Annotated in this window: 70 protein-coding genes (1 of these 70 only partly in view); 60 read left to right on the plus strand and 10 right to left on the minus strand. The window is 50.0% G+C overall.

Going from position 1 to position 54,009, the window contains the following annotated elements; all coding sequences use genetic code 11:
• Positions 1–174: 174 nt before the first annotated feature.
• Complete coding sequence (locus tag B5E64_RS15215) at positions 175–459, minus strand: type II toxin-antitoxin system RelB/DinJ family antitoxin (protein ID WP_087169303.1); 285 nt, start codon at positions 457–459, stop codon at positions 175–177.
• Between the two features lie 73 nt (positions 460–532).
• Between B5E64_RS15215 and B5E64_RS18095 the strand changes: the two genes are divergently transcribed.
• From B5E64_RS18095 to B5E64_RS15230, 3 genes are all read left to right on the plus strand, one after another.
• Positions 533–769: a hypothetical protein gene (locus tag B5E64_RS18095; RefSeq protein ID WP_162610204.1), complete on the plus strand. Its 237-nt coding sequence runs from the start codon at positions 533–535 to the stop codon at positions 767–769.
• Positions 753–1,028 carry a hypothetical protein gene (locus B5E64_RS15225; protein WP_087169305.1) on the plus strand — a complete coding sequence of 92 codons (276 nt, stop codon included), beginning with the start codon at positions 753–755 and terminating at the stop codon, positions 1,026–1,028. Before B5E64_RS18095 ends, B5E64_RS15225 begins: the two co-directional genes overlap by 17 nt.
• A gap of 170 nt (positions 1,029–1,198) precedes the next feature.
• Positions 1,199–1,714: a hypothetical protein gene (locus tag B5E64_RS15230; RefSeq protein WP_087169306.1), complete on the plus strand. Its 516-nt coding sequence runs from the start codon at positions 1,199–1,201 to the stop codon at positions 1,712–1,714.
• A gap of 72 nt (positions 1,715–1,786) precedes the next feature.
• Here the strand turns inward: B5E64_RS15230 and B5E64_RS15235 are convergent, their stop codons facing one another.
• Positions 1,787–2,194: a hypothetical protein gene (locus B5E64_RS15235; protein ID WP_087169307.1), complete on the minus strand. Its 408-nt coding sequence runs from the start codon at positions 2,192–2,194 to the stop codon at positions 1,787–1,789.
• Between the two features lie 242 nt (positions 2,195–2,436).
• Between B5E64_RS15235 and B5E64_RS15245 the strand changes: the two genes are divergently transcribed.
• From B5E64_RS15245 to B5E64_RS15275, 7 genes are all read left to right on the plus strand, one after another.
• A complete protein-coding gene (locus tag B5E64_RS15245) occupies positions 2,437–4,023 on the plus strand; it encodes a DUF4942 domain-containing protein (RefSeq protein WP_087169309.1) in 1,587 nt (528 codons plus the stop codon).
• Positions 4,024–4,416 carry a hypothetical protein gene (locus B5E64_RS15250; protein ID WP_087169310.1) on the plus strand — a complete coding sequence of 131 codons (393 nt, stop codon included), beginning with the start codon at positions 4,024–4,026 and terminating at the stop codon, positions 4,414–4,416. It begins immediately after the preceding gene.
• A 118-nt stretch (positions 4,417–4,534) separates the two neighbouring features.
• Positions 4,535–4,912 (plus strand): hypothetical protein, encoded by a 378-nt coding sequence (locus B5E64_RS15255; RefSeq protein ID WP_140398874.1) that lies wholly within the window; start codon positions 4,535–4,537, stop codon positions 4,910–4,912.
• Complete coding sequence (locus tag B5E64_RS15260; protein WP_087169312.1) at positions 4,887–5,108, plus strand: hypothetical protein; 222 nt, start codon at positions 4,887–4,889, stop codon at positions 5,106–5,108. The genes B5E64_RS15255 and B5E64_RS15260 overlap by 26 nt, the downstream gene beginning before the upstream one ends.
• Complete coding sequence (locus B5E64_RS15265) at positions 5,080–5,328, plus strand: DUF4314 domain-containing protein (protein WP_087169313.1); 249 nt, start codon at positions 5,080–5,082, stop codon at positions 5,326–5,328. Before B5E64_RS15260 ends, B5E64_RS15265 begins: the two co-directional genes overlap by 29 nt.
• A 126-nt stretch (positions 5,329–5,454) precedes the next feature.
• Positions 5,455–5,769 (plus strand): hypothetical protein, encoded by a 315-nt coding sequence (locus B5E64_RS17900; protein ID WP_140398875.1) that lies wholly within the window; start codon positions 5,455–5,457, stop codon positions 5,767–5,769.
• The gene (locus tag B5E64_RS15275) at positions 5,766–8,297 is read left to right on the plus strand and encodes a DEAD/DEAH box helicase (protein ID WP_162610205.1); all 2,532 of its coding nucleotides are present in this window, start codon (positions 5,766–5,768) and stop codon (positions 8,295–8,297) included. The genes B5E64_RS17900 and B5E64_RS15275 overlap by 4 nt, the downstream gene beginning before the upstream one ends.
• Positions 8,298–8,552: 255 nt before the next feature.
• Here B5E64_RS15275 and B5E64_RS18680 read toward each other — a convergent pair whose 3' ends face one another.
• The gene (locus B5E64_RS18680) at positions 8,553–8,687 is read right to left on the minus strand and encodes a hypothetical protein (RefSeq protein ID WP_275532830.1); all 135 of its coding nucleotides are present in this window, start codon (positions 8,685–8,687) and stop codon (positions 8,553–8,555) included.
• 238 nt (positions 8,688–8,925) lie between these two features.
• On the opposite strand from B5E64_RS18680, the gene tnpA reads away from it, so the two are divergent.
• From tnpA to B5E64_RS15315, 9 genes are all read left to right on the plus strand, one after another.
• On the plus strand, positions 8,926–9,318 hold the full coding sequence (tnpA, locus tag B5E64_RS15280) for an IS200/IS605 family transposase (protein WP_087169316.1): 393 nt from the start codon (positions 8,926–8,928) through the stop codon (positions 9,316–9,318).
• Positions 9,319–9,322: 4 nt separating this feature from the next.
• Positions 9,323–10,798 carry a transposase gene (locus B5E64_RS15285; protein WP_087169317.1) on the plus strand — a complete coding sequence of 492 codons (1,476 nt, stop codon included), beginning with the start codon at positions 9,323–9,325 and terminating at the stop codon, positions 10,796–10,798.
• A 328-nt stretch (positions 10,799–11,126) separates the two neighbouring features.
• Positions 11,127–11,597: a hypothetical protein gene (locus B5E64_RS15290; protein WP_140398876.1), complete on the plus strand. Its 471-nt coding sequence runs from the start codon at positions 11,127–11,129 to the stop codon at positions 11,595–11,597.
• Entirely contained in the window at positions 11,594–12,994 is a 1,401-nt protein-coding gene (locus B5E64_RS15295; protein ID WP_204247076.1) for a hypothetical protein, read from the plus strand. The genes B5E64_RS15290 and B5E64_RS15295 overlap by 4 nt, the downstream gene beginning before the upstream one ends.
• Positions 12,995–13,103: 109 nt before the next feature.
• A complete protein-coding gene (locus B5E64_RS15300) occupies positions 13,104–13,556 on the plus strand; it encodes a hypothetical protein (RefSeq protein WP_087169319.1) in 453 nt (150 codons plus the stop codon).
• Positions 13,557–13,582: 26 nt separating this feature from the next.
• The gene (locus tag B5E64_RS17905) at positions 13,583–13,723 is read left to right on the plus strand and encodes a hypothetical protein (RefSeq protein WP_162610206.1); all 141 of its coding nucleotides are present in this window, start codon (positions 13,583–13,585) and stop codon (positions 13,721–13,723) included.
• Between the two features lie 100 nt (positions 13,724–13,823).
• Entirely contained in the window at positions 13,824–14,858 is a 1,035-nt protein-coding gene (locus B5E64_RS15305; protein ID WP_087169320.1) for a hypothetical protein, read from the plus strand.
• 485 nt (positions 14,859–15,343) lie between these two features.
• Positions 15,344–15,616, plus strand: a complete 273-nt coding sequence (locus B5E64_RS15310) for a type II toxin-antitoxin system RelB/DinJ family antitoxin (RefSeq protein ID WP_087169321.1) — start codon at positions 15,344–15,346, stop codon at positions 15,614–15,616.
• Positions 15,609–15,887, plus strand: a complete 279-nt coding sequence (locus tag B5E64_RS15315; RefSeq protein ID WP_087169322.1) for a type II toxin-antitoxin system YafQ family toxin — start codon at positions 15,609–15,611, stop codon at positions 15,885–15,887. Before B5E64_RS15310 ends, B5E64_RS15315 begins: the two co-directional genes overlap by 8 nt.
• A 64-nt stretch (positions 15,888–15,951) precedes the next feature.
• Here B5E64_RS15315 and B5E64_RS15320 read toward each other — a convergent pair whose 3' ends face one another.
• The 3 genes from B5E64_RS15320 to B5E64_RS15325 all read right to left on the minus strand — a co-directional run bounded on the left by B5E64_RS15320 (position 15,952) and on the right by B5E64_RS15325 (position 16,871).
• Positions 15,952–16,200 carry a hypothetical protein gene (locus B5E64_RS15320; protein ID WP_087169323.1) on the minus strand — a complete coding sequence of 83 codons (249 nt, stop codon included), beginning with the start codon at positions 16,198–16,200 and terminating at the stop codon, positions 15,952–15,954.
• A 123-nt stretch (positions 16,201–16,323) separates the two neighbouring features.
• Positions 16,324–16,482, minus strand: a complete 159-nt coding sequence (locus B5E64_RS18225; protein ID WP_182466589.1) for a hypothetical protein — start codon at positions 16,480–16,482, stop codon at positions 16,324–16,326.
• Positions 16,483–16,550: 68 nt separating this feature from the next.
• Entirely contained in the window at positions 16,551–16,871 is a 321-nt protein-coding gene (locus B5E64_RS15325) for a hypothetical protein (protein WP_242960252.1), read from the minus strand.
• A 458-nt stretch (positions 16,872–17,329) separates the two neighbouring features.
• On the opposite strand from B5E64_RS15325, the gene B5E64_RS15335 reads away from it, so the two are divergent.
• The 10 genes from B5E64_RS15335 to B5E64_RS15380 all read left to right on the plus strand — a co-directional run bounded on the left by B5E64_RS15335 (position 17,330) and on the right by B5E64_RS15380 (position 23,552).
• The gene (locus tag B5E64_RS15335) at positions 17,330–17,527 is read left to right on the plus strand and encodes a hypothetical protein (RefSeq protein ID WP_087169325.1); all 198 of its coding nucleotides are present in this window, start codon (positions 17,330–17,332) and stop codon (positions 17,525–17,527) included.
• Positions 17,517–17,714 carry a hypothetical protein gene (locus B5E64_RS18100; protein WP_087169326.1) on the plus strand — a complete coding sequence of 66 codons (198 nt, stop codon included), beginning with the start codon at positions 17,517–17,519 and terminating at the stop codon, positions 17,712–17,714. The genes B5E64_RS15335 and B5E64_RS18100 overlap by 11 nt, the downstream gene beginning before the upstream one ends.
• The gene (locus B5E64_RS15345; RefSeq protein WP_087169327.1) at positions 17,704–18,078 is read left to right on the plus strand and encodes a hypothetical protein; all 375 of its coding nucleotides are present in this window, start codon (positions 17,704–17,706) and stop codon (positions 18,076–18,078) included. Before B5E64_RS18100 ends, B5E64_RS15345 begins: the two co-directional genes overlap by 11 nt.
• On the plus strand, positions 18,075–18,389 hold the full coding sequence (locus B5E64_RS15350; RefSeq protein WP_087169328.1) for a hypothetical protein: 315 nt from the start codon (positions 18,075–18,077) through the stop codon (positions 18,387–18,389). The genes B5E64_RS15345 and B5E64_RS15350 overlap by 4 nt, the downstream gene beginning before the upstream one ends.
• The gene (locus tag B5E64_RS15355) at positions 18,386–18,655 is read left to right on the plus strand and encodes a hypothetical protein (RefSeq protein ID WP_087169329.1); all 270 of its coding nucleotides are present in this window, start codon (positions 18,386–18,388) and stop codon (positions 18,653–18,655) included. Before B5E64_RS15350 ends, B5E64_RS15355 begins: the two co-directional genes overlap by 4 nt.
• Positions 18,652–19,110 (plus strand): YopX family protein, encoded by a 459-nt coding sequence (locus B5E64_RS15360; protein WP_087169330.1) that lies wholly within the window; start codon positions 18,652–18,654, stop codon positions 19,108–19,110. Before B5E64_RS15355 ends, B5E64_RS15360 begins: the two co-directional genes overlap by 4 nt.
• Before the next feature lie 85 nt (positions 19,111–19,195).
• Complete coding sequence (locus B5E64_RS15365; protein WP_087169331.1) at positions 19,196–19,507, plus strand: hypothetical protein; 312 nt, start codon at positions 19,196–19,198, stop codon at positions 19,505–19,507.
• 42 nt (positions 19,508–19,549) lie between these two features.
• Entirely contained in the window at positions 19,550–21,709 is a 2,160-nt protein-coding gene (locus tag B5E64_RS15370; RefSeq protein ID WP_162610207.1) for an ATP-dependent RecD-like DNA helicase, read from the plus strand.
• A 185-nt stretch (positions 21,710–21,894) separates the two neighbouring features.
• On the plus strand, positions 21,895–22,521 hold the full coding sequence (locus tag B5E64_RS15375) for a macro domain-containing protein (RefSeq protein ID WP_087169333.1): 627 nt from the start codon (positions 21,895–21,897) through the stop codon (positions 22,519–22,521).
• Positions 22,522–22,961: 440 nt separating this feature from the next.
• On the plus strand, positions 22,962–23,552 hold the full coding sequence (locus B5E64_RS15380) for a hypothetical protein (RefSeq protein WP_140398878.1): 591 nt from the start codon (positions 22,962–22,964) through the stop codon (positions 23,550–23,552).
• Between the two features lie 449 nt (positions 23,553–24,001).
• Here B5E64_RS15380 and B5E64_RS15385 read toward each other — a convergent pair whose 3' ends face one another.
• Positions 24,002–24,547 carry a hypothetical protein gene (locus B5E64_RS15385; protein ID WP_087169335.1) on the minus strand — a complete coding sequence of 182 codons (546 nt, stop codon included), beginning with the start codon at positions 24,545–24,547 and terminating at the stop codon, positions 24,002–24,004.
• A gap of 502 nt (positions 24,548–25,049) precedes the next feature.
• On the opposite strand from B5E64_RS15385, the gene B5E64_RS15390 reads away from it, so the two are divergent.
• The 10 genes from B5E64_RS15390 to B5E64_RS15435 all read left to right on the plus strand — a co-directional run bounded on the left by B5E64_RS15390 (position 25,050) and on the right by B5E64_RS15435 (position 34,273).
• Positions 25,050–26,099, plus strand: a complete 1,050-nt coding sequence (locus B5E64_RS15390; protein ID WP_162610208.1) for a guanylate kinase — start codon at positions 25,050–25,052, stop codon at positions 26,097–26,099.
• Positions 26,100–26,285: 186 nt separating this feature from the next.
• Positions 26,286–27,242: a DnaB-like helicase C-terminal domain-containing protein gene (locus tag B5E64_RS15395; protein ID WP_087169337.1), complete on the plus strand. Its 957-nt coding sequence runs from the start codon at positions 26,286–26,288 to the stop codon at positions 27,240–27,242.
• Positions 27,243–27,304: 62 nt separating this feature from the next.
• The gene (locus B5E64_RS15400; RefSeq protein ID WP_087169338.1) at positions 27,305–27,736 is read left to right on the plus strand and encodes a hypothetical protein; all 432 of its coding nucleotides are present in this window, start codon (positions 27,305–27,307) and stop codon (positions 27,734–27,736) included.
• Between the two features lie 112 nt (positions 27,737–27,848).
• Positions 27,849–28,406, plus strand: a complete 558-nt coding sequence (locus B5E64_RS15405) for an Rpn family recombination-promoting nuclease/putative transposase (RefSeq protein WP_162610209.1) — start codon at positions 27,849–27,851, stop codon at positions 28,404–28,406.
• Positions 28,407–28,487: 81 nt separating this feature from the next.
• On the plus strand, positions 28,488–28,661 hold the full coding sequence (locus tag B5E64_RS18105; protein WP_162610210.1) for a hypothetical protein: 174 nt from the start codon (positions 28,488–28,490) through the stop codon (positions 28,659–28,661).
• A gap of 81 nt (positions 28,662–28,742) precedes the next feature.
• Positions 28,743–29,174, plus strand: a complete 432-nt coding sequence (locus B5E64_RS15415; protein ID WP_140398879.1) for a hypothetical protein — start codon at positions 28,743–28,745, stop codon at positions 29,172–29,174.
• A 159-nt stretch (positions 29,175–29,333) separates the two neighbouring features.
• Positions 29,334–29,762 (plus strand): single-stranded DNA-binding protein, encoded by a 429-nt coding sequence (locus B5E64_RS15420; RefSeq protein ID WP_087169342.1) that lies wholly within the window; start codon positions 29,334–29,336, stop codon positions 29,760–29,762.
• A gap of 419 nt (positions 29,763–30,181) precedes the next feature.
• Entirely contained in the window at positions 30,182–30,766 is a 585-nt protein-coding gene (locus B5E64_RS15425; protein WP_087169343.1) for a hypothetical protein, read from the plus strand.
• A gap of 82 nt (positions 30,767–30,848) precedes the next feature.
• Positions 30,849–31,334 carry a JAB domain-containing protein gene (locus B5E64_RS15430; protein ID WP_087169344.1) on the plus strand — a complete coding sequence of 162 codons (486 nt, stop codon included), beginning with the start codon at positions 30,849–30,851 and terminating at the stop codon, positions 31,332–31,334.
• Positions 31,331–34,273 carry a transglycosylase domain-containing protein gene (locus B5E64_RS15435; RefSeq protein WP_087169345.1) on the plus strand — a complete coding sequence of 981 codons (2,943 nt, stop codon included), beginning with the start codon at positions 31,331–31,333 and terminating at the stop codon, positions 34,271–34,273. Before B5E64_RS15430 ends, B5E64_RS15435 begins: the two co-directional genes overlap by 4 nt.
• Positions 34,274–34,356: 83 nt before the next feature.
• Here B5E64_RS15435 and B5E64_RS15440 read toward each other — a convergent pair whose 3' ends face one another.
• Positions 34,357–35,298 (minus strand): hypothetical protein, encoded by a 942-nt coding sequence (locus B5E64_RS15440; protein WP_087169346.1) that lies wholly within the window; start codon positions 35,296–35,298, stop codon positions 34,357–34,359.
• A gap of 142 nt (positions 35,299–35,440) precedes the next feature.
• Entirely contained in the window at positions 35,441–36,292 is an 852-nt protein-coding gene (locus B5E64_RS15445) for a hypothetical protein (protein ID WP_087169347.1), read from the minus strand.
• Positions 36,293–36,482: 190 nt separating this feature from the next.
• Between B5E64_RS15445 and B5E64_RS15450 the strand changes: the two genes are divergently transcribed.
• The 14 genes from B5E64_RS15450 (at position 36,483) to B5E64_RS15515 (ending at position 48,297) form a co-directional block, all read left to right on the plus strand.
• Positions 36,483–36,947 (plus strand): hypothetical protein, encoded by a 465-nt coding sequence (locus B5E64_RS15450; protein WP_087169348.1) that lies wholly within the window; start codon positions 36,483–36,485, stop codon positions 36,945–36,947.
• Between the two features lie 27 nt (positions 36,948–36,974).
• Positions 36,975–37,565: a 5-bromo-4-chloroindolyl phosphate hydrolysis family protein gene (locus B5E64_RS15455; protein ID WP_087169349.1), complete on the plus strand. Its 591-nt coding sequence runs from the start codon at positions 36,975–36,977 to the stop codon at positions 37,563–37,565.
• Positions 37,566–37,567: 2 nt separating this feature from the next.
• Positions 37,568–37,924: an HNH endonuclease signature motif containing protein gene (locus tag B5E64_RS15460; RefSeq protein ID WP_087169350.1), complete on the plus strand. Its 357-nt coding sequence runs from the start codon at positions 37,568–37,570 to the stop codon at positions 37,922–37,924.
• 240 nt (positions 37,925–38,164) lie between these two features.
• Entirely contained in the window at positions 38,165–38,425 is a 261-nt protein-coding gene (locus B5E64_RS15465; RefSeq protein WP_087169351.1) for a DUF4321 domain-containing protein, read from the plus strand.
• Between the two features lie 47 nt (positions 38,426–38,472).
• Positions 38,473–39,150, plus strand: a complete 678-nt coding sequence (radC, locus tag B5E64_RS15470) for a DNA repair protein RadC (RefSeq protein WP_330616933.1) — start codon at positions 38,473–38,475, stop codon at positions 39,148–39,150.
• 24 nt (positions 39,151–39,174) lie between these two features.
• Complete coding sequence (locus B5E64_RS15475) at positions 39,175–40,200, plus strand: rod shape-determining protein (RefSeq protein WP_087169353.1); 1,026 nt, start codon at positions 39,175–39,177, stop codon at positions 40,198–40,200.
• A gap of 1 nt (position 40,201) precedes the next feature.
• Positions 40,202–41,089: a rod shape-determining protein MreC gene (mreC, locus tag B5E64_RS15480; RefSeq protein WP_087169354.1), complete on the plus strand. Its 888-nt coding sequence runs from the start codon at positions 40,202–40,204 to the stop codon at positions 41,087–41,089.
• A gap of 14 nt (positions 41,090–41,103) precedes the next feature.
• Positions 41,104–41,631 carry a rod shape-determining protein MreD gene (mreD, locus tag B5E64_RS15485; protein WP_087169355.1) on the plus strand — a complete coding sequence of 176 codons (528 nt, stop codon included), beginning with the start codon at positions 41,104–41,106 and terminating at the stop codon, positions 41,629–41,631.
• A gap of 4 nt (positions 41,632–41,635) precedes the next feature.
• Entirely contained in the window at positions 41,636–44,500 is a 2,865-nt protein-coding gene (locus B5E64_RS15490; RefSeq protein ID WP_343284089.1) for a penicillin-binding transpeptidase domain-containing protein, read from the plus strand.
• A gap of 100 nt (positions 44,501–44,600) precedes the next feature.
• Positions 44,601–45,392: a septum site-determining protein MinD gene (minD, locus tag B5E64_RS15495; protein WP_087169356.1), complete on the plus strand. Its 792-nt coding sequence runs from the start codon at positions 44,601–44,603 to the stop codon at positions 45,390–45,392.
• A 14-nt stretch (positions 45,393–45,406) separates the two neighbouring features.
• Complete coding sequence (locus tag B5E64_RS15500) at positions 45,407–45,637, plus strand: cell division topological specificity factor MinE (protein WP_087169357.1); 231 nt, start codon at positions 45,407–45,409, stop codon at positions 45,635–45,637.
• Positions 45,634–46,758 carry an FtsW/RodA/SpoVE family cell cycle protein gene (locus B5E64_RS15505; protein WP_087169358.1) on the plus strand — a complete coding sequence of 375 codons (1,125 nt, stop codon included), beginning with the start codon at positions 45,634–45,636 and terminating at the stop codon, positions 46,756–46,758. Before B5E64_RS15500 ends, B5E64_RS15505 begins: the two co-directional genes overlap by 4 nt.
• A gap of 12 nt (positions 46,759–46,770) precedes the next feature.
• Positions 46,771–47,166 (plus strand): methylglyoxal synthase, encoded by a 396-nt coding sequence (locus tag B5E64_RS15510; protein WP_087169359.1) that lies wholly within the window; start codon positions 46,771–46,773, stop codon positions 47,164–47,166.
• A 39-nt stretch (positions 47,167–47,205) separates the two neighbouring features.
• The gene (locus B5E64_RS15515; RefSeq protein WP_182466571.1) at positions 47,206–48,297 is read left to right on the plus strand and encodes a serine hydrolase; all 1,092 of its coding nucleotides are present in this window, start codon (positions 47,206–47,208) and stop codon (positions 48,295–48,297) included.
• On the opposite strand, the gene B5E64_RS15520 is transcribed toward B5E64_RS15515, so the two are convergent.
• On the minus strand, positions 48,294–48,500 hold the full coding sequence (locus B5E64_RS15520) for a DUF378 domain-containing protein (protein WP_087169360.1): 207 nt from the start codon (positions 48,498–48,500) through the stop codon (positions 48,294–48,296). The two genes, B5E64_RS15515 and B5E64_RS15520, sit on opposite strands and share 4 nt — an antisense overlap.
• 84 nt (positions 48,501–48,584) lie before the next feature.
• Here B5E64_RS15520 and B5E64_RS15525 point away from each other — a divergent pair, with 84 nt between their 5' ends.
• The 7 genes in view from B5E64_RS15525 to B5E64_RS15555 are tightly spaced (at most 25 nt apart) and all read left to right on the plus strand, a layout consistent with a single transcriptional unit that may run on beyond the window.
• Complete coding sequence (locus tag B5E64_RS15525; protein WP_087169374.1) at positions 48,585–49,529, plus strand: TIGR01212 family radical SAM protein; 945 nt, start codon at positions 48,585–48,587, stop codon at positions 49,527–49,529.
• A gap of 12 nt (positions 49,530–49,541) precedes the next feature.
• Complete coding sequence (locus B5E64_RS15530) at positions 49,542–50,927, plus strand: HlyD family efflux transporter periplasmic adaptor subunit (RefSeq protein ID WP_087169361.1); 1,386 nt, start codon at positions 49,542–49,544, stop codon at positions 50,925–50,927.
• A gap of 25 nt (positions 50,928–50,952) precedes the next feature.
• Positions 50,953–51,684 (plus strand): YggS family pyridoxal phosphate-dependent enzyme, encoded by a 732-nt coding sequence (locus tag B5E64_RS15535; RefSeq protein ID WP_087169375.1) that lies wholly within the window; start codon positions 50,953–50,955, stop codon positions 51,682–51,684.
• Between the two features lie 14 nt (positions 51,685–51,698).
• Positions 51,699–52,253, plus strand: a complete 555-nt coding sequence (locus tag B5E64_RS15540) for a cell division protein SepF (RefSeq protein WP_087169362.1) — start codon at positions 51,699–51,701, stop codon at positions 52,251–52,253.
• 17 nt (positions 52,254–52,270) lie between these two features.
• Positions 52,271–53,026: a YlmH/Sll1252 family protein gene (locus B5E64_RS15545; protein ID WP_087169363.1), complete on the plus strand. Its 756-nt coding sequence runs from the start codon at positions 52,271–52,273 to the stop codon at positions 53,024–53,026.
• A 22-nt stretch (positions 53,027–53,048) separates the two neighbouring features.
• Positions 53,049–53,579 carry a signal peptidase II gene (gene lspA, locus B5E64_RS15550; protein ID WP_087169364.1) on the plus strand — a complete coding sequence of 177 codons (531 nt, stop codon included), beginning with the start codon at positions 53,049–53,051 and terminating at the stop codon, positions 53,577–53,579.
• Positions 53,569–54,009, plus strand: partial view of an RluA family pseudouridine synthase gene (locus B5E64_RS15555; protein WP_087169376.1) — the 5' end (the start) only. The gene runs 483 nt beyond the window's last position; the window shows 441 of its 924 coding nt (coding positions 1–441); it begins with the start codon at positions 53,569–53,571; its stop codon lies off the right edge, out of view. Before lspA ends, B5E64_RS15555 begins: the two co-directional genes overlap by 11 nt.

Here is a 54,009-nt window from a genome sequence, read left to right on the forward strand (position 1 = left end):
GTGTGCCATCCTTATTATAAGAATGACTTTGATCGCCGACTATCCCTCTTCGAGATCAGTGATCTAAATCTCCGTGGAAGGTGGTCAGATTGACCGTGAGGGATGGTCAGTTTATCTGTAATATACAGGAAGAATATGGCATTCACGATATCCTGACAATATACTTTGTTTTTCTCATTTTTCCAGGTCTGCAAAAAGTTCATCAATGTCTGTGTATCCTTTCACAGACGGGTCTTTTGCAATCGCAATCCTTTCTGCCTCAAGCATGGTGGCGATTGTTTCACTATTCGGTTGGTTTAACGAAATGTCAAAAGGAATCCGGCCCTCCCGGAGCGACTGCCGTACAAAGATATTAAATGCTGTAGAAAGGTTCATTCCGAGTTCGTTGAATAATGCATCTGCCTGTGCTTTGAGGTCTGCGTCCATGCGAATACTAATGTTCGTTGTAGATCCAGCCATGAAATCATCTCCTTTCGTGATTATATTGTATGTCATTTGCACGAAAAATACAATATATGGCACGAAAATTCTTTTGTATGAACGAAAAAAAGTTTTGCGAGAAGAAGCAAAAATGCCCCTGATCTTTGTCAGGAGCATTATCTTGTTAGCCTTGCAGGCAGCGGTTCCCGTGGAACTGCATCCGGAACGAAAATCCCAGGATCAAGTAAAAGATCCACGGCACCAGGAACAGCCCGATGGTGAAGGCAATCCCTTCCCCAAAGGCCCGGGACAGCTGGTAGCAGAACAGTACGTTGCAGACGGTCAGTAACAGCAACACGGCAAAGGCAATGAGGACAGACGAAAATCCGCAGCTCCAGCGCAAAGGGGCTTGGCAGGAAGCCATCCAGAAGCGCCAGTACCAGCCACGCCCAGAAGAACTGGACGGACCATACGGCACGGTAAGCTACATAGGTGCTGTAGTAAGGGATCAAGCACTTCCAGGGCGCAATGCCCATCTTCCGATAAACCTGCCACCTGCCTACCAGCTCCAGGATAATAAAGATGGACATGAATGCCAGAAGCAATAAGATCATGATCGCAGCCATCGTATCCCTCCTTTCTGTTTTCCCACAATATGGCAGTTCCGGGCCTGGAACGAAAACGGATGGAACGCAGGACAGGTTCCGGCCCTGGAACGAAACCGGGACGAATGTTGGATATTGTGGGTGAAAATATTCGAATACAGGAGGAAACAATTATGAACAGACGGGATTGCAAGGTGGAACTTTGCATTTGCTTCGGGGCACTGTCCAAACAGTACCGGTTCAGGGAGGCGGAGAAGGCGCAGCTGAAAACTTTTATCCAGGAGTGGGCGAAAGAGCTGCAGGAGACGGGAGAAGAACCAAAGAGCTTTGCCCTCCAGAAATTTGCGGAAGCGGGCTGGATACCGGGGAATACGAAAATCGGGTACCTGTACCGGGATGCGGACAATTACAAGATCTGGAATACCTGCATTGTGAAAGGCACCCTCACGGAGGCAGAACAAAGGGAGATCCGCAGTTGCTGTGACAGCGGGGAGTACTTTTACCCGCATGAGGTGGGGCTGCCGGAAGAGAAGTACGAAGGCACCGATGCAGACGTGCCGTGGCTGGAACTGGTGGGATTCGAACAGACATCTCAGAAGCCGGATGTGGACCTGACGGCAAAAGAGCTGCTGGAACGGTTCCGGGAGAAGAAAGGCCACTGGGGGATTTTGGAAGAATCAGGCTTCTAGGCTATGCGCCGGACAGAGAAAAAAGGATGCGCTTTTGCACCCTTTTTTTTGTCTGTAAAATTGGCCTGCGGCTTATACATAAGGCTCCGGTCTGGTGAGCCGGGCAATGCGCTTGCTTTCCCGTGTGATGATGACGTCCTCCCTGGCAGCAAGTTCCAGGTAGTCTTCCAGGTGGGCTTCCACTTCTTCCACCGGGATCAGCGTGTAGCAGCGGATGTAATCGTAGGTGTCGATTTCTTCGTCCACTACCTTGTCCACAATCTCCTCGTCCAGGTCATCTTCCTGGCACCAGAGGAATTCCGCCTTGTACCCTTTCTGCTCAAAGAAAAGATCCGGGTCATCGTCCGGAAGAAGCTGGTCTGATGCGGCAATGATGTACTCAATGACAACTTCCCTTGGGGCGGTCGTTTTCAGTACCTCAAATTCCCCTGTCATGCCTCCATACAGTTTGTAAATCTTGTAGCCTTCCCAATTGTACATGTTTGTTTCCTCCTATCATCTTCTTATTTTTTCGTGAGAAATATGGAAGAATTTCAGAAAAACGATATCCGCCGTGAAGCGTTTGCATATCCGGCACCAGGTTCCGTTTTCTTAATTTTGCCTGCAATTCAGACAATATTGGATCCGGTCTGGCGCAGACACCGGTGTCGGCCGAGGGAATGGAAAACCCGGCGGGATGCCATATTGGGGTTGGAAAACAGAAAAAATAGGAGGAAACAAACATGAACAACGAATTTTACCCAACACCAAAAACCTTACTGGACAAAATCTTTGAGGGCGTGGACTGGCGGAAGGTGGAAACCGTCCTGGAACCCTCTGCCGGGGAAGGGGACATGGCGTCCTACATCCGTGAGCAGTACAAGAAATCCTGCTACGGAGGTCCGGACATCGACTGCATTGAGAAAGACCCGACCCTCGCCCACATCCTGAAGGGAGAGGGCTTCCCGGTCATCCACGATGATTTCCTGACATTCCACACCGGGAAGCGGTATGACCTCATTGTCATGAACCCGCCTTTTTCCAACGGGGACGAACATCTTCTGAAAGCGTTAGAGCTGCAGAAAAACGGGGGATATGTCATCTGCATCCTGAATGCGGAAACTATCCGCAACCCGTACACCAATCGGCGGAAGGAGCTGCTTCAGCGTTTGGAGGGGGCTTCCATTACCTACCTTACGGAAGAATTTGTCCAGGCAGAGCGGAAGACCCATGTAGAGATTGCGGTGGTAAAAATGGAGATCCCAAAAGTGCAGAAGGAATCCCGGATCTTTTCGGAGCTGCGTGCCAAACACTATGCAAGGATCCAGGCTGCCCCGGAGGACTGTTCCCCGGCGGTAGCGGACCAGGTGGAAGCCATTGTCCGGCAGTACGAGCTGGAAGTGGAAGCCGGGATTCAGCTGATCCGGGAATATGAAGCCATGCAGCCGTATCTAATGCAAGACGTAAAGGATTGTGCTTATAATATGCCGATCCTGGAAATGAAGATACTGGGACAAAACCTGGAAATCAATGAGTTTGTTCGAGTAGTCCGGAAAAAATACTGGACAGCCTTATTCCAGAACCCACTGATTGTCGGGAACATGACGACCAATCAGTTGGAGGAATACCGGGGGAAGGTAGAAGAACTGTCAGGCTACGATTTCTCTTACTACAATATCAAAACCCTGCAGGAAGAAATGAGCCGAAACCTGGTCAAGGGAATTGAGGAATGTGTTGTGAAACTCTTCGATGAGCTGTCTTACCAGCATTCCTACGACAATGACTTGAGCAAAAACATCCACTACTATAATGGCTGGAAAACCAACAAAAGCTGGATCATCAACAAAAAAGTGATCCTTCCATGGATGCAGGCATGGGATTCCATCTTTAAAACGTACCGTCCAACGATGTATAAAGTCTCAGGAAAGCTGCGGGACATGGAAAAAGCCCTGAACTACCTGTGCGGACGGGAGGAGACAAACACTGTCTCCAGTGCACTGGAGGAAGCAGAGCAGACCGGGCAGACAAAAAAGGTTGCGATGGCATACTTTACCGTCACCTTTTATAAGAAAGGCACCTGCCACTTGGAATTTACAGACCTGGATGCCCTGAAAAAGCTGAACATCTTCGGATCCCAGCAGAAAGGCTGGCTGCCGCCGTCCTACGGAAAGAAACAGTACTGGGACATGGACCCGGAAGAACAGCAGGTCATCCGGGAATTCGAAGGCGAAGCCGGATATCAGGAGACCCTGGCACGGGGAGACTACTTCCTCGGCACGGCCAAACCGACTCTGCCGGCCCTGGGACTGGCATCTGAGGAGGTGGCGTAAATGGAGGGCTGTGTACAGATCGGACAGATCACAAAAGACCCAAAGACCGGAAAGACCAGGATCGAACGGGACTGGTATCGGCAGGGCTGGGTCTTCAAGGATGAGGAGGCGTTCCTCCTGCACCCGGACCAGCCGTGCTACGTGCCGGAACTCTCCGATACGGTTTACACCGGTGATGAGATCAGGAGGCTTTGCAACCACCAGGAGGAACTGGCTAGGGCCTGTTTCGACCTGCTGGACTGGCAGTGCCCGGAGACCCTCATTGAGGAACAGTTCCGGGATCTGGAATGGGGCTGGTGCCCGAAATGCCGGAAGATCGTTTCCTTATGCGGAGAAGAAGGGGACTGCCCGGTGTGCGGAAGCACTCTGGCAGAACCGGATGCGTTGTATTAATGAGAGAGGGAAGTGGCAGAGCCGCTTCCTTTTTTCGTATGCAAAATAGCAGGGATTGGGCGCTTCTGGTATCCTGAAAGCAGAGCCGGACGGAAAAGCCGGGAAAGGAGGAACTTCGATGGAGTTAAGAAAAAGGCGGATGGGAGACCTGCCCGTCCGTGATGAATATGTCTGTGAGCTGACGAAGTTTTTGGATCAGTTCCGGGATGGGAGCTGGATGCCGCTGCGTCATTATATGATTGCTTCGAAACTGGAATTTGCCGACGGTATCCTTCCGATTCGGCTTCCGGGATGCACCGTGGGAGCCGTGTATCTGGACGAGAACCGGACCATCCGGAAGGTGGTCATTGAGGGGAACGCCTACAAGGCATTGTATCCGGAGAATATCAACGAACAGGTTGCTACTTACATAGGGCAATCCATTACCGTGGGGAGGGATGAACATGGCGAAAAATCGGCAGTATCCCATCATGCTGGGAATAAGCCCTGCCGATAAGCAGGCCATTGGCGTCAAGAGCAGTCTCGGATCCGGATACGATTTGTACATCCTGGACGAGGATCTGAAACGTCAGTATGCGCAGCTTCACTTCTGCACGAAGGAATCCATTGACCGGCTAGTGGAACTGCTGCAAGCGATGAAGAAGCTATGGGAGGAGGAAGAAGATGAATATTCCAAGCAGAGAAACAATTGAACAGCTCCGCAGGAACTATCCTAGCGGCACCCGCATTGAACTGGTCCGAATGGGGGACCCGCAGGCACCGCCAATGGGGACGAAAGGAACCGTGAGGGGCGTCGATGATACCGGATCCCTCCTGGTCAGCTGGGACAACGGCAGCAGCCTGAACGTGATCTACGGTGTGGATCTGGTGCGGAAGCTGCCGTCAGACAGTTCCGGCTGCGGGCAGGAATAAGAATGCGGCATTTAAGGAAGGAGGAGCAATCCTCCTTTTTTCGTATGCAAAAATACGGCGTTCCATGGGATTTGGTATGCTGGAACCAGAAGAACGAGAACGGCACCGCCGGAAAGGAGTGTTTGTATGACAACGATGACAATTTACAGAAATTACGGCGTTCCGGCAGCGGAGAAACGGAACGTCTACACTTTTGGGGAACCGCATCCCCAGGCTGTCTGCAGCGACCGCTTGGTGGCAGAAGTCCCGCAGGGATGGGAACTATACGAAAACCAGGCAGGACAGACGATGGTAAAAGCACCATGGGGATGGTGCTATGAGATTAGCCAGGTTCTGCAGGGAAATAAGACGCCATGCTTCTTTGCCCTGGACCGGGAAGGAAATGGGCATCGGGCATACCTGGACGTGATACCAACAGGAAACAAGGAGGAAAAATCGTGAAAGCACAATTTTTCTTTAACGACAACTTAACGGATTCCAAGAAACTGGCCAGGGCATTTCTGGAAACCAGGAACGATGACGACTGGATCGCGAAAGAAGACTGGGGAACCTGGTTTGGGCAGCAGCGGGAAGAAGGGAGGCTTACCCTGGAATTTGGGAAAGCCCAGACAGAGGATGCCTGGAATCGGCACCTGGACACCATCCGGAGCAAAGAACAGGAGCGGCTGGAACAGCAATTCCAAAAAGATTATCCGGGAAAAAAGAACCGGACGAAGCGGAGACAGATCCGGAAGTCAGAAGAGTACCTGGCGGCCTGTGCGGAAAAGATCCTGGAAGCAGTGGAAGAGGAAAACAAGAAGAAAGATCAGCTGCTGGGCGGGCTTGTGGAAACGGCGAAACGGCAGCAGTGGAATAAGGGCCTGGCAGAGGGCTGGAACCAGGTGAAGCTTCACAACCAATCCATTCAGGCCCGAAACCTGAATGCTGTGGAGGCATTCCTTCTGGAACACCGGGAGGAGATCCTTGAGCAATTGAAAGAGGCTGTAGGAACGTGGCTGCGCAGCTATGGGCTGTGGATGATATGGGGCGATAGCTTCTTTGATGACAAAGGATACCTGTTGCCGGGAGATTCCTTTTTTATATATGAGTTTGAGTACGGATACGATGATGTTCCAGTGACGTCGGAAAATCTGGAAGAATTCCTGAGACTTTTGAAGCACCCATTCCGTGCCCAGGGAATCTTTGCAGAGGTCTGGAATGCTGATGGAGATATCCCTGCCGTGGATTTCCTGTTGTCGTTTGTCAGGGAACAGTTTGGCTTTACAGAAGAACTTTTGAAGGACATGAAAGATGATCTTTTGGATATGGCGGTTGAATTTTACAACAACGAGATTGAATACGAAGAAGTTGACGAGTCCTGGATCCTGTCCTGCTTGAAAGAAAATCCGGGTTACAAGTGTCTCCTTAAGGAGAAGTTGGAGCGGGAAGAAAAACGGAACCGGCTGAAAAATGACCTCTTGACTGCCATGCCGGAGCGCTACCCGGATCTGTACCCGGGGGCAAAGGCCATGCACCGGAAGTTTGTCCTGCATATCGGTCCGACCAATTCCGGGAAGACCTATTCGGCCATGGAAGCACTCCGCAAGGCCGGTGAGGGCATCTACCTTGCACCGCTGCGGCTCCTGGCCTTTGAGCAGTTCGAAGCCCTGAACCGGGACGGGTATCCTGCAAGCCTAGTGACAGGGGAGGAGCAGAAGCTGGTGGAAGGTGCCACGATTCAGGCCTCCACAGTGGAAATGATGAACCCGAATGCCTTTTACCGCATTGCGGTCATCGACGAAGCCCAGATGCTGGGGGACCCGGACCGGGGCGGTGCCTGGACAGCAGCCATCCTAGGCCTACGTGCGCCGGAGATCCATGTCTGCCTGGCACCGGAAGCAGAAGGACGGATCCGCAAGCTCATTGAGGAGTGCGGGGATGCTTACGAGATCATCCGGCACAAACGGAGTACCGGCCTTGCCCTGGATCCGGAACCGTTCCGTTTCCCGAAGTCGGTGAAAAAAGGGGATGCCCTGATTGTGTTCAGCAAGCGGAATGTCCATGCCGTCGCCTACGAGCTGCGCAGCCGGGGTGTGAAATGCAGTATCCTGTACGGCAACCTGCCCTACGATGTCCGGCAGTCCGAAGCACGGAAATTTGCGGAAGGCGAAACGGACGTGGTGGTGGCAACGGACGCCATCGGCATGGGCTTGAACCTGCCCATCCGGCGGGTAGTGTTCCTGGAACTGGAAAAATTCGACGGAAAGCGGCGGCGGAGGCTACGTCCGGAAGAAGTGCGGCAGATCGCAGGCCGTGCCGGACGAAAGGGGATTGTGGAACAGGGATTCTATACGGCAGAGGGTCGGGAACGGGAGGTGCAGGAACTGTACGGGAAGCCGGCACACCCTGTGGAGACTGCCATGATCGGATTCCCTTCTTCCCTCCTGGGACTGGAAGGGACGTTTACGGAGATCCTGTCCGAGTGGGAACAGCTGTCCGCCGTGGAAGGGTACCGGCAGGCGGATACGGAAGACCTGAAAGCCCTGGCTTCCCTAGTGGAGCCGCTGACAGAAGACAAGGAATTCGTGTACCGATGCGTTACCATTCCGGTGCGCCCGGGCAGTGAGGAGCAGGGCGTGTGGCTTCAGCTGGTCAAACGGGAACTGGCAGGAGAACCGTTCCAGTGGGAGCCTTACTGCAAGACCTGGCCAGTCCAGGCAAGCAGGAAACTGGACATCCTGGAATCCCGGCACAGGCTCTGTGATATGTGCTATGCCTTCGCCGTCCGGTTTGGCCACCTGGATGCGGTAGAACCGGTCCTGGAATACAAGGCCGGCCTTTCCGAAGCCATCCGGGAGGAATTGTCTTCCCATGGCCTGACACCAAAACGATGCCGGAATTGCGGGAAAGTGCTGCGGTGGAACTACCCATACGGGTTGTGCCAGGACTGCTACGGGCAGCGGAGCTGGAACTGGGAACGGTACTGGTAGGACAGGAATTTCCTTTCCCTGAAAAAGATGCCGTTTGGGTTTTCTGGATATGCACAGGAAGAGGGAGGGCAATCCTCCTTCCTGTGGATTTCGTCAATCCGGCACCAGATTCCGTTTTTGCAATTTTGCATACAATTCATACAATTAAAAGCTGCGTTTGTGAGTAGTGCCAATCCGCAGGGAGCCAAACCCTCAAGCAGGCTGCCGGGCTGTTCTGCTTGAAGGCAGGTTTACAAGAAGAAGAGGGGAGTATTCTCATGCCAGCTCCTGGTCTACAGCCCGGAAGGTAGGTGCAGGCATATACTGTTGGGATTCCAAAGGCACTTGTCCTTCTTGAATCTCCATTGCTTCCAGCAAACCGGAAAGAGTATTCTCAAAGATTTTGTCCATGTATTTGTTCCTCCTTCGCCAAACCCAGTGAATATTGTGAAAGTTTTCCTGACAAGATTACAATAACCAAGCGGGAAAGCTGCCACTGGTAACAGTGTGCAGATGAAAGCGTATCCATAACAAAAAAACTGAGTGAAAAAGCAAAATTGGGAAAAGCAAAAGACCGAACATTTGTTTGCATTTTTCTATATTTTGCACTATAATAGAATTATAATATAAATCTAATGGAGATTATCTTATGGCAAAATATTATAGGACACCACACCTGGTTTATGACTGTAAATACCATGTCATATTCTGTCCCAAGTACAGGAGAAAAATCCTCGTAAACGGGCTGGAGGAACTAGTGAAGTCGTTATTTTTAAAGATTGCAGAACAAAAAGATTTCCAGATCATTGAGATGGAAGTTATGCCGGATCATGTCCATTTGCTAATATCCTGCAACCCACGTTTCGGTATCATGAATTGCGTTCGGGCATTAAAACGGTATTCTGCTGCGCCCATGCGGGAGTTTGATCCATCGTTGGAGCACCGCCTTCCCAGTATATGGACCAGGAGCGCATTTATTGCAACGGTCGGATCAGTTTCGCTGGAAACGGTAAAGGCATACATTGAGTCACAGAAGGAGTAGTAAAATGTCACGTAGTAAAACAGATAGTTTTGTACTTGAGTTAAAATTAAAGACTTCGTCGGCAGATAACGCACACCTGGAAAAGTGTTTTTCTATAGGCTGCAGAATCTATAATACTATAGTCCGGCATTGCCGCAGACAGATTGCTTCCCTTCGGCAAGACAAGACCTACCGGAAATTGTTGGCAGAATACCGTTCCCTGCAAAATGGGGCGGGGCGAAATGCAGTATCAAAACAGTTAAATGCTATCGTTGCTTCCTATGGGCTGACAGAATACAGTCTCCATTCCTTTGTAGCGGTACAGCAGAATAAGTTTAAGAAATATATCAACAGCCAGGTAGCACAGAAGATCGCTTCTTCTGTCTGGAAAGGGGTTGAAAAGGTCTTATATGGGAATGGGAAGTACCTGCATTTCCGAAAATATACTGAGTTTGTTTCCCTGGAGGGAAAGAGTAACAGTACAGGGTTTATTTTCCGGGGCGGCGTATTAAAAATGAATAACCGGTCCATCCATGTATCACGCCATAAAAGGGACGGATCCGCTGCCCGGCAATACGAAACAGAGGCACTTAAGCATCGAGTAAAATATTGTCGTATTGTGCGTAAACCCCTCGGTTCTTCCTGGCATTATTATGTTCAGTTAGTCCTGGAAGGAACAGTACCTGACAAACACAGCATTGGAAGCGGCAGCGCCGGTTTGGATATCGGGACTTCCACAGCAGCTGTGGTAACGGAACGAGAATGTATCCTCACGGTACTCGGGGATAACGTCGAAAACATGGAAAAAGAACAGCGCCGCTTGCTTCGAAAAATGGACCGATCTCGCAGGGCCATGAATCCGCAAAACTATAACCCTGATGGCACAGTAAAAAGAGGCCGGAAAAAGTGGGTCAACAGCGGCCATTATCACAGGATGCGGATGGAATACGCCTCTCTCTGCCGGAAACGGGCCGCAGCCCTGAAGCAGTGGCAGGAGAAGATGGCAAACCGGATCATAAGTCAATGCGATACGTTGTATGTGGAGAAGATAAATTTCAAAGCTCTGCAAAAGAGGGCAAAAAAGTCAGTAGTTAAGGAAAACGGGAAACATACCAGGAGGAAGCGGTTTGGCAAAAGCCTGCAGACACGGGCACCTGCCAAGTTCTGCAGTATTTTAAAACGAAAACTGATAGCCATGGGCGGCAGGTATCTGGAAGTAGATACCAACTCCTTCCGGGCCAGCCAGTACAACCATGTAACGGATACCTATACAAAGAAAAAACTCTCCAGACGCCACAACATCATAAATGGCCGGTGGGTTCAGAGAGACTTATATTCCGCTTTCCTTTTAAGCAATAGCGCCAAAGACCTGGCTCACGCAGACCGTGAGCGTTGTATAAAAACATATGATCAATTTGTTAAAAACCACGATGCCTGCATCGAACAAATCCGTAACACGAAAACAAAAATACCACGCAGTTTTGGGTTCCAGGCTGCATAAATAAATGGGACTCCGGGCCCGGCTGAGTCCGATGCCGCAAATGGTGCCAACAGGCGCCTTGGCAAAAAAACAATTCCTGATAAAAACAGAAAACTATAACAAAAGGAATGTCTTTTCGCAAGGGAAACGGTGGCTTCCAAAGGACCTGCCAATTCCTGAAAAGGCATTGCCTAAGTGATGTGATTATGTTTTGGGAACCTCCCACTGGTAACAGTGTGGAGAGCAGTCAGAAAAAGAAAGGAGGAGCAATCCTCCTTTTTCGTATGCAAAAATAAGGTCTCCCGGAGAACCTTGTATGCTGTTCTCAAAACGGAAAGGAGCTTTTTTTATGGACAACACAACGGAATTCTTATATAACCTCATTAACCCCAGCGACCCTTATACCTTCCGGGCAGAAGACCAGGAGACCGCTGCTCTTGCCGTGTTCTGTCTGGGACCGGCCTACGGCGCAGAGAACCTGTCAGGGACGGGCAGTGGGGACGTCCCGGTGCTTTTGTTTTCTGACCCGAAAGTGTGGTATCAGGAGCAGTTCGGGCGGACGCCGGACGAGGGGCTGGAAGCGAAAAAGCCTGCAGTGATTCGGGCGCTGAAATCCTTTATCCTGGGGAACGAGCGGGACAGGAAACGGTACGAGGCCGCCATGGCCTGCATCAGAGAACCGGAACGGCGGGAAGTCTTTGTAAGGGAATGGCGGGACGGACGTACCTCCATGAATAACATCGGCTTGCGTGCCGAAAAGATGGCAGAGGCACTGGAAAAGCAGAGGGAGGATCAGGAGGAGAAAGGAGCGTCATCATGACATTGAATTGGAAACACTGGCTGGGAGAGAGCAAAAAAGAAAAACCGGGAACATCACTGACTCCTGAAGAGATTGCTGCCCTGCTGCAGATCACACCGGAAGCCCTGAAGGAGTTCGAAGCGGCATACCGGATGGAAGCACTGGATACGGTGTCCGACAACTTCTTTGAAGTCAACGCCCGGCAGGCAAAAGACCAGATGTCCAAAGAGAGCAGGCTTCCGGAGAATCTGATCTTCCGGATTGGCCAGGAACTGTTGGAGAGCACCCACCAGATCCTGGAATATGACGGGGAACACCTTGCCGTGTTTGCACCGGAAGCGGAAAGCCAGCCGGTGGAACGGGAAGAACTGATGGCATTTCCAGAGCTGGACCGTCCCCAGTTGACCGGGCGGTACTGCTGCAGGGATATCCCGGAGGACAGCTATCCGGAACTGCTGTGTCTTTGGAAGCGTTACCAGGAAACTGGGAACCGGGCGTTCTACCACCAGTTCCGGCAGGGGCTGGATATCCTGGATGTGGACCCGGTACTGTACCGGATGATCGGTACTAATCCGAATTCCATGGGCTTCTGGTTCCCTTCACTGGTACGTGCTGTTATGGGTACCCGTTTCTTCCGGATCCCCCAGACCATCATCGCCCGGATCCCGGAGACCCTGCTGCAGATGACCCGTCTGGACTACGGCACCCTGACGCCGGCAACCCTGCAGGTTGTGGACCGGTACTGCCAGAAGGTGTTCCGTCTGGATCCGAACCGGGAATATTTCGTCAAGACAGGCACCTACTCCTCCAAGTTCGACTTCCGCAATACCCATGTCCACGGTGCAAAGGAAGTGGCAGAGCTGGGGGAATACCTGCTGTTTATTCATCACCAGGCACTGCAGATGGCGTCACCCCTGGCCCAGCCATGTATTTACGGCGTGTCCACGACCAACGAATGGGTAGTCCGGGAGTTTATTCCGGACAAGGAAGGAAATCCCTGCATCTACAAAGGACTGCCGCTCCATACAGAATATCGGGTATTTGTGGATTGCGATGCGGACGAGGTGCTGGGGATTGTCCCGTACTGGGACCCAGACACGATGAAGCACCGGTTTGGCCATTCGGAAGATTCCGACAGCCTCCACCAGAAGCACGATTACGTTATTTATCAGATGCACGAGCGGACACTGATGGAACGGTACCACAAGCACAAAGAACGGGTAGCAGCAGAAGTAGAAGCGATCCTCCCGGACATCCAGCTGCCTGGACAGTGGAGCATCGACATTATGCAGAACGGGGAGGACTTCTGGATCATCGACATGGCGCTGGCGGAAAATTCCGCATTTGCAGACTGTATCCCGGAAGGGAAGCGGAGTCCGCTGGAAGAAAACTGGATCCCGAAACTTCCACCAAAATAGCCTTGAAATAAGGGCGTTGCAGTTGGTGCAACAGCCGGGGAATAAGAAAATTCTCGTTGTTCTGCCATATTTCTTACGAAAATATCAAGAACATAGGAGGTAACAACAAATGTATAGCTGGTCAGGAATGAAAAAGATCAATCTGGAGGCTGCGAAGGAATATTACAAAACCGAAAATGGGCCGATTGTATTTTTGCTGTATGATGACGGCACCGAAGCAGAGGCCACAAGCATAGCGGGCATCCTCTACCACGGTGAACACGGCGGCGAATTTGGCATCGAAAAGAAGAAATCCAGGATCGAGCTGATTTTTAACGACTGCCTGTTTAACGACGGCTGGGCAGAAGCATACAAGGTCACTTTGACCATGTATGATGCACCGGAAGCAACACAGATCCGGGAACAGCTGCAGGAGATTGCTAACGGTTTCTGGGAGGAGCAGGAGTGTTCGGAAGACGGCATCCGGAAGATCCTCCGGGAATACCAGAAATCCCTGGACTTTGAGTACGAAATCCAGAGCATCCCAACCGTATGCTTTGGGGATCAGAAGTTCACAGACTGATCGGGAAAGAGACATCGTCATGTGCGGTGTCTTTTTTTGTGTGCAGCAGGATGGCATCCAGCCCGGAACTGCGATATAATGGGGCTGTATATCATACGGAACACCTGCGGGAAAAGCGGAGTCTGGAATCGCTGGAAAAACTCGGCATTCCGAAGGATTCCGTATAACATATAATTGGAATTTTCTTTTGCAGAGTGATTGGAAATCTTTTGCTGCCGGAAATGGCATATTAAAACTGAAGTTTTAAGAACACAGGAGGAACACAAAATGATCAGAGAAACAGTTGGAAACATCATCACAGCAAAGGAGAGTATCCTGGTATTCCGGGGCAGGAAAGAACAGATCTTTTCCGGAAGCGTTGGAAAGCAGGTGCGGGATCTCCTGGTGGATCCGGTCATGATCCAGAGTATCCAGGAGGCGGCAGAGGAGGCAAAACTCCCGTTTTATCTCTTCGAAGCGAAAAACGGAAACTGGCTGGCAGCAGTGTTCGCGAGAGATACAGAGACACTGAGAGCAGCTTTGGAAGCCATCTGCCGTCTTGCCCACAACCGTTCCCTTGCCATTCCGGGATATCTTGGGAAGGACTGGGACGAGACATTTTCTGTCATCCTGGAAGTCTTCCGGGACTACCGGAGTGATGTGACAATTTATTACACAAAGGAAAATGCGGAACGCTTAAGAGGGGAATATAGAAATCAGGAGCAGGTTGTTGCTGACCGGGATGCGGGAGGTTTTTATCTTCTCCGCCCGTGGCATGGATTTCCGGCCATGACCAACACCCTCGACATCGTGCATTGGTTTGGCGCAGCCTTTGGATACGGTGCGGAGCCGGAGGACGCCTCTAACCAGGAGGACGCTTGTGTTCTCCTCCAAAAGGATGCTGTTGTGGATGCCTGCAAAGCCCTGGTGGACAGCCTGGATCCGGCAGCATTACAGGAGCAGAAAAGCTGGCTGGAAGAACAGGTCGCAGTGCTTACGCCGTCCTGTACTGATGAAATACCAGACGGGATCCTGAATATCCTGGACGCTGTGGAAGAGCTGGCAGGCCTGTTTGGCAAAGACCTGAAGGCAGAACCGGAAAAGGAGCTGGGGGAACACACGGAAGAAGTCACCGAGTGGTGTCCGCATTGCGAGACAGAGGTCACTCTGCAGTGGGACATCGCAAGGGACGGATACAAGGCCTTCTGCCCATACTGCGGGAATCGCCTCATGCTGTGTGCCTACTGCCCGAGGGTAGAACAGTGTGACTACGACGAGGACACGGATACCTGTTACTACAATCGGGAGAAACAAGAAGACTGATCGGAGGGAAGAGGAGTGCAGTGTATGCGCTCCTTTTCGTTATGTTAAAATTAATTTCGATGTTAATATATCGGTTAAATATTAGAAATTTAAAATTCGGAACCAGGGGCCGAAAATGCAACAGAAGACCGGCTATCCTGTACCACGACAGACGGCCGGTCCTCTGCAGATTAAGAAAAGAGATTAATATGAGAAACTTCGTTCCCGCCGCCTATTCGCACTGCGGAGGGAATGGGGCAGCCGTGAGGGTTTCCGATGGTCTTCGGCTGCCATCCTTAATATGGAAGATCGGGAGAACGGAAGGAATTCCTCTGTTTTTCGCTTCCTGTCACTTCACAAGCCGGCATATTTCTGTTTCGGGTAGCAGCTGTTTCAATCTGAAAAAGGGAAAAAACAACGTACTACATTTGCAAAGCACTTGTAAAATTAATGTTTTTCGCATATAATGATGTTATAAGATACTGGAAAGAAAGGAGTGCATTTGAATGGCTGCAAAGAAAGAAAACATGACTTTACGGATGGAGCCAGAGTTAAAAGCACAGGCGGCGGCTCTTTTCAAATCTCTTGGAATGGACTTAAGTACAGCAACGGGTATCTTCTATAGACAGGCACTTAGGTACCATGGCTTGCCTTTTGAAGTAAAACTCGATGAGCCGAATGAAACTACCTATGAAGCTATGGCAGCGGCAGAGAAGGACGAGGAAATGTACGGCCCGTTTGACAGCGTTGCGGATATGATGGAGGCGTTAAATGCTTAAGCTGGAATTTACAGGACAGTTTAAACGTGATTACAAACTTGCTTTGAAACGGGGCTGCGATCCGAAAAAGTTGGAAGAAGTTGTAGAAATTTTGTGTCGAGAAGAACCTTTGCCACTTTCGTATCGGGATCATGCTCTTACAAATTCAAGGAATTATAAAGATATGAGGGAGTGCCATATTGAACCTGATTGGCTGCTGGTTTATAAGGTCGTACAAGATGTGCTTGTTTTGAAACTGATCCGTACTGGCTCTCATAGTGATTTATTTTAAGCTGAAACAGAGGATATGCGAAAAGCAGTCTGTGCAACAGGCTGCTTTTTTGCGTGCAAATAGCTCAAAGGCTGATAATATAGTTGACATTGTTTCCGTCCGGTTCCACACGAAATCCCTTGTTCGCAAACCGGTCCGCAACGTCCTTTTGGAACGTGACTGCCTTTCCCGTTGACACGATCTCATTGTAGCAGTCGGTCATTGCTACGATCGTCTGGTGCGACAGGCAGGTTAAGGTTTTCCCATCGCAAAATTTCTCCAGGTATCTTTTGAAAGACAAAAGCTTCCTTGTCTGTGTCTTATTAAACTCCATGATTGTTTCTCCTTCTTAACTACGTCACTTCTGATAGATACAGGATACCATATCCCCATAGCAGACCCAGATTTGTCTACGTTCCGATACAGACAATCCCGACATAATGCCGGGAAAGTCTGATTATTTTAAATTTTCAAAAAGTTCATCCGTCGTATACTCGTCATCGATCGGTACGCCGTACTCATCAAGAAAAATAATGCCGTAATTGGCAAGCTGGCATTTTGCTACGCTTTGGTCATATTTGCTCCATGTGCCATTCACTTCTTTTGATGTCTTCATGCTTTCGTCCCCCTTTTTTAATAATAATGCACGATGAATGTCTCGCTTAAAGCATTCCCGGCTGAAAATTAAGCAATGCCCAGCCAGTCCAGAAACTCGGTGTTGACGTTTTCCCAGTCCGGCGGGATCAGTGCGTTATACCCGCACACCTGACGCAGATGGTACAGATGGGAACGGAGGGAGGCAACGCTGCACCAGACGGATGCCTTGCCACCGGATCCGGCAATCGGAATGCTGTAAACCGTCCCGCCATACTCCCACAAGTCCCAGCTCCACGAACGGGCAACAAACACACCACGTTCCGTAATCTCACGGGCTTTCTCCGCCCAGATTCCACTTAGTTTTTCAAAATCATAAGTATTTCCGATCTGATTGTCTTTCGTTTGCATCGTATCCCTCCTTCTGTAAACAGCATACCACAAGCCTTTTCTCCGTCCGAAGTTGCCTACGTGAAAAGCGGTATGTCCAGCCTACAGGCAAAAAAGATGCTGCCTATGGACACACGCCACAGGCAGCAAAGGAGTGAAATATATGGAAAACACGGGGCGGATCCCCAAGAAGTTGTCGTTGACTGCCCTGCGGGTAACAGCACAGGGCAGCATGATAAAAGGAATGAGAGTAAATAAGTAGTCGGCCGGTCCCGCCGTGAGGCAGGTGGGAGGGTGAGTGTGAAAAGAACTCCCGCCCGGCCACTAATAATATGGCAGATTGGAAGCGCCGAAGAAAAGTTGCATACGTTCCGGGAATTACGTATGCAAAATCACGGGGAAATGGGAAGTGGGGTACAATTAAAGAAGAAGAGAGAGAAACCCGCCCTGCTGGGAAATAGGAGAAAGGAGAGGATATTATGACGCTATTGAAAAAAGATATCCAGAAGAGAAGCGAAACGATTCAGAACATTGCTTCTCATATGTATACAGCTTCCCACCGCATCCCTGCGGCCGCTGAAAGCGCCTTGAACGAAGCCATGGCAATTCTTCTGGCCGAGAACGAAGAGTGCAGAAGAATACAAGAGAAGGAAGAAGCAAAGGGAAATGCGAGCTAGTATATGGTTGAGCGTTAGCTGCTCCTGCTGCGGGGCGGTTATTGGCTGGTACTACAACAACGCCAAATCGGTTTCCCAACTCAAAAAGGCAACGAAAAACTGGGTGTTCGACAAAGAATACGGGAACCTGTGCCCGGAATGTTTGGAGAAGTTGAAGAAAAGAAGGAGCGATCACCATGACGATTGAAGAAGCAATCCAACAGTTAGAATTTGATCGGGAAATGATACTTTTTGACCTGACAACAGGAGAAACAATAACACCAGAAGTGTTAAAAATAGGAAATCAAGACAACTACAGAACATATCTTGCGGATGAAATGGCGATTGAAGCTCTTAAAGAAATCCAGCAGTACCGGGAGATCGGAACCGTGGAAGAGTGCCGAGATGCGGTGGAGAGAGCCAGATCACTGGATGCTTACGTCAAACAGGTATGCTGGGAAAGGGATCTTGCCGTACAGCAGCTTTCGGAAATTGGCATTTCACTTGGAGAAAATATGGATACTGTGAAAGAAGCATTGAAAAAAAGTATTAAAAAAGGTGATGCAAAATGAGTAAAGGAATCATCATAGTAGACGAAATCCCGAAATGCTGCGGGAGCTGCCCGTATGCAGAACAGCTTTACGGTCTTCGGTATACGTGCGCCGTCTCGTCTGACGGTGGCTTGAGACGGCTACTCTCCCACATGGCGGGAAGGCCGGACTGGTGCCCGATCCTGCCGGTGGGAAAGGATCTGGAAGAACGGCTGGAACAAATTGACCGGTTTTTCGATTCCGTCAGCACGGAAGAGTTGGAACCGCTGACAGAGGAGGAAATGCCGGGAGGGGAAGAAAAATTGAGTAGAAAAGGAGAAAAGCAACGATGACGAACGAGGTAAGCAATGATTTAATTAGTCGAGAAGATGTCGTGACTATTATAGAAGCTATGATCTTTGAATCTGGAAAAAATCTGGTAAAAGTGTATCTTTTGCAGGACGCAAAAGAAAGAATTGAACGTATCAAGCCAGCATATAACAAAGAAGGAGTCATTGAAGAGTTAAAAAGACCTGATAATTATACTATTATGGCTGGAAAACATTTTACAACAGTAGACAGGGCAGTCGAGATTGTCGAGAAAGGAGGCCTAGAATGAGAGAAATTTTATTCCGGGCGAAACGGAATGATAATGGCGAGTGGGTAGAAGGCTATTACGTGAAAACCAGATTGGGAACAGATACAGAGCCTAGTAATGCCATCTTTGTTCCGTGGAAACAAAACCGTTTTGAACAATGGGGATGGATTCGAATATTACCCGAAACCCTCTGTCAGTTTACTGGACTCTATGACAAAAACGGTCAAAAGATTTGGGAGCATGATATAGTTAAATGCAATAAGCGGAAAGATGGGTTTGAGTTTTACAAAGTTCTGTGGAGAAAATACTACGCTGATTTTGGAGTTGAACCGTTAGAATTTGGTGTGCAGTATCCAATCAGTTTGGGAGAAAGGGAACAGGACGTAAGGGGATGTGACTACGAGATTGTTGGAAATAGTTTCGATAATTCCGAAACGCTTCACAGAACGAAAAACTCAGATGGGAAAAAATCATAGCAACAGGATCTATTCTGGAAAGTGAGCCGGAAATCTTCCATATTGCTAAGAAAGCCCCGGAACTGCGGGGAGAAAGCAGGGAAACATGTCAAAAACATACGAAGCGGCACGCCAGAAGGCCGCAAAAGAATACAAGGACCGGCTGGAAGAAGCCAGGAAGGAGATCCGGGAGCTGCGGGATAAGAACGACCGGCTGTTATGCGAAAGCCTGGAACTGGAAGCGAAAGTAGAGCAGCAGGCGGAGTGGATTGAGCGGCTCTTGGAGTTTACGGAACTCAGCCCGGAGGAAGCGAAGCAGCTGCGCAGGAGAGTCAAAGTGGAAGCGGAATTAAGCGATACCTTTGGTGGATGGGCGTCCGTGTTTGCTAAAGCATTCACCTTTGGCGGGGTGGACTGACCTGTGCGCACAAACAAGATTCAAAGAAAGGAGGAAAATCCATTGGAACAGCTGACAGGGACTGTCCAGAAAATTATATATCAGAACCAGGATAACGGCTTTACCATCTTTTTGCTGGATCCGGATAGGCTGGATCTGTTTTCCAGGTACATTACGGTCAAGGGAACCTTCTTCCAGCTGACGGAAGGGGAACACATGAAAGTCAGCGGGGACTATAAAAACGACCCGAAGTACGGGAAGCAGTTTGCTGCCGACCACTACGAACCGGTGCTGCCGGACCGCCTGGATTTGCTGGAACAGTACCTGGCATCGGGCATTGTCTCCGGCATCGGGCCTGCCAGGGCAAAATCCATCATCCGGACGTTTGGCAGGGATACCATCCGGATCCTGGAAGAGGAACCGGAACGCCTGACAGAAGTCTCCGGCATCGGGAAGCGGACAGCGGAACTGATCGGACGGAAGATGACAGAACGGGTAGAAGAGCGCCGGATCCTGATTGCCCTGTCCGGGTACGGCATCGGCCAGGCCCTGGGGCGGAAGATCTTCAAGCGGTACGGGAAGCAGACCCTCCATGTCCTGCAGTCCAACCCATACCGGCTCATTGAAGAGGTGCCGGGAGTCGGGTTCACGTCTGCGGACAAGATTGCCATGGAGCAGGGGATCGGGAAGGAATCCACCTTCCGGGTGGAGACCGGGATCCTGTACGTCCAGAAGAACCTGTGTGCTTTTGGGAGCGTGTACGTGCCAAAGAACACCCTTCTCAAGGAAGCGGCAAATACCCTGGAGGTACCGGCAGAAACCGTAGAGAAGCACTTAGGGACCCTTCTGCACCGTGGGGACCTGGTGGCGGAAAAGGGTACCCGGATCTACCGGAAGGGTGACCTGAAGGCAGAACGGGAGCTGGCAAGAAGGCTCTATGCCCTGGCATCCCGGAAGAACCGGAAGGTGAAGCGGGAGGTATTCGGGGAACTGGGCGGAAATCTGGACGAGGTACAGATGAAAGCCGTGGAACAGGCGGCAAAGAGCGGGCTGATGGTACTGACCGGGGGACCGGGTACCGGGAAGACCACCACCACCAACCTGATGATCCGGTACTTTGAGAAAGCAGGGAAACAGGTGGTGCTGGCAGCGCCCACCGGGCGTGCAGCCAAGCGGATGCAGGAAGCCACCGGACGCCATTCCTCCACCATCCACCGGCTCTTAGGTGCTAAGATGATGGACAACAAGCTGGTGTTTGAAAAGGACGAAACAGATCCGCTCGATGCGGACGTGATCCTGATTGACGAGGTGTCCATGCTGGATCTGTCCCTGGCCCTCCACCTGGTCCGTGCGGTGCCAAAAGACGCCCAGCTGATCCTGGTAGGGGACAAGAACCAGCTGCCAAGCGTGGGGGCAGGGAATGTCCTATCCGACCTGATCGGAAGCGGCGTCTGCCGGGTGATGGAGTTAAAGAAGATCTACCGTCAGGCATCCGGGAGCAACATCATTGCCAACGCCCACCAGATCCTGGAAGGCGGGGAATTGAACCTGTCAAACCGAAGCCATGATTTCTTCTTCAAGCCGGCGGAGGATCCGGAGGAGATCCGGAAACTGCTGCTCCATTATGTGGCGGATTCCCTGCCGGAATTTACCAAGGAGGCGGACATCCAGGTCCTTGCGCCGCTCCGGGGCCGTGCCCTGGGAGTGAACCAATTGAACCTGGACCTGCAGGAACGCTTAAACCCGGGGAAGGAGACCGTGCTGGGATTCCGGGTGGGAGACAAGGTGATTCAGACCTCCAACAATTACCAGATCGAGCGGAAGAACCGGAAAGGGAAAACCCAGAGCGGCGTGTATAACGGCGACATGGGGCGTGTGAAGCGGATCGACAAGGAGCAGGAATATCTGTACGTGGAGTTCGAGGACGGCTGGACGGTGCGGTATGACTTTTCGGAACTGGAACAGCTGGAACTGGCGTATGCCCTTACGGTTCACAAGTCCCAGGGCAGTGAGTACCCGGTGGTGGTGATCCCGGTATGGGACTATGTGCCCATGCTGACCAGCATGAACCTGTTATACACGGCAGTGACCCGTGCGAAGAAGTACATCCTGCTGATCGGGCCAAAGAAGCGGGTGTACCAGATGGCAAGGAATGTCCGAGCCAATGACCGGCTGACGGGATTGAAGGAGTTCCTGCAGGAAGAGGCGGCACAGGACAAATAGTAGTACCCGTGCCGCTTCTGTACAGCCTTCTGTCCCAAAAACTTCTCGGCATAAGGTTTCCCAATACGGCACACACAGAAAGAATCGCATGAGGCGGTGCTTTTTTTGCTGTCCGGGACGGAAATCCTGGGGATGTTCCATATTTTGTTTGAAATTTGCAAAAACAAGAACAGGAGGAACAAACAATGATTCGAGAAGTGAAAGGAAGCGTACTGGCGGGATCAGAACCGATCATCGCCCATCAGGTCAACTGTAAGGGTGTCATGGGAGCCGGCGTAGCCAAACAGATCCGGCAGCATTTCCTCTCCGTCGCCCAGTACGGCAGGTACCAGAAACAGTGCAGGAAACGGGGAGCAGAACTGCTTGGGAAATGCGAACTCACCTGGTGCCCGTCCGGATGCCTGGTTGCCAACCTGTATGGAGAGAACATCCCGACAGGGAAGGGCCTGGATACGGACTACGTGGCGCTTAGGAAAGCCCTGGTGTCCCTGAAGCATAAGGCAGCAGCCATCGGGGACATTGCCATGCCGGGATACTTAGGCTGCGGCCTGGCAGGCGGGGACTGGGAAACGGTCTACGGGATGATCCGGGACGTGTTCGGGGAGTTTCACCGCACCGTCACCATTTACTACCTGCCAGAAAGCGTCGAGCGTCTGTGTCAGGAGTTCGGGGACATGCCGATGGATCCGGAGACGGAGTGCCTGGAAGAAGAGTGGCACGGATTCCCAAAGGGAACAAACCGGGAGGAGATCTGGCACTGGTTTGAAGAGACCTTTAATTGTAGCGTGGCGGAAGACCTGATGCATCTGTAGGCTGCTGACTTCGGAGACAAAAAAAGACATCGCAAGGCAGGGGAAAGAGTATCCCTCCGGCGGTGTCTTTTCTTATGGGGATATTGGCAGATACCGTAACACATGGTAAGATGGAAACAGGCGGGGCTGAAATAGTCCTGTGCTTGAATGGGAGAAGGAGGGGCAGAAATCGTATGAGGAGGAAGCTACTTTTTATAATATTGGTTCTTTTTTGCATAGCAAGCCTGTTTGCAAAACCGGAGGGGAAAACCTCTGTTTCTGATCAGGTCTTATATAAGTGCTGCTTGCTTTCGTTTTTTATACCTTTGACGATTGCATCTGGGCTTTGGTGCAACACTCACAAGCCGGCGAAAAAGCTCTGGGGTATTGCAATCCTGATTTCCTTAACGGCCGGTTTTGTTACCTTTCTGGCTTTGCCGGAGGGGATCCAGGAAGGAGGGATGGCGTTTAGTGAAAAGGAAAGCGGGGACAGACCGGACTTAGAAAAACGTAAAGAGACAGATCGTTCGGAAGGCGATCCGGAAATGGTTAAGAAATCCGTCTCCACAAATGAGGGAAAAGAAGATAGGAAACTCGAAAAAGGATCCGAAATTGGAAAAGAACCGGTCCGTTTCCTGTATGATGATACTTATATTGTAGGGAATGTAAAGGTTCGCATCAATGAGATTCAGATCAGGCAGAATGTTTATCAGGCAGGTAACCATACACTGGAATTCCGGATTTTCTGCGAACTCGTCAATACTTCGCCTACGGAGCAATATTTCACCGCCACAAAGACCGGAAATATAGTAGGGGTCTTTCACGGAAAGGAAGAAACGCAAATCGGCGGTATGGACAATTTACTGTGGGATAAAGAAGATGATACCATTGGGACAGGCATTACCGTGCCTGCAGACGGAACCAAAGAATTGGTGGTGCAGGCCGGAACCGTGATTACAGATGCTGTTACATACGGGGAGGAACTGAAATTCGACGTTTATTTCCGGAATAACGAGGAACTGCTTACAGTGACATTCGATTGTCAACCTTAAAAAAGAACATCGCAGGAAAGGGAACAAGTATCCCTCCGGCGGTGTCTTTTTTTATCTCGGTATGCGTTGGATACGATCATCCCAACACAATGCCGCATTGCAGTTCCCAGAACAAGGCTGTCGATATCCAACTGTTCCAGTAGGATTTTTCGGAACCAGGTACCGAATTTGAATCATTCCCGGCTTCTTTGGATCCGCAATTTTCCTCCCAGGACACGAAAAACCGCCCCAATAGGACGGCCTTTCCGTGAAAAAAATAGATGGAGGATATATATCGAAATCCGGGGCAAAACCCCCTAATCTTAATGTCTATATCACTGGCCGGCCATAACAAAGAGGAAACAAAAGACACCGGCCAGGTGGAAGGGCTGTTCCCTTCCGACAAAGAGTATTCTACTACATCTGAAAAGATGCCCGAAAGTTGCATACGTTTTTAAGTTATCCGTGGATCAGGACTTCGAAAGCAAAGTGCCGAATGCCTGGTTCCGTTTTTCGAACACGACAGCAAGCACCTGTTGCCCCTGCTCCACACGCTTATAGTCCTTATAGTCGCAGACAACCTTCTGGATCCGGGTACCGGTATCCGGGAAGATCACATCCAGGTAGTAGGTCCGGCCATTGGTATTGCCGCTCCTGGCAGGGGATGGCCACTTCCCGTTGACAAGGCCGTACTGAGCATGGGTGGCGGCAGCGTGTTTCGGGATCCGGCCATGGAGACACCAGAAGCCTCCAATCCAGAAGATCAGGGTGCCAACTGCAAGACCCAAAACGTCCTTCGTACTGGACTGCCCGAGGTACAGAAGGTAAAGACTGATTCCCTGGAATGCCAGCCCCATGAAGAAAGCAAACCATCCGACAACGGTGGATGTCCCGTTCAGGTCTTTTTTCAGCTTCCGGATCATTTCCGCCTCCGGTTCGGTAAGCGTCCTTTGGCGCAGCTCCTCCGGGCGGATATTGCGGTAGCGGGGATCGTGTTTTGGGATATGTGGTTTCATAAAAAATTCTCCTTTCGCATAATGCTCTGCCAGAAATATGGAATATCCGCTCCTTCCAGTAGGAATGTTCGAATCTGGGTTCTTCCCCAGGACACGAAAAAGCCGCCCCGAAGGACGGCCTTTCCGTGAAAAAAATAGATAGAGGATGTATCGAAAACCGGGGCGAATCGCCCCTAATCGTAATGTCTCAAGTGCTGGCCGGAAGCTGTATAAAAAGAGGAAACTATGGGAATCTCCGACCAGGTGGAAGGGCTGTTCCCTTCCGACAAAAAGTATTCTACTACATTCGAAAACTTCCCTAAAAGTTGCATACGTTTTTTCTTCCCGGAGGTGGATATCAGCCTTCCGGATCCGGTTCGTGCCATGCCCATACCGCTTTTTCCAGGTGGACCGTACCATTTTGTGCAGGGATGCAGCCGCTGTTTTCCAGGGAAAGAGAATCCATCCCGCCTGGTTTTCCCATATTGTCATAGAAAGAAACAGAACAGTGGAGGAAATAACAATGCTGACATTTGGAATTGATTTTGATGATGTATTATGTGACCTGAACATTCATGCGGTGGAACTAGCCAACCGGGAACACCCGATGGATCCGCCCCTTCGCCTGGAGGAGCTGGACAGCTGGGAACTCTCCGGACGTGCCCAGGTAGTAAAGGGCTACTATGACCGGGAAGACCTGTACCGGAAGCAGACTGTGACGGAGGAAGCAAGGGAATTTGTCCGTGCCCTGCAGGAACAGGGGGAGGTTTTCATCTGCACGGCCATCCGCCCGGAGTTTATGGGACTGCGTGTCCGGCAGATCCGGGAGGCCTTCCCGTTCATCCCGGAAGACCACATCATGATGGGATCCCGGAAATCCCTGTTGCAGTTTGACGTAACGTTGGATGACGGCGGCCACAACATCCTGGAAAGCCGGAGCCGATTCCCGGTACTGTTCCGGAAGCCGTGGAACCACCGGATCACGGGGATCATGGCGGTGAACAGCTATGCGGACTTTTTGGAACTGTTGAAACAGATCAAGCATTCCCTGGTCCAGGGACGGAGGACCGTTACCGCACCGGCTGTGGTTGCCCTGGTTGGCCCAAGCGGGGCTGGGAAACGTACCCTGGCAAAGGCGTTGTCCTGCCGTGAGGGGTTCGTGGTGCCGGAAAACTATACCACCAATCCGGATGCCGGGGCACACCGGTATCTTGCGGAGCAGGACTTCCGGAATACGGATTTCCTGGAAACAACCTATTACGGCGGATTCCGGTATGGTACCAGGAAGGAAGACCTGGAACGTGCCCTGGAAACGGGAGAGTACCTGGTGCTGCCCATGGATGTGTGCGGGGCCGTGACCATGAAACGGTTTTACCCGACGCTTCTGGTGTACTGCAAGGCCCGGAAAGAGACCATTATCGGGAATATTCTGGAAAAGGACATCAGCCTGGAAGAAAAGAAGCTGCGGCTCATTAATCTGGACAAGGAACTGGTAAACGAGCAGATCTGCGACTGTACCGTGGACATGGAAGGAGCGGATCCGGTCCGGGAACTGATGAAGCATCTGAAATGAGAAGAGGAGAAGATCCCACTGCGGGTCTTCTTTTTCTGTACACGAAAAGGCCGCCCCAAAGGACAGCCAGTTAGCAAAAAAAAAGATAATCTTTCGTTTACAAATAGATCTCAGTTTCGTTATCCAACAGCTTCTTTTGTTGCAAACTTCCATATTGGAGAAAACCAATGGAAGGAGGCTTATGATATGAGCAATAAGAAAGAAGCAAACGTGAACCGATCAGACTGGATGGTGCATGACCCGGATGCCTGCAACTTATATCCCATGGAGGAGTACCTGACGGGGCAGATGCCGGACGTCCTGAAGGAGTATGCCGGCAGGGAGACCATCCGGTCCGGCTATGACAACCTGGATGCCATTACCGACATCCACCCAAGCCTCTATGTCCTGGGCGGCGTCAGCTCCATCGGGAAGACCACATTCCTGCACCAGATGGCGGATCAGATGGCAACGAAGGAACACCCGGTGCTGTACTTTGCCTACGAGCAGACAGTACTGGACATGGCGGTGAAGAGCCTGTCCAGGACCATGGCGCTGGAAGACCAGGAGCAGGCCATGCCATCCATCCGGATGAAGACCAACCCGGAGGACCCGAGGATTGCCATGGCGGCAGGGGAGTACAAGGCAGCGGAACACCTGTATGTGGTAGAGTGCAATGCCAAAGCCACCATCAACAAGGTGGAGCAGCTGGTCACGTCCTTCATTGAAGTCCAGGGCGTCCGGCCGATTGTGGTGGTGGACTACCTCCAGGCCATCCCGCCGCTGGATAAAAACAAGCGATCCGTGAAAGACCATATCTACCTGAATATGCGCCGCTTAAAACAGCTGCAGAACGCAAACGGGCTGGTGCTGATGGTCATTGCGGCACTCAGCGAACAGAGCCTGTACGAGGAACTGGACTTTGAGTCCTTCAAGGAAGTGGGCAATATGTCCAACGTGGCAGACGTCCTGTGGGGACTGCAGCTCCAGGCGTTAAAGGACGAGAAAGGCACGGGGAAGGACCGCAGGAAACGGATCCGGGAAGCCATGAAAGAGATCCCGAGGAAAGTGGAACTGGTGTGTCTGAAGAACGCCCTGGGCCAGACGTACAGCTGTGACTATACCTATTACCCACAGTACGACCTGTTCCGGACAGCGAAGTAGGAAATGTCCGGGGAACTGCCATATTGTGGTTGAATCTGATCGAAAAACAGGAGGAAACACAAATGGACAGAAAAATGGACAAGGAATTGAACAAACGGGAACTGATTGGGACCATCATCGACCGGGCAGAGGATCTGCTGGGACGGATCACAGGCAGTGAGGAAGCAGTGATCACAGGGGAAGACTATGACTGGCTGCATGGGCAGATTGAGGAGATCCTGACACTGCACAAGGCCATGCCGGATCCGGAGGCATGGTATGTGGAGACCTGGTGCGATCAGGATATTATCAATGCTATGGAAGATCAGGGCGTCGAAGTCACGCCGGAAAAACTGGAACAGGTCAAGGAACAAGTCATCCCGCTGTTCGATGACAAAACCGAACGGAATGAGCAGATTGCGGATGTGGTCTGGGAACTGTTCGAGCCGGCAGAAGAGGTGAGACGCCTCCTGGATGGCACAGACGAGGATACCCGGACGGCCCAGAAAAAATAAGTCCATAAGGGAGAAAGCATCGCCATGGGGCGGTGCTTTTTCCCTGCCAAAGACAAAAGGCGGGTTCTTCCATATTGCTACTGAATTCACAAGAGAAAAGGAGGAACGCAATATGGACAAGAATAGGTCAACAAGGTATACTAAAAGAAAGTGGAAGGCATACGAAGAACTGACCCTGGCAGATGATTTCCTATTCTGCAAAGTCATGCAAAATCCAAAAATCTGCAAGGAGGTACTGGAACGGATCCTGGGAAAAGAGGTTACATCCATTTCGTACCCGGAAGCCCAGCACACCATTGACATCACGATAGAGGGGAAGGGCATACGGCTGGATATTGTAGTCGCAGACAGCATGGGTACTTATTATGATTTGGAAATGCAGCAGCGGGACACGAAGGAACTTCCGAAACGGATGCGGTATTATACATCCGCTATCGACCAGGAACTTCTGAAAAGGAGCGAAGATTATCACACTTTGAACGACGTCGTGATTATCTTTATCTGTCCGTTCGATCTGTTTGGTGCGGGAAAAGCAAAGTATGTCATCCATTCGTACACCGAAGATCATTACCTGGTTGCAGACGGATGCACAAAGGTAGTACTGAATGCTAAAGGAAAAGCAGATACCAAGGAACTGCAGTCCTTCTTGGACTATTTGGAAGGGAAATAAGATCTGCAGGATCCATTGGTACAGTCGCTTCAGGAAGAGCAGAAATTTGCATCCCAAAATGCAGAATGGAGGGCGGATTATATGAAGCTTGTTGCAAGGGACATGGATCAAAGAGCCATTGGCAGAGAAGAAGGTTTGCGGGAAGGGATATTCCAATCCATCCGACGCCTGCTTGCCAATCACATTCCAGCAGAAGAAGTGAAACGTCTTCTGGATGTGACGGACGAAGACATCCAAATGGCACAGAAAAAATAAGTCCAGAAGGTAGAAAGCATCGCCATGGGGCGGTGCTTTTTTTTGCGGAAAAGAATTTCTCCCGGTTCTCGGATATTGGTTTTGAAAGCCGTACAGCGGTATCAGGAAATGAAGGACCAGGAGCGGGATGTGTACGCCGCACCGATGGAGCAGCGCCCACGGAAAAAATCCGGGCCGCAGCCAAAGACCCTCGTTGACCGGGACGGCAACGTCTTCCACGGCCTGCGGGGAGCCTGTCAGGCCTATGGCAGGAGTTACGAACTGGCCAAACACCGCCTGTTCGACAACTGGCCGCTGCAGTACGCACTGGAAATGCCGCCGGGATGCGAAGCCTTTTACGATCATGTCGGCAATGAGTTCCGTACCCTGGCACAGATGTGCCGGTACTACGAAATCGACCGTGCTGTCTTTGCCAAACGCTACGATGCAGGCTGGACATTGGAAGATGCACTTATGCTTCCGGTTGGCAAGACCCCAAAGAAATTGGCCGGTGAGAAAGAAGAATCGCTTTAAGCGGTTCTTTTTTTTGCGGGGGAATGATGCTCTGCCCGGCGGGAATGCCGCCCATAGTCCTTTTTCCAGGTGCCCGTTTTTCTGCGGAAAATGATTCCTTTTTCGTTCTTTCATATTGTGGGTGATTCAAAAAAATATAAAAACACAGGAGGAAATGAAATGAACAAGGTTATTTTAATGGGAAGACTCACAAGGGATCCGGAGATCCGCCACTCTCAGGGAGCAGAAAGCATCCCGATCGCAAGATTTAACCTGGCGGTTGACCGCAGGTTTAAGCGGGACGGCGAGCAGAACGCAGACTTTATCCAGTGTGTCGCCTTCCGTAAGACGGCAGAGCTTGCAGAGAAATACTTAACCCAGGGCAGGATGATCACCGTCTGCGGATGGATCCAGACCGGAAGCTATACCAACAAGGACGGCGTGAAGGTTTATACCACGGAAGTTGTGGTGGAAGAACTGGAATTTGCCGGATCCAAAGGCGACAGCAGCGAGAAGCCGGCAGGAAAGAAGCAGGCAGCAGCCGCACCTGCAGATGACGGGTTCATGAACATCCCGGACGGGGTAGACGAGGAGCTGCCATTCAACTAAACGGTTCAAAACAAAGAAGCATCAGCAAACTGCTGGTGCTTTTTCTTTTCTGCAAACAAAATGGCACCCGTCCAATGGGGAGACCGAACGGATGCCGTGAGCTAGTAGTGTATGGTGTATTACGGAAATTATGGTACACGAAATTCAAGAAAAAGTCAAGTTAGTCGAAACTAATTCGGCACCTGGTTCCGAATTTCAAATTTCAGATTTTTTAATAACTTTGTAGTACTGGAAACATAATGATGCCGGACGCCGATCTTCCATATTAAGGGCAGGAACCCGGAACCTGTTGTTTCCTTCTGTTTCATTATTTTATTTCAGATAGTCCGGGTTCCCAAAAGCCCGGCACGTCCGGGCTTCTTCACAATGGGCAGCCCGTTTCCATGCGGGCAAGTGAGAAATCGAAGGGAGGGTCCGGTTTGGAATCGCTGATCTTTCTCATCCTCATTGTCATCTTCGGGTATGCCTGCCTGACCAGCGGGTATCACCTCCTGCCGCTCTTATACGGTGCGGCGGGCTTTGCCGCAGGCTTATGCCTCTGGCGGTACCTGCACCCGGGGCTTCCCTGGGTGTCGGAGCCGTCCATGGTGGTGGCCCTGTGTGGGGCGTTCCTTGGGGCTGTGCTTCATGAATACTTGATGATGGCCCTGGTGTTCGGGCTGATCCTGGCACGGTTCCCCCAGCTGGCGGTGAACGTCACCCTCTTCGGGGTGGGCGTGGTATGCGCCTTTGGCTGTGTGTTCCTGTTCCGGAAGCTGTTCCGTCCCTGCATGGTGATCTTCACGGCAGTGGTTGGGGCGGCCATCCTCTCCCAGGCGCTGGTGAGCTTCTACTGGTATGCGAAGCAGCCGTCCGTAGGGATAGCGGGGCTTTCCGGCCACCTGGCAGCTTCCCTGGTGACACCGCCGGGGGCATGGGACGCCATGCGGATCCTGTTCAGCATCCTGTTTGGGGCGCTGGGGATCTGGGGCGTCTGGCGGCAGGTCAGATTGGAGCGGGGATAACCTCCCCGCTTTTTGCATACGTAGCCAAAATTACCGGGCGGATGTCCCCGGACGTATAATGCATGAAAAGGAGTGATTAATCTTGAATCAGTATAAGACTTACCTGGACCCGGATGGGGTCCACTATATGGAAAAAGTCCGGGAGATTCCCCTGACGGAACCTCTGGACACGCCAAAGAAAGTAGCGGAGTTCTTCCAACGGGAGTTCCGGATGGACAGCCTGGCGGAGGAGTATGTGTACATCCTGGGGGTGAACCAGGCATCCCGGGGCTTAGGGGTATTTGAACTGACCCACGGCACCGCAAGGCAGAGCCAGATCAGCGCAAGGGATATTTTCGTCAAACTGTGCCTAAGCGGGGCTACGTCCTTCCTGCTGGTCCATAACCACCCGGGAGGCAGCACCTTCCCGAGCCGGGGCGACATGGAGACCACCAGGCTTTTGGCAAACGCCGGGCAGCTGATGGACATCCCCCTCATTGACCACCTGATCCTTGCCCACGGCGGGGAGTACTTAAGCATGAGGGAGGCAGGGCTTTTGGAGGTACCGGGAAAGGAGGAAGCGGCATGACTGACGAAACCAGACGGACAGACGGAGCCGGGGAAACAGTAGAACGAGAAGAACGTATGGCACAGGACATCCCGGAGGCGGCATCCGGCATAGAGTGGGATGAGCAGGAAGACCGGGAAGAACAGGAAAAGCGGAAAGAACGGGAAGCGAAAACCAGGAAGCGGAAGAAGCCGGGAAGGGGCAGGAAAGGCCCGAAATGGAAGCGGTGGCTCCGGCGGATCCTGACGGTGCTGGCGGTTCTTTTGGTGCTTTCCGGCATCGGGTACCTGATTGTCACCCACACATCGTTCTATAAGGAACTGCAGGAGACGGCCTACGACACGTTGGCCACCATGGACAAGGGCACCTTCCGGAAGCTGGGGAACACGAAGATCCTGGACGGAAAAGGCAATGTCATCGGGGAAGTGGATTCCGGAAGCTACGAGTACCGGGAGATCTCGGACATCCCCCTGGACTTGCAGAATGCCTACATTGCGGCGGAGGACCAGAACTTCAAAACCCACCACGGGGTGGACTATAAGGCAACCCTCCGGGCGGCGCTGGCGCTGGTGAAGAACGGCGGGGAGATCACCCAGGGCGGGTCCACCATTACCCAGCAGGTCATCAAGAACAACCTCTTATCCCAGGAGCAGAGCTTCCTGCGGAAGTTTCTGGAAATCCTGATGGCACCGGAGCTGGAGAAGAAGTACAGTAAGCAGGAGATCATGGAGTTCTACTGCAACTCCAACTACTACGGGAACGGCTGCTACGGTGTGGGAAGCGCCGCCCGGTTCTATTTCGGCAAGGACGTGACGGAACTGACCACGGCAGAATGCGCCATGCTGGCAGGAGTCAGCAACAGCCCAAACAACTATAACCCGGTGGCAAGCATGGAACTGGCCACAAAGAAGAAGAATTCCATCTTAAACAAGATGCAGGAATGCGGGTTCCTGACAGAAGAGGAGTGCAAGAAGGCAAAGGAGCAGGAGATCACCGTGACCCAGACGGAAACCTCCCTCTTAAGTTCCAGCAACTATATGTGCAGCTATGCCATGCACTGTGCAGCCCTGAAGCTGATGGAGCAGGACGGGTTTGAATTCCGGTACCTCTTTGACAGCGAGGAGGACTACGAGCAGTATGACGCCGCCTACACCGACAGCTACAAAAAGATGGCGTCCCTGATCCGGGGCGGCGGCTACACCATCCAGACTTCCTTTGACACGGGCATCCAGGAGAAACTCCAGGCCTCCGTGGACCAGTCCCTCTCCGGAAGCAAGGAGACCCAGGAGAACGGGAAATACGCCCTCCAGGGTGCGGCGGTCTGCATCGACAATGAGACCGGGTACATCGTGGCCATGGTAGGCGGCCGTGGGGAGGATCAGTTCAACCGGGCATTCCTCTCCGAACGCCAGCCGGGATCCACCATCAAGCCGCTTTTGGTCTACGGGCCGGCCTTTGACCGAGGCATTGCAGTGCCGTCCAGCATCTACACGGACAAGAAGGTCACCGTATCCGGCTACAGCCCGAAGAATGCCAATAACCGGTACTTGGGTGCCATGAACCTCCGGAAAGCCCTGGCCCTGTCCACCAACACCGTGGCCTTCCAGGTCTTCCGGGAAGTGGGGCAGGAGAATGCCCTCAAATACCTGGAACAGATGAAGTTTTCCAGTATCCGGTATGCGGACAACTCCGCCATGTCCATCGCCCTGGGGGGCTTCACCTACGGGGTGAAGGTGGACGAAATGGCACGGGCTTATGCCGCCATCCAGAACCACGGCTCCTACCGAAACCAGACCTGCCTTGTGAAAATCACCCATGAGACGGAAGGGACGGTCTATGACGGGAAGGAGAAGCCGGTCCAGGTCTACAGTGAGGATGCGGCCTTTATGCTGACAGACACCATGGAGGGGGTATTGGAAGAATCCTACGGCACGGGTGCCAACATAGATTTAAAAGGCCAGATCGCAGCCGGGAAGACGGGCACCACCAACTCCAACCGGGATGTCTGGTTCTGCGGCTATACCAACTACTACACAGCATCCGTGTGGGTAGGCCGGGATGACAACGGGGTTCTCAGCCGGACTGACTATGCCAACCGGATCTGGGAATCCTTCATGAACCAGGTGCACCAGGGGAAGGCAGCCTCCGACTTCCAGGTGCCGGATACCATTGAGTACCGGAACGTCCTCTCCGGCGGGAAGCTGGGAAGCAGGAAAGCGGGGAACCTGGACATGGGCAAGCGCTCCTACCTGCGCCGCCCGGCAGGATATGACCTGTACTCCTCCCAGAATGCCAAGAAGCTAAAGAAGCACCAGGAGGAGAAGGAATTGAAAGAGGCCCTGGAAAACGCCGAAGCGAAGGTCGCCGCATTTGAGGCTTACGAGATTACCAGTGTGGCAACGGCAAAGGGCATGGACAGCGCCTACGCTTCTGCAGTGGAGGCAGTGGAAGCCATCCCGGATCCGGAAAAACAGCCTTCCTTTAAGACCCGGGTGGCTGAGAAGTACGAAAAGCTGCAGAAGACCTACCAGGAGTGGGAGACAAAGATCGAAGAAGCGGATGCGGAAGCCGCAAAACAGGCCGCTGCCGAGCGTGATGCAAAGGACGAGGCCAACCAGGCTGCTGCCACGGAGAAGCTCCATAAACAGCGGGTCAGCAATATGGAATGGTACCTGGATGCCCTGGCAGACCGGGACTACAACACCGATACGGCCAGACGCCTCCTCCAGGATGCGGCAAACGCACTGGAAAACTGCCGGGAGTACGACGAGTACAATTTCCTGAAGCAGCGGTACGAGGAACAGGCATCACGGATCCAGGGCCTCCCGACGGAGGTGCCGACGCCGGAAGTGCCGGAGAACCGCTACGATACCATTGAGGACGACTACCCGGACGACGAAGTGCCGGAAGCAGACAGCAGTGCATCGGACGAGCCGGACAGCACGGAAGAACAGGAATAATGCAGACAGGCAGGGGATTCCCCCCTGTCTGTTTTTATGGCAGCAAAAAAGAGACAGCACATGGCCGTCTCCTTTCTGTCTGTCTACGCTTTCAGAACCAGTCTTTTGGCTTGTTCGATCTGCTCGTCTGTGGCATTTAAGTACTGCTTCACAGCAGCTTCCTCCATCCCGTTGTCCAGTGCCTGGCGGATGGTGATAAGTGCACCTTGCTCAATGCCCTGCTCAATGCCTTTTTGTATGCCCTGTTCTTCGATAAGATCACTCAAATTACACATGATTTCAACCTCCCTGCCGATCCCTTCCTCTGGCGGGATCTGAAATTCTTCTTCCATAATTGTGTCGATTTCATTACGGCTTTTTCTGCTGAACGATGTGTTCAGCAAACGGATAACCGGATGCTCCGTTCCTGGCGTTTCCGGCTGCAAGCAAATCTGAATCACACGCAATTTATCGTAATCTTCCTGCCGACAGGGAATGTGTCCAAGAATATCCCTTTTGTCAATAAAAAACTCAGAAATGGCATTCCCAATATATTTTGCCGGATCCAGACACACCCAGATGGAATATACCTTCTTCAGCTGGTCGTAATCTGGCGGAGAAAACTCCGATTCCAACTGCTCGGAAAGCATCCTGGCTCCGTAAAAGATTCCCCGTGTCGGGATGCTGTAGCCTGGATAATAGTCTTTCTGCGCTTCCACATCAAAGAAGATTCGGCATTCCCGATCCCCTTTTGGATAAATGGAAAACCGTACATCGTAGAAGACCGTTCCTTCTCCCAATAATTTGCTTTCCAGGTTCTCGCCCCGTAATGTAGGCGGAACAGAAACTTTGGAAATAATCGGAAGTCCGTCCATAAAGGAAATGATTTCCTCGATGGAGAATCCCTGGACATCATCCACCAAGTGCTTGAGGATATGTGCCAAGATATACCTGTTGGACAGGATATTTTTTGCCGCCTCATCATATTTCCGCTTTTCGGGGGTATCTTCTGTCATGGCATATAAGTTGGACAGTTGCGTATTCATGTTGGTTCCCTCCTGTCTTCATAAGATTCACAAAGAACATGAGAGAACATCTGCTTTCTGATTCTATTATAATCATGTTTCTCCGTGGAAGCAATAGCGCCAACACAGCAAAACAGCTGCCCATAAAGGACAGCTGCAAGCCTTAAATTTGTACAAATACACCGGAACGGAGCATATCATCTTCCCAACCGGAATACGTTGGATACTCTGTTTTGTCTACCGTGGTTTGGTACAACACGGACAAATCTGATTCAGAGTATAACCCGCTGATCCCGTCTTCATTAGACTTGTACCGGATCAGCGCATTTTCAAACGCTGCCTGGGTCAGGGTCAAAATTTTCGGTTCCTCTGCCGGCAGGGAAATCAAACGGATTGTGATCTCTCCTGCATCGGATCGTATCGGACAGACTGGTTCTACTGCGTGTGCGTGAACCTGACAAGCGCCAATCAGATATTTATCAGGAGCCACCTTTCGGACCGGTATGGATTTCTGTATCCGTTGCAGCGCCGGAATGGAGATCTGCAGAGTAGCAGGCCCCGGATCCGTAAATACCCGAACGTCCGGCTCCATGCCTTCCACACGGATGATCCGCATTATGCCTTTTCGGTCCGCCCCTTCATTGGAAAAGGCCTTCCAGCAGTAATATCCCTTTATGTTCTCCTTTTCAGCTGCCAGTTCTGCAATGACTTCCCTGATGGTAGATACTAGGTTTTCCTCTTTGGTATCCAGCGGAAGAGGCTCTTCAAAAATTTCTTCTACATTTGTAAAAACCAGGTCTGAGTAAGTAACCACTGCCTTCAGGTCATCCAGGGAATCAAATTCTTCCCCGCAGTCCACACACTCGTATGGTCCGGTCGGTTCCTCAAATTCCACTGCTGTATCGGAGTCCATTCCAATCTGCTGGTTCTCCTCATTCACAATCACCGCATGGAGACGTTTCTGGTAGGCACGGAAGGTATGCCCTCCGCATTTTGGACAAATTCGTTTCATCATTTCTTTCCTCCTATATTCGTTTTGATTTTCAGTTGGAATATGGAATCTCCCCGACCTTTTCGTTCCCGGCTTTTACAAAAAAACGTAGGCAATTTCCGGCAGAATCCTGCATTCTGTTAGGATAAAAGAAAAAAGTGCGGTTGGAATCGAAAAATTCCACCATATTAGAATTGGAAAGGAGCTGGAATTTATGGAATTCGTTCTCATGATGGCTGCAGCAGTGCCGGTGATCGGGAGTGCTGTGAAAAGAGAGAAAAAGGAGGATATTGCATCCTTTTGCGAAAGGAAGCACGCAGACCTGTTTGCCAGACGCCTGTTGAACCGGAAGGTGGCAAGGTTTGCGGCGGACGTGGATACCATGGCATCCATCAACCTATCTGAGCGCTGCCGGCAGGTACGGGCGCAGGACCTGGAATATTACTGCATCCACTTAACGGAGGAACTTCAGGGGCTGGAAGGGGATCCCCTGGCAAAGCGAAGCGTAGCGAAAAGTTTCCGCTGTATGCTCTGCTGTATCAGCCAGTATGCAAAACAGGGGCTGTTCCGGGATGATTATGAGACCATCCGCCCGGTGCTCACCCAGGCAGGGCGGACGTGCAGCATGGTGCTGGGAAAGGAAAACCAATGTATGTTCCAGTGCTTTTCCAAACACTGAGCACTAAAAAGAAAGGAGACGAAGAAAATGGATGTTGGTCAGATCATTTTCATTGGGATTTGCGTCGTCGGTATCTTCATAGCCTCCGTGTTCTGCCTGGACAGCTGTGGTTTTGTGGAACGGCTGAGAATGGCACACATGATCAAAACAGGCCGGAAGCGGATCCGGAGGTTGGGAAGCCTTCGAGAAAAACTGCCGGATGCGGTATGGAGAGAACAGCTGAAGAAGCTGGAAGAATCAGCGGAAGCAATTCTGGATACGGCAGTACAGAGTCCCCAAGCGTTGGAGATAGTGGAAAGACTGGTGGAGGATTTCCTGCCAGCCCTGACTGAACTGGTGGAATCTTATGGGGGACTGGACAGGAGGACGTTGTTTGGAGACGAAATCCGGGCTGTGAACCGGGGGATAGAAGACGTGCTTACCCGAATGCAGGCTGTCTTTGAGGACATGCTGGACCGCCTGAACCGGAAGCCTGTCACGGATTTTTCAAAACAAGTCAATTTTGTCAACCGTATGATGGACAGAGCCGGTTTGCCGGAGGCAGATCCTGCACGGGAAACGGACGGGGCACAAAGGCAGTCCAGTCATGCAGAACCATCCGGTAAGGAGGAGATATAGGGATGGGCAGAAAACGGTTTACCAAAGCAGAGCGGGAACGGGTCTACCAAAAATGCGGCGGCCGCTGTGCGTACTGCGGCTGCCCGATCACGTTTGAAGAAATGCAGGCGGACCATATGGTGCCGCTCAGGAAGGGCGGGAGCGACACGCTGGACAACCTCCTACCTGCCTGCCGTAGCTGCAACCATTACAAGCACACCCTCACCGTGGAGGAATTCCGGGCGTATGTATCCGGGATCCCGGAAAGGCTAGAGCGGGACAGTATCCCCTACCAGGTCGGGGTCAGGTTCGGCCTGATCCATAGTGATACAAAGGTGGAGTTTTATTTTGAGAAAAACAAAAATGACGATACCCCGTAGGGGAATTGTTATGCAAAAAAAAGTATGGTATATTCGTGCATATTCTTACATTTATTTACATAGACTGCGTTCTACTTACGGTTCCGTTGACGACACGTTACCGACAAAAGTACCCGCAGGCCCCGTAAATACGTTGTCGATTCTTAAGGAAAATTTAATGCACAAAAAGTCTATACACTTTTTTTGAAGTGTGTTAGAATAAAAGCGGTTTGTAAAACACTAGAGTTTGGAGGGTTACAGATGAAAGGAGCAGGAAGCAAAAATGGATGGGGACTTTTCCTGATGCTTCTGGCAGGTATTGTGTTGGGCGGATTTATAGGGATGCTCGCACAGGATATTCCCGGACTTGGATGGCTTTCGTACGGTCAGACATTTGGCCTGCAGCAGCCGGTTGTACTGGATCTTGGAATTCTGGTTCTCACTTTGGGACTGAGTGTGAATATTTCTATCGCCAGCATTGTTGGCATGATTCTTTCTATCATTATTTATCGCTTCTTATAATCTACTGAATCGATCATCAGAGTTTACAAAAGAGTATGAATCAAAAAATGAAAGAGTTACTGAAAGAGGAACGTCCATATGAAAAATGTGGACGTTTTGGTGCAAAAAGCTTGACCGATATTGAGCTTCTGGCCGTACTTTTAAGAAGCGGTACGAAAGGAGGCAATGTGCTGGAGACAGCAAAAGCAGTGCTTTACCCGGACGGAAAAGAGGGCGGGCTTACGAGGCTTCCTTCCTACTCGAAAGAGGCATTGATGAAAATTCCGGGAATCGGAGAGGTTAAGGCGGTACAGATTCTCTGCCTCTGTGAGATTGCAAGAAGAATTGCGAAAGAGAAAGCAAAAGAGCCGCTCTGTTTTGACAGGCCGGAGACGATCGCTTCCTATTATATGGAAGATATGCGTCACCTCAAACAGGAAGAACTGAAACTGCTGATGTTAAATACAAAGTCAAAGCTTCTGGGTGAGACAAGAATTTCCAAGGGGACAGTCAATATGTCTGTGATTTCTCCCAGAGAGTTGTTTATAGAAGCATTACAGAAAGATGCGGTGATGATTATACTTTTGCATAATCATCCGAGCGGTGATCCGGAGCCGAGCAGGGAAGATATCCTTGTGACGAAAAAGATCGCGAAAGCGGGAGAACTGATCGGAATCACGCTGATCGACCACATCATTATCGGTGACCGGTCGTATGTGAGCCTTGCTGAAAAAGGGTGGATATAAATAATAGAAGGGACTGGGACGAAGATGGCTAGGAGTATTTATGGCCTGGATCTTGGTACGTATCAGTTAAAGATTTATGATAAAAAGGAAAACCGGATCCGGACCGTAAAAAATGCGGTAGCCGTCCGGAATGAGACAGAGATTTTTGCAACAGGCGACCGTGCCTATGAAATGTATGAAAAGGCGCCGGGGGAAATTACAATTGAGTTTCCGATGAAGGAAGGTGTGATTTCCAGAATCGGAGAGATGCAGTACCTGTTGGAAAGTGAATTGAAGACAGAGGAGGGATTCTTCTCCAGAGGGACAGAATATGTGATTGCGGTTCCGACAGATGTGACAGAGATGGAAAAGAAAGCGTTTTTTGATCTGCTGATCTATTCTTCGGCCAGGGCAAAAGAGGTCCGCATCGTGGAGCGGGGCGTCGCAGATGCGATTGGAGCCGGGATTGATATCAAACAGGAGACCGGAGCGGCCATCGTCAATATCGGAGGCGAGACAACGGATATTTCTGTTCTGTCCAGAGGCGGGATTGTCCTGAACCGCCTGTTAAAGACCGGAGGGGCTTCCATAGACAGAGCCATCATTACTCTCGTCAGGAGGCATCTGGATTTTGTGATTGGCAGGCTGACAGCAGAGGCTGTGCGGATTCAGAGCAGTGTGTTTGGAGAAGAACAGGGACACGCGGTAATGGCTGCAGGGAGAGACCTGGTCCGGTCAAGACCCGGAATCAAGGAGATCCCGGACTATATTGTCAGAACCGCTGTGAAAGAGTTCCTTAAGCCTTGCGGGGAAGCAGTGTCGCTGATGCTGGAACAGGCTCCGCCGGATGTGCTTGCGGCGATCAGAAAGCGGGGAATCTGTCTGACGGGAGGCATTGCCTGTACAAAAGGTCTGGACAGATATATGGAGGAAAAAATGGGGATTCCGTTTTATACGGTTAAAGAGCCCCATTTAAGTGCAATCCGGGGAGTGCGTGATATTCTATTGTCGGACGATCTGAAGGATCTGGCATATTCCATGAAAGACGAAAATTATAGGTGGATGAGATAAGATGAAGACAAGAAATCAAAAAGGTTTGGAAAGTAAATACTGGCTGTTGATCATCGTGGCTGCCTGCGTTGTGTGCATGGCGGCGACCTTTTTTGCAGATGTCAAAAGCGGCCCGCTCCGGGCGATCGCAGATTATACGGTGGTCCCGATGCAGAAAGGGATCAATGTGATCGGGACATGGGTCAACGATGTGGCGGATAATTTTGCCACACTGAAAAGTGTACAGAAAGAAAATGAAACACTGAAAGAACAGAATGAAAATCTGAAAGCGGAAAATAACCAGCTGCAGCAAAAAGCAGTGGAGCTGGAGCGGTTTTATGATTTATACAAGATGGATCAGAATACATCCGACTATCCGAAAGTAGGAGCGAGAGTGATCGCGAATGACGGAAGCAACTGGTTTACTTCCTTTACGATCGACAAAGGAAGCGAGGACGGAATCCGTGAAGATATGAATGTCCTGAGCGGAAACGGACTTGTCGGAATTGTGACAGAGGTCAATGCGCATTCTTCTACTGTGCGTTCGATTATCGATGAGGTCAATATATCGGCCATGGTCATGACAACCTTTGACCAGTGTATTGTCAGCGGAGATTTGAAGCTGATCAACAACGGTGTTGTACAGTTTGAGCAGCTGGCAAATAATGAAAATGAAGTTGCAGTTGGAGAACAGATTGTAACGTCCAATATCAGCAGTAAATATCTGCAGGGGCTTCTGATAGGATATGTCAGCGAGGTCAACGTGGATTCAAACAATCTGACCCGTTCCGGATATATCATCCCTGCGGTAGATTTCAAAAAGCTGCAGGAAGTTCTTGTCATTACAACGACAAAACAGGATCTGATCGACAATGGAAATCAGACAGAAAGCGATTCATCGGGTGAATAGAAAGGAGACAACTCATGCTGGCTGTAAAACGCAAAGTCATTGAGGCAGCTCTTGTGATCGTGTTTTTCCTCCTGGAGACAACGATATTCAGCTATCTTGAGCTTGCTTCGATCAAGCCGAATCTTCTGATCATTCTGACGGCAGCCTTTGGATTTATGCAGGGGAAGAAAGAGGGGATGTTCGTTGGAGTGCTGAGCGGATTTCTGCTTGATATCAGCTTCGGACAGTATATTGGATTTTATATTTTATTATACACAGTGATCGGATATGCCAATGGATTTTTCCAGAAGCTCTACTATGATGAAAATATCAAACTGCCGCTTCTTCTGATCGGGGGAAGTGAGCTGGTATATGGAATACTGGTCTACTTTTTCCAGTTCATGCTCCAGAGTGATTTCCATTTTCTTTACTATCTCGGGCACGTCATCATTCCGGAGATGCTCTATACAGTCATTATCACCTTGATTGTATATCAGCTTATTTTAAGAATTAACCGTAAACTTGTAGAAGAAGAAAAAAGGAGTGCAAGCAGGTTTGTTTAATATTTTGGAACGCATAAAGGAAACAGTCATCAAGCTTGTAAAGTCCAGAATGTTTATCGCGAGTATTGTATTCTGCGTGATGTTCGCGATTCTGGTGCAGAGAGTGTTCTATCTTCAGATTGTAAGAGGCGAGAGCTATCTGAACGACTACAAACTCCAGATTCAGAAAACAAGAGAAGTACAGGGCACAAGAGGACGGATTCTCGACCGGAACGGAACAGTTCTGGCGGACAATGTTCTTGCCTATTCGGTAACGATCGAAGATAACGGGGATTACGATACGACTAAGCAGAAAAACAAGGAGCTGAACGCAACAGTCCGCAGAGTAATCGATATTATCGAGAAAAACGGGGACTCCATCATCAACAGCTTCGGTATTGTCCTCAATGACAGCGGTGAGTATGAGTTTTCTACGGAAAGCACAGCGCGTCTTCGGTTTATTGCCGACATTTTTGGGTATGCTACGATAGACAAGCTGTCCGAGAAACAGAAAAACTATACAGCGGCAGATATTATCCACTATCTGTGCACCGATGAGACGTACGGATACGGAATCAATGAGGACGATTACGAGAAATCGGATATTCTGAAGCTTGTCAATATCCGGTATGCGATCAGCCTGAACAAGTACCGGAAATATATTGCAACGACAATTGCAACAAATGTCAGTGATACGACAGTGGCGGAAATAATGGAAAATCAGGAGGAGCTGACAGGAGTCAGCATCGAAGAGAGCTCCATCCGCCAGTATAACAACAGTAAATATTTCGCATCGATTATCGGCTATACCGGACAGATTTCCCAGGATGAGTACAATGCACTTTCCGAGGAAGAGCAGGAATCCTACTCTCTGACAGATATTGTCGGAAAGGCCGGGATTGAAAAAGCAATGGACAGCACCCTTCAGGGAGAAAAAGGAGAGACGAAAATCTACGTCAACAATGTCGGAAAGGTCATCGATTCCGAGAAGGTGACAGAGGCAAAGGCAGGAAATGATGTATACCTGTCAATTGACGCGGATCTTCAGATTGCCGCCTACAATATTCTCGAAGAGAAGCTTGCGGCGATTCTGCTTTCCAAGATGGTCAACCGTCTTGACTATGATACAAGCAATGTAACCGATGCAGACTCCATCGTCATTCCGGTGGGAGATGTTTATAATGCTTTTTTCAAGAACGAGATCATTGATACAAGCCAGTTTACCCAAAGTGATGCGGGCACTGCAGAAAAAGAGGTTCTGGAGACCTATTCCAGGAGAGAGGAAGACGCGATCAGTTCCGTGCTTTCCGAAATGCAGAATGCAAACGGGATGGCCTACCAGGATCTGTCTGACCGGATGAAAGCCTACATGGACTATGTGGTAGATACGCTTTTGACAGATGATTCCGGAATTCTCGTAGAGGACAGAATTGACACAAGCGACGAGACCTATCTTGCATGGAAAGAAGAGGAGACCATCGGTGTCAATGAGTATCTGAACTATGCGATTTCACAGAACTGGATCAACACCTCAAAGCTGACTGATTATCTGGAAGGGGACGCAAGCTATTCAAGCGCTTCCGAAATTTACCAGGCGATCGTACAGTATGTAGGAGAGGTGCTTGGAGATGACGGCGATTTCGAAAAGATCATTTATGAGTATATGATCAAATCCGGGGATATTTCAGGAAACCAGGTCTGCTGTATCCTGTATGAGCAGAATATTCTGAAATATGATGAAACCCAGTACAACCGGCTGAGAAGCTCCGGTTCAACAGCAGCTTACAATTTTATCCGGAGCAAGATTGAAAGTCTGGAGATTACGCCCGGCGAACTGGGACTGGAGCCGTGTACCGGATCCATCGTGATTACGGATCCGAGCAACGGACAGGTTCTTGCCATGGTTTCTTATCCGGGTTATGACAACAACCGTCTGGCAAACACGATGGATTCCGACTATTATGCACAGCTGAACTCCATGACGTCGAGTCCGCTTTACAACAAAGCAACACAGGAACGGACGGCGCCTGGTTCCACATATAAACCGCTTGTTTCCATTGCAGGTCTGACCGAGGAAGTAATCAGCACAGGAACTACGATTTCCTGTACCGGAATTTTTGATAAGATTTCTCCGATTGCTCGATGCTGGATCTATCCGGGCTCTCATGGAAGCTTAAATGTGGTAAGCGCGATTCAGCACTCCTGTAACGATTTCTTCTACGAAGTAGGCTACCGTCTTGGAACAACGGGCGGAGAATACAATGATGCATACGGAATTGAGCGTCTGCAGAAATATGCGGAGGAATTCGGCCTTGGAGACACAACCGGGCTGGAAATCACGGAGTCGCAGCCGCAGATTTCCGACAGTGACGTAGTACGTTCTTCTATTGGACAGGGAACCAACAACTATACAACATCAGGGCTTGCACGTTATATCAGCGCAGTTGCCAATGAGGGGACCGTCTATAATCTGTCATTATTTGATAAAACAACAGATGTCAACGGAAATCTTGTGAAAGATTATGAGCCAAGTGTCAGAAATGAGGTGGAAGGAATTGCGAATTCCACATGGACAGCAGTTCACAATGGAATGCGCAGAATGGTTACCAACACTTCCACATTCAATAGTCTCGGAGACTTTGAGCTGTACGGAAAGACAGGTACAGCACAGCAGAGTACGACACATCCGAACCACGGCCTGTTCGTTGGATTTACATCAGGACAGGACACCAACGTTGCGTTTGCGATCCGTATCGCAAATGGTTATAATTCTACGTATCCTTCTGAAATAGGGCGTGATATTATCCGCTACTATTACGGGCTGGATGAAGAAGATGAAATCGTGACGGGACATGCAGCATCCCTTGGAACGGTTGTTTCAGGAGACTGATGATGTACCGGAAATTACGAAAGAAAGAAGGCGGCATGGCAGGGGCGGATTTCTCCTGTCTGTTGTCTTTCCATCAAGTTTGGTCTTAGGAGGAAGGAACATGGGTGAAGTTATTGTTATTACATCAGGAAAAGGCGGTGTCGGGAAGACGACGACGACCGCGAATATAGGGGCCGGCCTTGCAAAGCTTGGGAAAAAAGTGCTGGTCATCGACACGGATCTGGGACTTAGGAATCTGGATGTTGTAATGGGGCTGGAAAACCGGATCGTCTACAATCTGGTTGACGTGATCGAAGGGAAATGCAGACTGAAGCAGGCAGCCATTCACGACAAACGATATGAGGGGCTTTATCTGCTCCCGTCCGCCCAGACAAAGGATAAATCTGCCATCTCTCCGGAGCAGATGAAAAAACTGACAGCGGATCTGAAAGAGGAGTATGATTATGTGCTTCTGGACTGTCCGGCAGGAATCGAGCAGGGCTTTGAAAATGCCGTGGCAGGAGCTGGCCGTGCAGTTGTTGTGACAACGCCGGAGGTTTCCGCGATCCGGGATGCGGACCGGATTATTGGTCTTCTGGAGGCAAAGCAGATCCGGAACCTCGAACTGGTGATCAACCGGATCCGGATTGATATGGTAAAGCGCGGAGACATGATGTCCGTGGAAGATGTGACCGAGATTCTTCCGATCCATCTGCTTGGCGCCATTCCGGATGACGAACAGGTCGTGATCGCGACAAATCAGGGTGAACCTGTTGCGGGTGATGATTCCCCGTCAGGGAAGGCCTATATGAATATCTGCCGAAGACTTACGGGGGAGGAAGTTCCTCTCATGGATATGGATGAGAAGGGAGGACTGTTCTCCCGGCTCACACATCTGTTCAAAAAGAATTAAGCAGGAGGCAGAAAATGGGATTATTTGAAGGAATGGAAAAAAAAGCGTCTGTCGGGATCGCAAAAGACCGCCTCAGAACGGTTCTCGTATCCGACAGAATGGATTGTAACCCAAATGTATGTGAACTGTTCCAGAAAGAACTGTTTCTGACGGTATCAAAATACATTGATACAACTCCGGAAACCTTTGATGTTTCAGTCACCCGTTCCCGGATTACCATTACACTGACAGGAGAAAAGCTTTGAAGATACTGAAATTTACGAAACCATACCGTTTAAAAGATTTTAAATTTTCGCTGCTGATTTCCGTGCTTGCCCTGACATGTCTGGGCATCATGGTAATCGGAAGTGCTAAGCAGTCTGTTCAGGGAAGACAGATCATCGGACTGGTCATCGGATTGATCGCACTGGCCGTTGTATCCATGATTGATTATGTATGGATTTTGAATCTGCAGTGGATCCTTTACGGTCTGACGATCGCGATGCTTCTGGCCGTACGATTCTTTGGAAAAGACGTAAACGGGGCAACAAGATGGATTGATTTCGGATTTACGACGTTTCAGCCGTCCGAACTTGCAAAGATCCTGCTTGTTCTGTTCTTTGCGAAATATATTATGAATCATGAAGATGAGATTACAAAGCCGGTTACGATCATAAAGGCAGTACTTCTGATGGCGGCACCATGCTTTCTGATCTACAAGCAGCCGGACCTTTCAACGACGATTTCGATTGTTCTGGTATTCTGCGTTATGATGTATGTGGGAGGCCTGGGCTACAAATTTATCGGAATATTTCTTCTGATTACGGTTCCGGCGGCAGTGATCCTTTTGAGCCTCATTGTCCACTCGGATATCGATATTCTGCAGGGGTATCAGGAGACACGTATTCTTGCGTGGCTGCAGCCCGAAAAATACAGCAGTGATGAGGCGTATCAGCAGAATAACTCCATTATGGCCATCGGTTCCGGCCGGCTGACCGGAAAGGGCCTGAACAATAATACGACAACATCCGTAAAGAACGGTAACTTTATTCTGGAGCCGCAGACCGACTTTATCTTTGCGATTGTAGGAGAAGAATTAGGTTTTGTGGGTTGCTGTATCGTGATTGGTCTGCTATTATTAATTGTAATACAATGTATGAGAATAGGGATGCGTGCACCGGATACAGGAGGCCGGATCATATGCTGCGGGGTAGCCGCGCAGATCGGGATACAGAGCTTCATTAATATCAGTGTGGCGACAGGGCTCTTCCCGAATACCGGTATTCCACTGCCGTTTGTCAGCTACGGAATGTCATCCCTTGTCAGCATGTTTATCGGTATAGGTCTGGTATTAAATGTTGGATTACAGCAGAAAAAATATAAGTAAGGAGTGAGAAACATGAATATTGGGCTCATTGCACACGACTCAAAAAAGACACTGATGCAGAATTTCTGTATTGCTTATAGAGGGATTCTAAGCAGAAATGAACTGTATGCAACCGGAACGACAGGACGTCTGATCGAGGAAGTTACAAATCTGAATGTACACAAATATCTGGCAGGACCTCTTGGCGGGAAGCAGCAGCTGGGATCCCAGATCGCGCAGAATGGGATCGACGCCCTGATTTTCCTGCGGGATCCGTCGAATCCGAAGCCGCATGAGCCGGATGTCAATGATGTGATCCGTCTGTGCGACACATACAACATTCCGGTCGCGACCAATCTTGCAACGGCGGAGCTTATCATTCTGGCCATCGACAGAGGAGATCTCGACTGGAGAGAAATGTATAAGTAGTATAACACAGCAGTATAAATGCTATGAAGGGGTTCATGTATGAGTAGTTACAGGGAAGAGGAAGCACAGAAAAGAAGAGAACGGATTGAGAAAAACAGACAGAAACGCAGCCGCAGACACGGGAATAAGAAGAATCAGAAAAAGAATCATAAGAGACAGATCGCAGCAGGGATCTGTCTGGTGCTGATTGCGGCGGCGGGCGGTGGAGTGTATGCGGTCTCCATGCAGCATGCGCAGAAGAACGCAGAGATGGTATCCTATGAAAAGGAGAATTACAGCGGTTCGGTATTTTCTACAGATGGGCTTGCTGCAACCAATCTGTGTGTGGCTTCCGAAAATACAGATGAGATTCAGTACAGCGGCACGACAAATGTGCATGCTGCCGGACTGTTTGACATCAATGGGGCAAATGTGCTCTATTCCAATCAGATCCATGACCGGCTGTATCCGGCCAGCACGACGAAGATTCTCACAGCACTTCTTGCGCTGGAAAAAGGGAATCTTTCTGATGTCGTGACAGTCGGAGAGAATGCGGCAGCATCCAGTTTTCCTGCAGATGCGTCTTTGTGCGGACTTCAGGAAGGAGACCAGTTGACGCTTGGCGATCTGCTTTACGGACTGCTGCTTTCTTCAGGAAACGATGCTGCGACAGCGATCGCAGAACATATTTCCGGGTCGGAAGAAGCTTTTGTGGAAGAAATGAATGCCCGCGCGAAGGAGCTGATGGCGGTTAACACGCATTTCACCAATCCGCACGGACTGCATGATGATAATCATTATACAACAGCATACGATCTGTATCTGATTTTCAATACCTGTATTCAAAATGAGGAATTCATGAAAGTCATCGAGACGGAAAGCTATACTGCTTCCATCAAAGAAGCGGACGGAAGTGTCCGCACAGAAGAGTGGAAGCCGACCAACTATTATGCGAGAGGCATTGTAAATGCTCCGGACGGAGTTACTGTAGTGGGCGGCAAGACCGGCACGACCGGAGAAGCTGGATACTGCCTGATCCTTCTGGACCGAAATTCGGCAGATCATCCATACATCTCCATCGTGATGGGTGCCGGATCGAGAGATATCCTTTATCAGAATATGAATGCGCTTCTGGAAGGCACGCAGAATTAATCTTCGGAAAAGCCACGTATCCGTCCAAACAGGCTGATCAGATATAGGCCGCAGAGACCTACCAGCGCATAGATGATACGGGACAGCATGGACAGGTTTCCGAAGAGCCAGGCGACCAGATCAAAGCGGAATACGCCGATCAGCAGCCAGTTCAGGGCGCCTACGATTACCAGTGTCAGTGCAATGTTATCAAACCATTTCATATATGATAATCCTCCTTTATGAATTCTTTCCTTATTATTACCGGAAAACAGAAGAATATACAGGAGAAGAAAAGGACAGTGACGATGGAAGAGCAGTTATACAGATCATACAGTCAGTATCTGAAAGACAAGTATCACGCAAAAGTATATAAACTTCCGGTCAATCTTCCCGGGACATGCCCGAACAGAGAGGGCGGCAGCGGCTGCACGTTCTGTTCGGAAAAAGGCACCGGGTTTGAGGCCATGGAAGGGGCTGTACCGGTTGCGGTGCAGCTCGAAAAGACAAAAGAATATATTCAAAGACGATATCACGCAGAGAAGCTTATTGCATATTTTCAGAATTATACAAATACATACTTTCCGTTTGAGACGTTCTGCTCCTATATCAGGGAAGCGGAAAAGGTGAAAGATATCGTTGAAGTATCGATTTCCACCAGGCCGGACTGTATCAGCAGCCGTTACCTGGCTTTTTTGCATGAGTGGATGCAGGAGACGGGAATTGCGGTCACGATCGAACTGGGACTTCAGACAGTCAACTACCATTCCCTTGCAAAAGTCAGACGGGGACACGGCCTTGCGGAATATATCGATGCGGTACAGCGGATCAGACAGTATCCGTTTGATATCTGTACCCATGTGATTTTAAATCTTCCGTGGGATACCGGGGAAGATGCGGCGGAAACAGCGAAAATTCTGTCGGTGCTTGGTAATGATATCGTCAAGATTCATTCTCTCTATCTGGCAAAAGGGACAGAGCTTGCAGGGCAGTATGAAAACGGGGAGTTTCAGATCTGCACCCTGGAAGAGTATCTGGAGCGCCTGATTCTGTTTATCCGGCTGCTGGATCCGGATATGGTGATCGAACGGTTTTTCAGCAGAATTCCGGAGAAGGATGCCGTGTTCTGCAACTGGAATACAAGCTGGTGGAAGCTGAAAGACATGCTGCTGGATGAGATGAAGAAGCGGAATGTACGGCAGGGGGATCTCTATTGTTACCGGAATGGACCAAGGCTTAAGAAATGGAATTAGGAGGAAGATGATTTGGCAGTCAGAAAGAAAACTACGGATATCAGGTCATACCGCAGAAAATGGAATATCAATATCGGAGTCATTCTGTTTGCCGTTATCCTGATCTATGTGATTGTAGAGTTGGTGGTTTCGGTTACCAACCGGCCGACGACATACTATGAAGTAGGGCAGGGATCGATTATTAAGAATGTATCCTATACCGGATTTGCAGTCCGGACAGAGCAAACCGTGGAGGCGTCGAAAAGCGGCTATCTGAATTTCTATCAGCCCGAGGAATCCAAGATTTCAGCAGGTCAGAGTGTCTGTGCTGTTTCCGATAAGAAACTGGATTTAAGCAACAGGGAGGAAGAGACAGAAGAAACACAGCTTACAGAGGATGAGCAGAGACAGCTTCTGTCTTCGGTCCGCACATTTGCGAACAACTACAGGGAGGCATCTTTTTCCGAGACGTACTCCTTGAAAAGTACGATACAGAATCTGCTTGACCGGAAAACAGACCAGACCAGAACTTCCAGAATGACGGCGGCTCTTGAAGAGCAGGAAGAAGGAAGCTATCAGAACTGTACAAGTGAGACGGATGGAATTCTTGTCTATGAGGTAGACGGTTATGAGAGCATGACAACCGACCAGGTCACAGACAAGAATTTTGATAAAAGCAGCTATACCAGGACGGAGGTGCATGAGAACCGGAAAGTCAGTGAAGGAGACAGCATGTACAAGATTGTGACAGGAGAAGAATGGTATCTGGTTGTAAGAATGGATGCGGATACGGCAGAGTCTCTGTTGGACCGCAGCAGTGTCAACATCCGTTTTTTAAAAGATGATGAAGAAATGATTGCGGGCCTTCAGATGGAAAAGAAGGACAAGGACACCTATTACGCATACCTGACACTGGACAGTTCGATGATCCGCTACGCATCCGACCGTTATCTGGACATTGAGATTCTCATTGAAAACGCACAGGGACTCAAAATTCCAAAATCCGCGGTTGTGGAAAAGGACTGCTATGAAGTTCCGACAGAATATATTGTGAGCAACGGCGAGACAGATGAGCAGGGCGTGCTTGTCTATAATGACGGGGAAACAAGTTTCCGGGCGGCGGATGTCTACTATACAGATACGGAAAAAAATATGGCATGCATCGAAGCGGAAAATCTGCCAAAGGGCACAGTGATCCAGATGCAGGATTCCAATAATACAAGAACGCTGTCTGAGACAGTCAGCCAGGCAGGGGTCTATGAAGCCGGAAGCGGTTATGCTGTCTTTACCTCCATTGATATCGCGGCTGAAAATGAGGACTACTATATTACCGGAAACGGAAGCAGCAATCAGCTGTCCAACTATGACAGAATTGTCCTGAACGCGGAATCGGTACAGGATGATGAGATTCTTGTATAGCAAAAGCAGAAAGGAAGTAGAAGAGATGGAAACATGTTATGAGCCTGGAGTTGTTACAGAAAATCTCAGGATTGTAGAGGAAAAAATACAAAATGCCTGCAAAAGAAGCGGACGGAAAAGAGAAGATGTTACACTGATCGCGGTCAGCAAAACGAAACCGGCTGCCATGATCCGGGAGGCATACGATGCGGGAATCCGTGTATTTGGCGAAAACAAAGTACAGGAACTGACGGAAAAATACGAAGAACTTCCGTCCGATATCCGGTGGCACATGATCGGACATCTGCAGAGAAATAAAGTCAAATATATCGTTGACAAAGCCGAGTTGATTCATTCGGTGGATTCCCTCAGACTGCTGGAGACCATTGACCGGGAAGCGGCGAAAAAGCAGGTCACAGCGAAGGTCCTTCTGGAGGTCAATATGGCAAAAGAGGACACAAAATTCGGTCTCATGCCGGAAGATGTCATGGGGTTTATCGATAAAGTTCCGGAGTTCAAAAATGTCACTGTAGAGGGCCTGATGACGATTGCGCCGAATACAGATGACCCGGAGAAAAATCGACAATTTTTTTCTGCGCTTCGGAAATTATCTGTTGACATTGCAGACAAAAACATTGATAATATCCATATGGGCGTACTTTCTATGGGTATGACCAATGATTATGAAGTAGCGATTGAAGAAGGTGCCACAATGGTCCGTGTCGGTACAGGAATCTTTGGTAAAAGAAATTATGCTTTAGATAAGAACACAAGATGATAGGAGTGTAAAAAATGGGTGTATTAGACAAGTTTTTGAATATCATGAAATTAAGTGATGACGACGACGATTATGAGAACGATGATTTCTTTGATGAAGATGACTTAGAGGACTACGAAGAGAAACCGAAAAGAAAACTGTTTGGAAGAGATAAGACAAATGAAGAGACAGAAAATTTCTCTGCAGAAGAAGAGGAAGACTACGAATCCAGACAGACATCTTCTCAGAACAGCAAAGTGACACCTATAAGACGTTCAGGCCGCAGACCGCAGGCTACAGGCATGGAAGTATGTGTGATCAAGCCGAGCTCTGTGGATGACGCAAGAGAGATTACAGAGACACTTTTGAGCGGACGTACTGTAATTCTGAATCTGGAAGGCCTTGATCTTGAGATTGCGCAGCGTATCATTGATTTTACATCAGGCGCGACATTTGCCATTGACGGAAACCTTCAGAAGATTTCCAGTTTCATCTTCCTGCTGACTCCTACAAACGTAGGTATTTCCGGAGATCTTCAGGATCTTCTGAACACATCTTTTGATGTGTCTTCTATCAGCAAAAGATACTAAGAAACCGGTTTCAGAGAATGGAAAGAGAAGAATTAATATTTCAGAAAAGACTGATTGACCTATCCCGCACTGCCTACCAGCGCGGGATTGTGATGTTCAGTGACTTTCTGAATCTGAATGAACTGAATATTCTGCATACGCTGTCAAAGGAGGAGCTGTACTCCGGATACGAGACTTTTGGCGGCTATGCGGCAGCGGAGCGTCAGATGGTTGCTTTTCTACCTGATGCTCTTTGTTATGAGTTTTTTTATCCGTTTTCCATCCTTCGTATCCGCCCGTTGAATCCGAAGTTTTCGGAGGAACTGTCTCACCGGGACTATCTTGGAGCAATTCTGAATCTTGGAATTGAAAGATGCAAGATCGGTGACATTCTCGTGGAAGACCGGGAGGCGGTTGTATTTGTATCGGAAAACATGGCGGACTTTCTTGCGGAAAATCTGACCAGAATCCGTCACACATCTGTAATGGCACAGATTGAGGCACAGCAGGAGTTTCAGTACGAGCCGTCCTTTGAAGAAATACGGGGGACAGTTGCGTCTGTAAGACTGGACAGTCTTCTGGCACTTGCATTTTCTTCCTCGAGAAGCAGACTTTCCGGACTGATTGAAGGGAAAAAGGTGTTTGTAAACGGCAGGCTGATTGTGAGCAACGGGTACCGCCTGAAGGAAGGAGACATTATCTCGGTGCGGGGAATGGGGAAATTCCGTTACGAGGGCGTGCTTTCCGAGACGCGGAAGGGAAGATCCTATGTTGAAGTCCGAAAATATACTTGATTGATGATCACAGGAGAGAGATATGAATAAGAAAAATGGACTGAAAAATTATGTCATGGCAGTGATTCTTGTCATCGTGGCGGTACTGATTGACCAGTATACCAAATATCTGGCAGTCACGCATCTGAAGGACGGTCCTGCCTTTGTCCTGATTGACAATGTATTTGAACTGAACTATCTGGAAAACAGAGGTGCCGCGTTTGGTCTTCTGCAGAACCGGCAGATCTTTTTCGTGTGCGTTGCCATTCTGATTTTTGCTTTTATTCTTTACTGTTACGTGCGGATTCCGAAGACCGGCCGGTATCTGCCGCTGAGACTTTGCGGAATTTTCATTGTGGCAGGCGCGGCCGGGAATCTGATTGACCGGATTCGTCTTGGATATGTGGTAGATTTCTTCTATTTCCGTCTGATTGACTTTCCGGTATTTAACGTGGCAGATATTTATGTGACGGTATCATTTGCGGTACTGCTTATCCTGATCTTTTTCCGGTACAAGGAGGAGGAGCTGGAGTTTCTTGGAAGAAAGAAAGGAACAGGCACAGATGGAAAATAAAGTGTTGCAGGCGGAGGAATTTGTCGGAGAACGGATCGACAAATTCCTTTCGTGCAGATTGGAGGAAGTATCACGCTCTTATATTCAGAAGCTGATCAAAGAGGGCCATGTGAGTGTAAACGGAAAGCCTGTAAAGGCAAACTATAAACTGGGGGCAGGCGATGAAATCTCGGTGGAGATCCCGGAAGCGAAGGAGCCGGATATCCTTCCGGAAGACATCCCGCTTGATATTCTTTATGAGGATCAGGATATTCTGGTCGTCAACAAACCGAAAGGGATGGTTGTCCACCCGGCGGCGGGGCATTACAGCGGGACGCTTGTCAATGCACTGATGTATCATTGCAAAGACAGCCTTTCGGGGATCAATGGCGTGATGCGTCCGGGAATTGTACACCGGATTGATATGGATACGACAGGCTCCCTTCTGGTA

The organism is Drancourtella sp. An12, assembly GCF_002160935.1.
GTDB lineage: Bacteria > Bacillota > Clostridia > Lachnospirales > Lachnospiraceae > Sellimonas > Sellimonas catena.

What these genes read in the sequence shown, in the direction of transcription:
- B5E64_RS15385 (WP_087169335.1), bottom strand. Translation starts at nt 24,547, where the DNA reads ATGAAACCACATATCCCAAAACACGATCCCCGCTACCGCAATATCCGC.
- B5E64_RS15300 (WP_087169319.1), top strand. Translation starts at nt 13,104, where the DNA reads ATGTATAGCTGGTCAGGAATGAAAAAGATCAATCTGGAGGCTGCGAAG.
- B5E64_RS15440 (WP_087169346.1), bottom strand. Translation starts at nt 35,298, where the DNA reads ATGAATACGCAACTGTCCAACTTATATGCCATGACAGAAGATACCCCC.
- B5E64_RS15320 (WP_087169323.1), bottom strand. Translation starts at nt 16,200, where the DNA reads ATGGAGTTTAATAAGACACAGACAAGGAAGCTTTTGTCTTTCAAAAGA.
- B5E64_RS15360 (WP_087169330.1), top strand. Translation starts at nt 18,652, where the DNA reads ATGAGAGAAATTTTATTCCGGGCGAAACGGAATGATAATGGCGAGTGG.
- B5E64_RS15215 (WP_087169303.1), bottom strand. Translation starts at nt 459, where the DNA reads ATGGCTGGATCTACAACGAACATTAGTATTCGCATGGACGCAGACCTC.
- radC (WP_330616933.1), top strand. Translation starts at nt 38,473, where the DNA reads ATGAAAGAGTTACTGAAAGAGGAACGTCCATATGAAAAATGTGGACGT.
- B5E64_RS15230 (WP_087169306.1), top strand. Translation starts at nt 1,199, where the DNA reads ATGAACAGACGGGATTGCAAGGTGGAACTTTGCATTTGCTTCGGGGCA.
- B5E64_RS15305 (WP_087169320.1), top strand. Translation starts at nt 13,824, where the DNA reads ATGATCAGAGAAACAGTTGGAAACATCATCACAGCAAAGGAGAGTATC.
- B5E64_RS15295 (WP_204247076.1), top strand. Translation starts at nt 11,594, where the DNA reads ATGACATTGAATTGGAAACACTGGCTGGGAGAGAGCAAAAAAGAAAAA.
- B5E64_RS15455 (WP_087169349.1), top strand. Translation starts at nt 36,975, where the DNA reads ATGGATGTTGGTCAGATCATTTTCATTGGGATTTGCGTCGTCGGTATC.
- B5E64_RS15315 (WP_087169322.1), top strand. Translation starts at nt 15,609, where the DNA reads ATGCTTAAGCTGGAATTTACAGGACAGTTTAAACGTGATTACAAACTT.
- B5E64_RS18105 (WP_162610210.1), top strand. Translation starts at nt 28,488, where the DNA reads ATGAAGCTTGTTGCAAGGGACATGGATCAAAGAGCCATTGGCAGAGAA.
- B5E64_RS15265 (WP_087169313.1), top strand. Translation starts at nt 5,080, where the DNA reads ATGAATATTCCAAGCAGAGAAACAATTGAACAGCTCCGCAGGAACTAT.
- B5E64_RS15335 (WP_087169325.1), top strand. Translation starts at nt 17,330, where the DNA reads ATGACGCTATTGAAAAAAGATATCCAGAAGAGAAGCGAAACGATTCAG.
- B5E64_RS15235 (WP_087169307.1), bottom strand. Translation starts at nt 2,194, where the DNA reads ATGTACAATTGGGAAGGCTACAAGATTTACAAACTGTATGGAGGCATG.
- B5E64_RS15540 (WP_087169362.1), top strand. Translation starts at nt 51,699, where the DNA reads ATGGGTGTATTAGACAAGTTTTTGAATATCATGAAATTAAGTGATGAC.
- B5E64_RS15390 (WP_162610208.1), top strand. Translation starts at nt 25,050, where the DNA reads ATGCTGACATTTGGAATTGATTTTGATGATGTATTATGTGACCTGAAC.
- B5E64_RS15350 (WP_087169328.1), top strand. Translation starts at nt 18,075, where the DNA reads ATGAGTAAAGGAATCATCATAGTAGACGAAATCCCGAAATGCTGCGGG.
- B5E64_RS15405 (WP_162610209.1), top strand. Translation starts at nt 27,849, where the DNA reads ATGGACAAGAATAGGTCAACAAGGTATACTAAAAGAAAGTGGAAGGCA.
- B5E64_RS15460 (WP_087169350.1), top strand. Translation starts at nt 37,568, where the DNA reads ATGGGCAGAAAACGGTTTACCAAAGCAGAGCGGGAACGGGTCTACCAA.
- B5E64_RS15450 (WP_087169348.1), top strand. Translation starts at nt 36,483, where the DNA reads ATGGAATTCGTTCTCATGATGGCTGCAGCAGTGCCGGTGATCGGGAGT.
- B5E64_RS17900 (WP_140398875.1), top strand. Translation starts at nt 5,455, where the DNA reads ATGACAACGATGACAATTTACAGAAATTACGGCGTTCCGGCAGCGGAG.
- B5E64_RS15525 (WP_087169374.1), top strand. Translation starts at nt 48,585, where the DNA reads ATGGAAGAGCAGTTATACAGATCATACAGTCAGTATCTGAAAGACAAG.
- B5E64_RS18680 (WP_275532830.1), bottom strand. Translation starts at nt 8,687, where the DNA reads ATGGACAAAATCTTTGAGAATACTCTTTCCGGTTTGCTGGAAGCAATG.
- B5E64_RS15545 (WP_087169363.1), top strand. Translation starts at nt 52,271, where the DNA reads ATGGAAAGAGAAGAATTAATATTTCAGAAAAGACTGATTGACCTATCC.
- B5E64_RS15290 (WP_140398876.1), top strand. Translation starts at nt 11,127, where the DNA reads ATGGACAACACAACGGAATTCTTATATAACCTCATTAACCCCAGCGAC.
- B5E64_RS15420 (WP_087169342.1), top strand. Translation starts at nt 29,334, where the DNA reads ATGAACAAGGTTATTTTAATGGGAAGACTCACAAGGGATCCGGAGATC.
- B5E64_RS15500 (WP_087169357.1), top strand. Translation starts at nt 45,407, where the DNA reads ATGGGATTATTTGAAGGAATGGAAAAAAAAGCGTCTGTCGGGATCGCA.
- B5E64_RS15435 (WP_087169345.1), top strand. Translation starts at nt 31,331, where the DNA reads ATGACTGACGAAACCAGACGGACAGACGGAGCCGGGGAAACAGTAGAA.
- mreC (WP_087169354.1), top strand. Translation starts at nt 40,202, where the DNA reads ATGAAGACAAGAAATCAAAAAGGTTTGGAAAGTAAATACTGGCTGTTG.
- B5E64_RS15395 (WP_087169337.1), top strand. Translation starts at nt 26,286, where the DNA reads ATGAGCAATAAGAAAGAAGCAAACGTGAACCGATCAGACTGGATGGTG.
- B5E64_RS15510 (WP_087169359.1), top strand. Translation starts at nt 46,771, where the DNA reads ATGAATATTGGGCTCATTGCACACGACTCAAAAAAGACACTGATGCAG.
- minD (WP_087169356.1), top strand. Translation starts at nt 44,601, where the DNA reads ATGGGTGAAGTTATTGTTATTACATCAGGAAAAGGCGGTGTCGGGAAG.
- lspA (WP_087169364.1), top strand. Translation starts at nt 53,049, where the DNA reads ATGAATAAGAAAAATGGACTGAAAAATTATGTCATGGCAGTGATTCTT.
- B5E64_RS18225 (WP_182466589.1), bottom strand. Translation starts at nt 16,482, where the DNA reads ATGAAGACATCAAAAGAAGTGAATGGCACATGGAGCAAATATGACCAA.
- B5E64_RS15245 (WP_087169309.1), top strand. Translation starts at nt 2,437, where the DNA reads ATGAACAACGAATTTTACCCAACACCAAAAACCTTACTGGACAAAATC.
- tnpA (WP_087169316.1), top strand. Translation starts at nt 8,926, where the DNA reads ATGGCAAAATATTATAGGACACCACACCTGGTTTATGACTGTAAATAC.
- B5E64_RS15445 (WP_087169347.1), bottom strand. Translation starts at nt 36,292, where the DNA reads ATGATGAAACGAATTTGTCCAAAATGCGGAGGGCATACCTTCCGTGCC.
- B5E64_RS15310 (WP_087169321.1), top strand. Translation starts at nt 15,344, where the DNA reads ATGGCTGCAAAGAAAGAAAACATGACTTTACGGATGGAGCCAGAGTTA.
- B5E64_RS15260 (WP_087169312.1), top strand. Translation starts at nt 4,887, where the DNA reads ATGCTGGGAATAAGCCCTGCCGATAAGCAGGCCATTGGCGTCAAGAGC.
- B5E64_RS18100 (WP_087169326.1), top strand. Translation starts at nt 17,517, where the DNA reads ATGCGAGCTAGTATATGGTTGAGCGTTAGCTGCTCCTGCTGCGGGGCG.
- B5E64_RS15250 (WP_087169310.1), top strand. Translation starts at nt 4,024, where the DNA reads ATGGAGGGCTGTGTACAGATCGGACAGATCACAAAAGACCCAAAGACC.
- B5E64_RS15400 (WP_087169338.1), top strand. Translation starts at nt 27,305, where the DNA reads ATGGACAGAAAAATGGACAAGGAATTGAACAAACGGGAACTGATTGGG.
- B5E64_RS15380 (WP_140398878.1), top strand. Translation starts at nt 22,962, where the DNA reads ATGGCGTTTAGTGAAAAGGAAAGCGGGGACAGACCGGACTTAGAAAAA.
- B5E64_RS15465 (WP_087169351.1), top strand. Translation starts at nt 38,165, where the DNA reads ATGAAAGGAGCAGGAAGCAAAAATGGATGGGGACTTTTCCTGATGCTT.
- B5E64_RS15345 (WP_087169327.1), top strand. Translation starts at nt 17,704, where the DNA reads ATGACGATTGAAGAAGCAATCCAACAGTTAGAATTTGATCGGGAAATG.
- B5E64_RS15520 (WP_087169360.1), bottom strand. Translation starts at nt 48,500, where the DNA reads ATGAAATGGTTTGATAACATTGCACTGACACTGGTAATCGTAGGCGCC.
- B5E64_RS15285 (WP_087169317.1), top strand. Translation starts at nt 9,323, where the DNA reads ATGTCACGTAGTAAAACAGATAGTTTTGTACTTGAGTTAAAATTAAAG.
- B5E64_RS15255 (WP_140398874.1), top strand. Translation starts at nt 4,535, where the DNA reads ATGGAGTTAAGAAAAAGGCGGATGGGAGACCTGCCCGTCCGTGATGAA.
- B5E64_RS15375 (WP_087169333.1), top strand. Translation starts at nt 21,895, where the DNA reads ATGATTCGAGAAGTGAAAGGAAGCGTACTGGCGGGATCAGAACCGATC.
- B5E64_RS15365 (WP_087169331.1), top strand. Translation starts at nt 19,196, where the DNA reads ATGTCAAAAACATACGAAGCGGCACGCCAGAAGGCCGCAAAAGAATAC.
- B5E64_RS15325 (WP_242960252.1), bottom strand. Translation starts at nt 16,871, where the DNA reads ATGCAAACGAAAGACAATCAGATCGGAAATACTTATGATTTTGAAAAA.
- B5E64_RS15355 (WP_087169329.1), top strand. Translation starts at nt 18,386, where the DNA reads ATGACGAACGAGGTAAGCAATGATTTAATTAGTCGAGAAGATGTCGTG.
- mreD (WP_087169355.1), top strand. Translation starts at nt 41,104, where the DNA reads ATGCTGGCTGTAAAACGCAAAGTCATTGAGGCAGCTCTTGTGATCGTG.
- B5E64_RS15515 (WP_182466571.1), top strand. Translation starts at nt 47,206, where the DNA reads ATGAGTAGTTACAGGGAAGAGGAAGCACAGAAAAGAAGAGAACGGATT.
- B5E64_RS15535 (WP_087169375.1), top strand. Translation starts at nt 50,953, where the DNA reads ATGGAAACATGTTATGAGCCTGGAGTTGTTACAGAAAATCTCAGGATT.
- B5E64_RS15475 (WP_087169353.1), top strand. Translation starts at nt 39,175, where the DNA reads ATGGCTAGGAGTATTTATGGCCTGGATCTTGGTACGTATCAGTTAAAG.